Raw genomic sequence first — 55,626 nt, 5'->3', positions numbered from 1 at the left:
TACCGGCCCTCCGTCAGCTCCACACAAGAAAAACAAGCGGAGATTCCATGAACAAACTCAAACGTGACATCAGCCCTTGGTCGCTGATGCTGACCGGCCTTGGCTCCATCATCGGTTCAGGCTGGCTGTTCGGCGCCTGGCATGCATCGGCCATCGCCGGGCCGGCGGCGATCCTGGCCTGGGTCATCGGTGCGGTGGTGGTGCTGGCGATTGCCCTGACCTATGCGGAAATGGGCGCGATGTTCCCTGAGTCCGGCGGCATGGTGCGTTATGCGCGCTATTCCCACGGCTCGCTGGTCGGCTCGGTGCTCATCGCGCTGGTGGTCTACGTGATGTTGCAGGTGGCCTTCATCGGGGCCTTGAGCCCGGCGAGCATCGCTGCGGGCTGGCACAACCTGAACTTCGATTCGCCCTTGGCGCAACTGGCACTGGCGCTGAACCTGAACTGGCTGGCCATGCTGCTGTACCTGGATGCCTTCGTCAGCCCTTCGGGTACCGGCTCCATCTACACCGCCACCACTGCGCGCATGATCTATGCGATGGAGAAGAACAACACCCTGCCGAAAATCTTCGGCAACCTGCACCCGCTGTATGGCGTGCCGCGCCAGGCGATGTGGCTGAACCTGGCGGTGAGTTTCATCTTCCTGTTCTTCTTCCGTGGCTGGGGCGTACTGGCGGCGGTGATCTCGGTGGCCGTGGTGATTTCGTTCCTGACCGGGCCGATCAGCCTGATGTCGCTGCGCGCTACCGCGCCGGAAATCCACCGCCCGCTGCGCCTGAAGGGCATGGGCATCATTGCGCCATTTGCCTTCATCTGTGCCTCACTGGTGCTGTATTGGGCCCGTTGGCCGCTGACTGGCCAGGTGATCCTCCTGGTGATCGGCGCCTTGCCTATCTATTTCTACTACCAGGCCAAAGCCGGCTGGGCGGGGTTCGCTCGCGAGCTGCGCGCCGCTGCCTGGCTGATCGGCTATCTCCCGGCGATTGCCCTGGTGTCGTGGCTGGGCAGCGAGGCGTTCGGCGGTATCGGCCTGCTGCCAGAGGGCCTGGACATGGTCGTGGTGAGCGCAGTTGCCTTCGCGTTCTACCGCCTGGGTGTGGGCAGCGGCTACCGCACGCCTTACCTGAGCGAAAGCGTCATCTGGCACGGCCAAGCGCCTGCGGATGAACCCCAACCTTCCGGTCAACGCCCGACGTTGGCTCAGTAACAGGAGCTTCAAGCATGAGCAACGACCTTGCATTCGAACTGCGCCTCAAGCACTGGCGGCACGCGTTTCACCGGCACCCGGAAACCGGCTTTGAAGAGTTCGACACCGCCGAACAGGTCGCCAGCATCCTCGCCAGCCTTGGCTTGGAGGTGCACCGTGGCATCGGTGGCACCGGCCTGGTTGCCAGCCTCACTGTCGGTGACGGCCCAGGCGTGATCGGCCTGCGTGCCGACATGGATGCCCTGAACATCACCGAACAGGCGCATCAACGGCCGCATGCGTCCTGCAACCACGGCAAGATGCACGCCTGTGGCCACGACGGGCACATGGCGATGGTGCTGGGTGCCGCAGACCTGCTGTGCCGCGAGCGTAACTTCAACGGTACCGTGCGTTTCGTGTTCCAGCCGGCCGAGGAGCATGGGCGGGGGGCCAAGGCGATGATGGCCGATGGGTTGTTCGAGCGCTTCCCGGTCGATGCCCTGTATGGCGCGCACAATATGCCGGGCATGCCGGCCGGCCATATCGCCACGAGGCCCGGTGGGATCATGGCCAGCGAGGACAACTTCGTCATTCACATCCAGGGCAAGGGCACCCATGCCGCCCGGCCGCACATGGGTATCGACCCGATGGTGATCGGCGCCGAGATCGTGCTGGCCTTGCAGACCATTGTCGCGCGCAATGTCGACCCGAGCCTGTCGGCAGTGGTTTCCTGCACCGAGTTCATCACTGATGGCATCCGCAATGCGATACCGACCCATGTCACGATCAAGGGTGACACCCGCAGCTACAGCCCAGAGGTGCAGCGCCTTCTGGAAAAGCGCATGCGCGAGATCAGCGAGGGCATCTGCCACCTGCACGGTGCAACCTGCCGGTTCGAGTACAGCCACGAGTTTGCGCCGACGGTGAACTGGGCGGCGAACACGGAAATTGCCGTGGCGGCGGCGCGCAATGTGGTGGGGGCGCAGGCGGTGAATGCCGAAGTGATGCCGATGATGATTTCCGAGGACTTCGGTGCGTTCCTGCAGCAGGTGCCGGGCAACTTCGTGTTCATCGGCAATGGTGCCGAGGGCGAGGCGGGGGCTACGCCGTTGCACAACGCTTCGTATGATTTCAACGATGCGATCCTGGCAACCGGGGCCCGTTATTTTGCCGAGGTGGCCAGGGTCAGCCTGCCGCGTTGATGCCTGCTGCGATGCGGTGCGATCCCCAGGATTGACGCGTTCTTCTGTAGGAGCGGCCTTGTGTCGCGAAAGGGCTGCAAAGCAGCCCAGGGTTTCAGCGTCACCGCATGGATTGCCGGGGCTGCTTTGCAGCCCTTTCGCGACACAAGGCCGCTCCTACAAGGAATCGTGCCAAACCAGAGAGAGGCGCCAGTATCAAGCGAAAAGCCGGGCCTTAGTGCCCACCCTTCATCCGCCGTGCCACCAGGTAGATCCCCAGCCCGACCAGCGCCGTAGCCGCGCCGATGTACCCGGTGCTGGTCCAGCCCATGCCTGCGGTAATCGCCATGCCACCCAGCCACGGCCCCAGCGCATTGGCCAGGTTGAACGCCGCATGGTTCGACGCCGCCGCCAGGCTTGGCGCTTCATGGGCAATGTCCATCAGGCGGATTTGCAACGGCGCCGCCAGGGCAATCATGGTGCCGACCAGGCCAATGCCCAGCAGCAGGCTCCACAGCGCCTGGGCGGCAAAGCTGAAGAACAGCAGCACGGCAATCGACCACATCAGCACCAGCCCGACCGCGCGGAACTGCAGGCGGTCGAACAGCTTGCCACCGGCGATGTTGCCGACAATGCCACCGACGCCGAACGCCGCCAGGCCAAACGGAATCCACTGTGGCGACACCTGGGTCACCTGCAACATGGTCGGCGCCAGGTAGCTGAACACACAGAACATGCCGGCAAAGCCGATCGAGGCGATGCCCAGCGCCATCCACACCTGCGGCAGGGTGAAGGCTTGCAGTTCCTTGCGCGGGTCGCTGCGCACTTCATCGTGGCGCTGGGGTACGAAGCGCCAGACCAGGACGATGGTGCACAGGGCGATCGCGCCAACCAGCACGAACGCCGAGCGCCAGCCGAAGTACTGGCCCAGCAAGGTGGCGATCGGGTTACCGAGCAACATGGCCAGGGTCAGCCCCATCATCACCCGGGCCACGGCCCCCGCCCGCTGGTCCTTGGCCACCATGCTCGACGCCACCACCGCCGCGATGCCAAAGTAGGCGCCATGGGGCAGGCCGCTGATGAAGCGGAAGGCGACCAGGCCACCGAACGAGGGGGCGAAGGCGGTAGCCAGGTTGCCAAGGGCATACAGCGCCATCAACAACAGCAGCATGTGCTTGCGCAACAGCCGGGCGCCGATGATCGCCAGTGTCGGGGCGCCGACCATCACCCCCAGCGCATAGGCGCTGATGGCATGGCCCACCTGGGGCTCGCTCAATTGCAGGTTGCTGGCGATATCGGGCATCAGGCCCATGATGGCGAACTCGCCGGTGCCAATGGCAAAGCTGCCCAGCGCCATGGCGGCTTCCATCTTCGCGACGGTAGTTTTGCTTGGGAGAGGGGGTAATTCCTGAACTGACATCTGGATCCTTGTTGAAACATGCTGAAACGTTCAAGGCGGGATCATAGTCAATCCGTGACGGTGACGTCGAGGAAGCTGGCCGGCTTCCTGGACCTGCGGCATGAACAGCACCTGTGGGAGCGGGCATGCCCGCGAAGAATCCAGCGCGGAGGATGGCACCGGCTGCGCCGGTGTTCGCGGCGGTTCGACGCCTCGACATGCCCGCTCCCACAAGGCCCTGCACAAGCCTGGGAGGGGGGTTACAACGTCAGCTTCTTGCTGAACTTGGTCTCCATGACAATGTGCGACGCCGTATGGGTCACACCCTTGATCATGTTTATACGGGTCAGTTCGGCATTCAGTTCGCCCAAGGTATGGGTGGTCAGGTGGATGATGAAATCCATTTCGCCCGATACCGCGTACACCGCCTGCACCGACTCCATCTTGCGCAAGGTGGTCATCACGTCGGTGTAGCTCTTGTTGCTGCAGGAGGTCATGGTGAAGCAGTTGATCACCTGCTGCAGCTTGTCCTGATCGATGCGCACGCTGTAGCCGGTGATCACGCCGGCGTTTTCCAGGCGGTTGATGCGCTCCTGCACCGCCGAGCGCGACACACCCAGTTTGCGAGCCAGCGAGGCGGTGGGCTCGCGGGCATTGGCCTGCAGCAACGCCAGCAGTTGGCGGTCCTTTTCGGTAAGTTTGAACAGCGCGCCGGGGGGGAGGGCGTCCATGGCGATTCCTGGTTGTCGTTCTAGTTGTTGTACTGCGAGCGCGCTTCCTGGAAACGGTCCATCAGTTTCAGCCCGGCATACACCGCTTGTGCCGCAGCAGGCCCAAACGGTCCGCCGTTCCATTCCAGGCCATAGGCATCGAACAGGCGATAACGGTCGGTTTCGCCGCACACCGCCTCGGCGACTACCCTGGCGCCCACGGGTGCGGTGTTCATACCATGGCCCCCAAATGAAGTACAGGCCCACAACCCCGGGCCCAGAGGGCCGATGTGCGGCATTTTGTGGCGGGCGTAGCCCATCAGCCCGGACCAGGCCTTGGCGACTTTCAGGCCTTGCAACTGCGGGTACACGCTGAGGATGTCACGGGACAGCAATTGCCCCAGGCGTTGTTCGTCTTGCAGGTTGCGGGTGGTGATATGGCCCCCCCACAGCAGGCGGTCGCCCTCGACGATGCGGTAGTAGTCCGAGGCGCGACGGTTGTCGCCGATGGCGTCCGTGGTACGTATTACGTCACCCAGGCGCTCGCCCAGGTGTTCGGTGAGTACCACATAGGTAGCGATTGGCAGGAACGCCCGGCGCAGCGGGCCGAACTCGGCGCCGCCGTAGCCGCCGCAGCAGTACACCACATCGGCACAAGTGACCGCGCCGTGGGCAGTGGTCACGCGGTGATGCCCGGCCTTGCGTACTACCCGCAGCATGGGCGACTGCTCGTGGATGCGGCCGCCGGCGAGCTCGACCAGTTCGGCCAGGCCCAGGCAGTAATTCAGCGGGTGGAAGTGAAAACCATGGCTGTCGCGCAGCCCCTGGAAGTACCGGTCGGTGCGCAGGCGGCTGCGCAGTGTCGGGGTGTCCAGGTATTCCATCTCGAAACCGAAGTCACGGGCCATGCGGTCGCGGGTGCGCTGCAGGTTGTCGGCATCGTCATAGCGCACCACGCTGAGTTTGCCGGTGGTCGCGGCACAGCCTGGCAATTGGTGGCGGGCGATGGTGTCGCGTACGATATCGACGCCCTCCAGTGACAGCCGGAACAACTCCGCTGCTGTCTGCTTACCGCAGCGCCGCTCGATGGCCGACAGCCCTTCGGACCAGCCCTGCAGCACGAAGCCGCCATTGCGCCCGGAGGCGCCCCAGGCCACCCGCGCGGCTTCCAGCACTACTACCGAGCGCCCGCGCGCCAGCAGTTCCCGGGCCACGCTGAGGCCCGCCAGGCCGCCGCCGATGACGCACACGTCGGCTTGGGCTTCGCCGGCCAGGGCCGGGCGCTGCGGGGCTGGGCGCATGGTCCCGGTGTAGTAGTTGTTGCTGTAACTGGACATCGGCTGGGTCATCCTTTTGCTGGGCGTTGCGTGTCTTGCGGGCACGAGGGGGCCGCACGCCCTTCAGCGGAAGAGCGCTGGCCTGCGGGTCATGGGGTTACTGCACTTGCGTGAGGTCGGCGCCGTACCACTTCTCGGACAGCTGCTTCAGCGTACCGTCGGCCTTCATGCTGTCGATGGCCTTGGCCAGTTCGGCGTTGAAGGCGTCGTCGCCCTTGTCGGTGGCGATGGCCAGCGGTTCGTAATAGGCGGGCTTGCCCTGCACCGGGGTGATCGGGTAACCCGCCTTGATCGCACCCTTGATAGTCGGCAGCGGCGACAGGACGGCATCCAGACGGGTGCCGTTACCCATGCGCAGGTCATCCAGCGGGCCCATGCTGTCGCCGTAGGTCTGCACATCGCCCGGCTCCACGGTGTAGCTGAACGCAGGCACATTCACCGCGTCGATCTTCAGCCGGCGGTTGATGTAGTCCTCGGAGGTCGTGCCGGCCTCGACGCCGATGGTCTTGCCATTGAGGTCGGCAGCGCTGGTAACGGCGGCATCCTTGTGCACGGCGAACATGTAGGGGGTGTAGTAGTAGATGGCCGGGAAGTCGAGCACGCGGCCACGCTCGGTGGTCGGCGTCATCGAACCGACCGACAGGTCCCAGCGGCTGGCCCAGCGCCCGGCGGTGATGATGCCGTACTCGGGGGTGACGAACTCCACCTTGGTGTCCATGCGCTTGCCGATTTCGTTGGCGACATCGATGTCGAAGCCCTTGAGGGTATTGTCCTCGCCGAGGAACGACTGCGGCGGCCAGTTGGCGGCGGTGGCCACTTTCATGACCTTGCTCTGGTGAATGCGGTCCAGGGTGGCACCTGCCCAGGCAGCGCCGGTCATCAGGGCCAGGCTGCCGGCGACGGCAGTGAGTGCGAACAAGCGTGCGATTGGGTTCATTCGGTAAGTCTCCGGGTATGCGATTGTTGTTGTGTTGGCACAGCGGCAGACACAGGCCTCAGTGGCTGAGGATCTGCGAGAGGAACGCTTTGGCGCGCGCATGGCGCGGGTTGTCGAAGAACTCGTTGGGCGGGCCCTGTTCGATTACCTGGCCTTGGTCCATGAACAGGATGCGGTCGGCGACCCGGCGGGCGAAGCCCATCTCGTGGGTGACGCAGAGCATGGTGATGCCATCCTCGGCCAGCTCACCCATCACATCGAGTACTTCCTTGACCATTTCCGGGTCCAGCGCCGAGGTGGGTTCGTCGAACAGCATGATCCGCGGCTTCATGCACAGCGCGCGGGCAATGGCCACCCGCTGTTGCTGGCCGCCGGATAGCTGGCCGGGGAACTTGTCGGCCTGGCTGGCGATGCGCACCCGCTCGAGGTGCTCCAGGGCCAGGGCACGGGCCTGGGCCTCGCTGAGCTTGCTGACCAGGCGCGGCCCGAGCATCAGGTTTTCCAGCACGGTCAGGTGCGGGAACAGGTTGAACTGCTGGAACACCATGCCGACCTGGCGGCGAATGGCGGCTACGCTGGCGGCATCACGGTTCAGCGGGTTGCCGGCGATCAGCACCTGGCCTTTCTGGAAGTCCTCCAGCAGGTTCAGGCAGCGAATCAGTGTGGACTTGCCCGAGCCGGACGGGCCGCAGACCACCACGATCTCGCCGCTGGCGATTTCCAGGTCGATACCCTTGAGCACGTGGAACTCGCCATACCATTTCTGCAGGTCGCGGATAGACACGGCGGCCTGGGCGGCAGCGGGGGTGACTACTTGATTCATGGTGATGCTCCTCGATCAGCGGTGGGCGCGGTCGAAACGTTTTTCCAGGCGCGACTGCACGGCTTCGAGCAGGATCGACAGCACCCAGTACAGAACGGCGGCGGTAATCAGCATCTCCAGATGGCGGAACTCGGCACGGCCCTGGGTGCGGGCCAGGAACATCAGTTCCCACACGCCAATCACCGATACCAGCGAGCTGTCCTTGAGCATGGAGATGAACTGGTTGCCGGTGGGCGGGATGATCAGGCGCATCGACTGCGGCAGGATTACCCGGGTCATGGCCTGGAAGGGCGTCAGGCCAATCGCCCGCGAGGCTTCCCATTGCCCGCGCGGGATGCTGCTGATGCCGGCGCGGAAGATTTCCGTCATGTAGGCGCCGTAGCACAGCGACAAGGCCAGGATTCCTGCGGGCACTGCACCGACTACATAGCCGAGTTGGGGGATGCCGAGGTAGATCAGGTAGATCTGGATCAGCAGCGGTACACCGCGGAAAAACGAGGTGTAGAAGCTGGCGATGGCGATGGCAAAGCCGTTGGACGACAGCCGTGCGGTCGCCCCCAGCAGGGCCAGGATGAAGGCGATGGTAATGGCGATCGTGGAAACGTAGACGGTGGTGAACACCCCCTGGGTGATCATGAAGCCAACCTTGCTGGCGATGAAGCTGTAGGACAGGTCGAAGGTGTCGAAGAACAGCAGGAACAACAGCAACAGTTCGAACCAGACGGTGATGACCTGGGCCCGCAGCGCAAAGCGCCCGAGGATGAACAGGTTCAGCACCAGGGTAACCGCAAGGGTACCCGCCACGGCGATGTTGCGTAGCAGCGGTGTCTGCAGGTCGAGCACGATCGGGCCCATCAGCCGGGCCAGGCTACCGTCGCCGACGCCGTAGAACAGGGCGAGCGCAAAGATGACGGCGGTGGCCAGGGCCATGAACGCCGGGTTGTCGGTCGCACGCGGTTTGACGATGTGGTCTCTGTACATGGGGGTCGTGCCTCACGGAGCTGGGCTCGTTTGTTGTTGTGAGGCCATTGTAGGGAGGCGAAGCGCAGGCAAGAACCTGACGAATTGCAACGTTTTACAGGTTTTTGCTGGCATTTGAGGCGTGCGGTGCCTGACATCTGCTACCAGCCCCCGTCAAATCGTTTGCCACCGGCGGCGCCGGTATTCGCGGCTAAAGATGCTCCCACAGGTACAGCACATTCCTCAGCTGGCGGGGACCCTGTGGGAGCGGGCATGCCCGCGAAGCAGGCGACGCGGTGGATAGCACCGGCTGCGCCGGTGTTCGCGGGCGCGCCCGCTCCCACAGGTATGGCGCATTCCTTGAGCTGGCAGGGTCCCTGTGGGAGCGGCTTTAGCCGCGAAAGGGCCGGTACAGGCCGGCCTCAACGCTCCAGATAGTGGGTCTGCGCGGCAAAATCGATGAAGCGCTTGCTGGCCAAAGACAGGTATTCCCCCGAGCGCCAGCACAACCTGAAACTCATCTGCTGTGCCGGGCGGAACGGTACGCCGACAATGCCCGGGGTACGCTGCTGTACCGAGCGCAGCAGGGTTGCAACGCCCATGTTGTCCAGCGCAGCCTGCACCACCAGCGAGACGAAGTTGCTCTGCAGCGCCACTTGGTAGGTAATCCCGTGTTCGGCGAAGAAGGCGTCCAGAAGGTGGCGTTGAACGAAGGTGCGGTCGAACACCACCATGTCGGTGTTGCGCAAATCCTCGGCCGTGAGGGAGGCCTTGCCGGCATACGGATGGTCGGGGTGCATGCATGCAAGCATCTCGTCGCTGCCCAGCAGGATGGATTCCTTGTCGGGTGGCACGCGCCTGGACTCCAGCAGCGCCAGGTCGATTTCCCGTTGTTCCAGGCGGTGGCCAATGTCTTCGGCACTGCCTTCGAATACGGTCATGGCGATGCCCGGGTACAACTTGCGAAAGGCGTTCATCAACCCGGGCACGTAGTGCAGGCCAAACATCGGCGGAATGCCCAGACGCACTTCACCACGCTTCAGGTCGGCCATATCGCGCAGTTCCTGGCGGGCAATATCCATTTCGCGCAACGCCGAAGCAATCCGCGGCAAGAACTGCTGGCCTTCGGCGGTAAGGATCACTTTGCGCGTGGTGCGGTTGAACAGGGTCACACCCAGTTCTTCTTCCAGCCGGGTCACCGCCATGCTCAGGGCCGGCTGGGCAATGTGCAGGTGCTGCGCAGCCTTGGTAAAGCTGCCTTGGCGGACGATTTCGACGCAGCAGCGCAACGCCTTGAGGTTCATTGAGGGGGACTACCTTTAATGGCTAACGCATTCATAACGAACTGTGATGCTAAGCATCATAACAATATATTTATTATTATTAACCAGAGGGCCTACGATGCGCGCCACTGAGACATCCTGCAACATCTCAGTCACGCAGCTTAATAAATCTGCAATCCCACAAAGATTTTGAGGTAGTACCCCAAATGGCCAAGGCCGCCGATGTCGTTGTGCAATGCCTGGAAAACGAAGGTGTCGAGTATGTGTTCGGCATTCCCGGTGAGGAAAACCTCGACCTGCTCGAATCCCTGCGCAAGTCGAAGATCAAGCTGGTACTGACCCGTCACGAGCAGTCCGCAGGTTTCATGGCTGCCACCTATGGCCGTCTGACCGGCAAGACCGGCGTCAGCCTGTCGACCCTTGGCCCTGGCGCCACCAACCTGGTCACCGCCAGCGCCTACGCCTACCTGGGCGGCATGCCGATGATGATGATCACCGGCCAGAAGCCGATCAAGAAGTCCAAGCAGGGCCGTTTCCAGATCATCGACGTGTGCGGCATGATGGACCCCATCACCAAGTACACCCACCAGTTCGCCTCGGCCGACAACATCCCGGCGCGTATGCGCGAAGCCTTCCGCCTGGCCGAAGAAGAGAAGCCGGGTGCGGTGCACCTGGAGCTGCCGGAAGACATCGCCGCCGAGCAGACCGACGCCCTGCCGATCCCGCGCAGCCTGCACCGTCGCCCGCTGGCAGAGCATGTGGCCATCGAAGCGGCTGTAGAAAAGCTGCTGGCCGCACGTAACCCGATCCTGGTGATCGGCGCCGGCGCCAACCGCAAGATGACCGCCAAGGTCCTCAAGCAACTGATCGACAAGACCGGCATCCCGTTCATCACCACCCAGATGGGTAAAGGTGTGGTCGACGAGCGCCATCCGCGCTTCCTGGGCAACGCCGCACTGTCGTCCGGTGACTTTGTGCACCGCGCCGTCGAAGCTGCCGACCTGATCATCAACATCGGCCACGACGTGATCGAGAAGCCGCCGTTCTTCATGGTTCGTGGCGGTACCGAAGTCATCCACATCAACTTCCGCTCTGCCGAAGTCGATGCCGTGTACTTCCCGCAGGTGGAAGTGATCGGCGACATCGCCAACGCCGTATGGCAGATCAGCGAAGCCCTGAACGACACTTCGCACTGGGACTTCACCCGCCTGATGGCGATTCGTGAAGCCAACGAAGCGCAGATCGCCGAAGGCGCCGACGACAACCGCTTCCCGGTGTACCCGCAGCGCATGGTTGCCGACATCCGTCGCGTGCTGCCGTCCGAAGGCATCGTCGCCCTGGACAATGGCATCTACAAGATCTGGTTCGCCCGCAACTACAAGGCGCACAAGCCGAACACCGTACTGTTGGACAACGCCCTGGCGACCATGGGCGCCGGCCTGCCATCGGCCATGGCCGCGCACCTGGTGCACCCGGACCGCCCGGTGATTTCGGTGTGCGGCGACGGCGGCTTCATGATGAACAGCCAGGAGCTGGAGACTGCAGTACGCTTAGGCATGCACATCACCGTGGTGATCCTGCGCGACGACGGCTACGGCATGATCCGCTGGAAGCAGGCGAACATGGGCTTCACCGATTTCGGCCTGGATTACGGCAACCCGGACTTCGTCAAGTACGCCGAAGCCTACGGTGCCAACGGCCACCGCGTGGAAAGCGCCGAAGGCCTGCTGCCGCTGCTCGAACACTGCATCAAGACCCCGGGCGTGCACGTGATCGACTGCCCGGTCGATTACAGCGAAAACGACCGCATCCTCAACAGCGAGCTGCGTGAGCGCGCGCTGGCGGTGTAATGCCTGAAAGGATCGGCGCCACCTCAAGGCTGGTGCCGATCCCTACCGGATGGTCGGCGCGGAATGATCGATCGCTCGCGCAGGGAGTACAAATGTACCCCCTCGCCCGAATTCAGGCCTCCTCGAAGTACATCTCGGGGGGCTTGCGCTTGAAACCACTGGTAATCACGGTCAGGTAGAGCACGCCGAGGCAGAGCCAGCCTGCGCCCAGGTAGATCGCCAGGTGATCGAGACTTGCCATCAGCCACAAGGTCGAGGCAAAGCCCACCAGAGGGAACGCGAGGTACATCAGCAGCGCGTTGGCGCCACGCTGCTGCATGGCAACCCAGTAGTGGAAGATCACCGCCAGGTTGACCAGGCTGAAGGCGAGAAACGCACCGAAGTTGATGAACGAGGTAGAGGTCGTCACATCCATGCGCAAGGCGAGCAGGGCGACCACACCGCACAGGATGATGCTGGGTACAGGCGTGCTGAAGCGTTCGCTGAGCTTGCCGAAGAATGACCTGGGCAGCACTCCGTCACGCCCCATCGCATACAGCAGCCGAGAGGCGCTGGCTTGCGCCGACAGGCCCGAAGTGAACTGGCCGACGATCAGCCCCAGCAGGAATATGCTGACGAAGATGTCGCCACCGATGTTGCGGGCAATTTCATAAGCCGCCGCGTCGGCGTTGGCAAAGTCGGTGGACGGGTGAGCGAGCTGAACGAAGTAGCTGCAGGCGATGAACAGCCCGCCGCCAATCAGGGTGATCAGCAGGATGGCTTTCGGAATGGTCTTGCTTGGGTCCTTGGTTTCTTCGGTCAGGGTGCTGACCGCGTCGAAGCCCAGGAATGAATAGCAGGCGATCGCCGCACCGCCCATGATCAGCGGCAATTGTGTACCTTCCTTGTAGAACGGCTCGAGTGTCCACAGCGGCACGGTGGGGTCACCCCAGACATAGCGCACCGCGAGTGCAACGAACGCCGCCAGCACCAGCAGCTGGATGAACATCAACAGGCCATTGACGGTCTTGGCCAGGCGCAGGCCGATCACGTTGATCGTTGTGGTGAAGCCGATGAATGCCAGTACCCAGATGGCTTGCGGCACGCCTGGGAACGCAGAGTGCAGATAGGCCGCGCCAATGAGCCAGATCGCCATGGGCAGGAACAGATAGTCAAGCAACACTGCCCAGCCGGTGATGAAGCCCAGCTGCGGGCTGATCGATTTGCGCACGTAGGTATAGGCGGAACCGGCTACCGGGAAGGCGCGCGCCATGTGGCCGTAGCTCAAGGCGGTAAAGAGCATGGCGATGGCGGCAGCGAGGTAGGCTGCGGGCACCCTGCCTCCCGTCGTCTCGGCCAGGATACCGAATGTGCCCAGGACGATGATGGGGGTCATGTAGGCGATGCCGAAAAGCACCACCGGGCCCAGCGAAAGCGTTCGCTTGAGTGTGGCCATTACTGTTTGCTCCAGCTTGTGATTGTTATTCAGAGTCGAACATGCTGCCGTCCCTGGCGGCCTTGCATTCCAGCAACAGAGCCTGGAAGGGGTGGAATATTCAGGTGGGGATGATCAGTTCACGAAGGCCGTCAGCGTGCTCGACCTGTTCACCCGGCAGCCGGATGCGCCGCTGGGCGATGTAGGTGTAGTCGCGCCGCGACTGCTGCAGTTGCTCCATGGCCAGTTCGACGGTCATGCGACACTCGCCACGGCCGGCTTCGCACAGCAACTGGCCGTACGGGTCGACGACGGCACTGCCGCCAGCGAACACCAGGCCGCCATCACCGTCACCCACGCGGTTGACCATGACCGCGAAGGCCTGGTTTTCCATGGCGCGTGCGGTGATGGCGGTTTTGTGGGTGGGGCCGTACGGGTCCATGTTGCCGTTGGTGACGATGATCAGTTCTGCGCCCAGCTGCCCCAGGGCACGCGCGGCTTCTGGGAATTCGATGTCAAAGCAGATCAGCAGGCCGACACGGATGCCTTTGAACAGCGCTGTCGCAAACCGGTCGCCTGGGGTGAAAACCCCGCAGTCCGATGCCCAAAGGTGGGTCTTGCGGTAGGTGAGGGCGACGCCTTCTGGCGTGACCAGTACGGTGGTGTTGTAGAAACGACCGTCGTCTGCAACTTCGGCCATCCCGACGACCACGGCAACATTGCGCGCTTGTGCGGCCTGCTGGACTGCCGTGATGCTTGGGCCATCCAGTGGCTCGGCAATGCGGTTGATGTTTTCTTCGGTAGGGAAGCCCATCAGCTGGGTTTCCGGGAAGACCAGCAGATCGGTATCGGCACCGCAGTTGCCGATCGCCTCGATGGTGCGCTGCAGGTTGTACGCGGTATCGCCATCGCGACCGGCCAGTTGGACAAGCTCTACCTTCATTTCCAATCCTCGACTGACAGCTTCGACCGCCATGCCCTGGCGGCATGGGGTATAAAAAACGATCCCGGTACAGGTTCGCTCAGCGTAAGCTAGCCCGGATTATGGGGTGGTCATCATGGCGGGGGGTATTACGCCCACGTGGTAACCCAACAGGGGTAGAGGATGAATTTTACGCTGCACGACATCGCCTGGCACCGATCGGTAGGCCAATTGATCGAAACCCTCGACAAGGACCACTTCTGGAAAGCCCTGGTGCGGTTGCTGAACGAGTACGTTGCCTGCGACAGCTGGGTGGCGCTGCTGTTCTCCGCAGGGCGCCCGCAGGTGTTCGCCGAATGCCCCAGTGCAGACGGCAACCCTGACCCGCTGTTCCAGGATTACCTGAAGGGCCTGTACCTGCTGGACCCGTTTTACGTGGCCAGCCGAGAGGCTGCGGCGTCCGGCCTGGTGCGCCTGGCGGATGTGGCCCCTGAGTGTTTCGAGCAGACGGACTACTACCAGCGCTATTTCCGGCTTAACGTGGTTGCCGATGAAGTTCAGTTCAACGTGCAGCTGGATGCGCAGCGCACGCTGTGCCTGTCGTTGGGTAGCAAGCGCCGATTCAGCATCGAACAGGTCACCCTGCTGGAACTGGTGCGGCCGTGGGTCACTGGGCTGATGCGCCAGCGGATGACCTTCGAGCGGGAGTTGCTGGAAGAGGCCACCAAGCCTGCGCCGCACTGGCAAAGCCGCATGGAGGACAGGGTCGAGCAGATGGAGTCGCCGCTGACCGGGCGTGAGCTGGAGGTGGGCCGGCTGATGCTGAGCGGGTGTTCCAGCAAAGAGATTGCGCGCAAGCTTGAAATCTCCGTGGAAACAGTGAAAGTGCACCGCAAGCATATGTACAGCAAGTTGGGTATCAAATCGCAGTCGGAGCTGTTTTCGCTGTTTCTTCAGGCCCAGCTGGGTTGATTGCGGCCAGCTGCATGCCACCACTGGCTTGTGCTGAATACTGTGGGAGCGGGCGTGCCCGCGAACACCGGCATAGCCGGTGCCATCCACCGCGTCGCCTGCTTCGCGGGCATGCCCGCTCCCACAAGGACCGCGCTCGTACCTAGGCCTGCGCTGCATCTTCAGATCTGACTGGTAATGAAAAATGACCCGCCCGCTGTTTGTTTCCATCGATGGGCCCAAGGGCACTGGCAAGACCACGCTTCTGGAGGCCGTGACCAAGGCCCTGCGGGCTGACAACAAGAAAGTGATCCGGCTTTGCGAGAAAAAAAGCGACCCCTATCGGGGGGAAACCATGGCCCTTGTCAATCAACTGGTCAGAAACCCCTCCCGGGACCTGGAATTGAGGGTATGCGAGCGCTTCGCCGAAAGCCGTGCCTGGATTTCCCGGCACGTGCTGCCCAGGCAGCCAGTAGACAGCATCATCCTGATCGATCGCTGGTACCCGTCTGATGCCGCATTTCGCCGCACCGTGGCGTTCGACGAGATCCTGCGCCTGAACCTCGAGCGAAATGTGCAAGTGCCCGATTTGCATGTCGGCGTTGTCACGGCCCCTGATACCTCATGGGCAAGGGCCGCGGCACGAACGCGCGGATTGGGCAGTACGGTGATCCATAGCCTGGACGAGCAGGTTGCCTGTACCGAGGCGTTCGAGCGTGCGGTAGCGGAGCACGGCTGGGTACTATGCCGTAATGAAGGAGCCATCGAGGATGCAACGAGGCAGGTAGTGGCCGCGATCGATAGCGTGTTTCGACCACGCCAGAGCTGACCGCTGGATGTACGTACGCTGGTGGATGCTGCATCATGCCTGGCCATTTACCGCCCCAGGGATACAGCGATGATCAAGACCGGCGATACACTGCCCGACGTAACGCTTTACCAGTACAGCAACGGCGAGGGCGGCTGCGCGATCGGCCCGAACGCGTTTTCCCTGCACGAGCGCTGCAAGCAGAAAAAAGTGCTGATCTTCGGCTTGCCAGGTGCTTTCACGCCTACCTGCTCGGAGCGGCATGTACCGGGCTACGTGGCTGCGGCCCAGGACCTGTTCGCCGCCGGGGTTGCCGAAATTCTCTGTGTTTCGGTCAATGATGCATTCGTCATGAATGCCTGGGGCGCGAGCCTGCAGGTGGGCGGGGCGGTCAGGATGATTGGCGATGGCAACGGTGAATTCAGCGAGGCGCTGGGCCTGATCCAGGACCTATCGGCGCGCGGTTTGGGCCGGCGTTCGCAACGCTATGCCATGTTGGTCGACGACCTGGTGGTCAGGCACATCGCGGTCGAAGCACCCGGCAAGTTCGAGTGCAGCGACGCCGCGAGCATGTTGGCTGTTTGTAAGCTCTGAAGGCATACACCGTTACTGTGGGAGCGGGCGAGCCCGCTACCACAGGGGATGTGACCCGTTCTCGAATATTGTTCCCTGCGCGACAGCGCAGCTCGAAGGGCTGGGCAATCGGCCCGTCAACCTTTACTCGCCGCCTCACGCCGGGATGGTTTCAACTGAACCCCCTCCCAGCGGGCAATCACTAGTGGTGCGATTGCATTGCCGAGCACGTTCAGCGTGGTAGTCCCGCTTTCAATCACTCGGAAGATGCCTGCCACCAGCGCCACAGCGTCGAGGGGAAGCCCGGCAGATGCCAGCGTGGCTGAGAGGATGATGATTGCGAAGCCTGGAACACCGGCTGCGCCCTTGGAGGTGAGCACCATGGTCACGACCAGCAGTATTTGCTGGGACAGTGTGAGGTCTATACCGTAAAGCTGGGCGATGAAGATTGTCGCGACCCCCAGGAAGATCGACGCGCCATCCAGGTTGAACGCATACCCGACCGGTACTACGAAGCTGACGATACGCCTGGGAACACCATAGTGTTCAAGCTTCTCCATCAGCTGTGGCATTACCGCCGCGGATGCCGCACTCGAGCACGCCAGGATCAGCTCATCCTTGAAATAGCGGACGAGCTTCAACAGGTTCTCGCCGATCAACAGGCAGATGCCGCCAAGTACGATCAGTGCGAAGAGGATCAGTGCCAGGTAAACGACCCCGATCAACTTCATCAATGGCAGCAGGGAGGCGAAGCCGAAGGTTGCCACGGTGGAGCCGATCATGCCGAACACCCCAATGGGCGCGTATGCCATGACATAGTTCACCAGCTTGAACATTGCGTCGGCGGTGCCCTGCAGTGTTGCCACGACTGGGGCACTCTTTTCGCGCGGCAAGGCGTTCAGGGCCATGCCGAACAGTACCGCGAAGAACAGGATGGAAAGCAGCTTGCCTTCGGACAGCGACTGGAAGAGGTTGTCCGGCACAATGTTCTGCAGGATCAGCAAAGCGCCTGTGGCAGGTTCCGATTTAATGCTCGCATCGCCTTCGGTCATGCCGGCGATCACTGTACCTGAGCCAGGCTCCAGAAGATTGGCCAGCACGAGCCCGACAATGATGGCCAAGGTGGTGATTGCGAAAAAGTAGCCGAGGGACTTGACCCCCATACGGCCAAACGACTTGTTGTCGCCACCCCCTGCAATGCCGAGCACCATGCAGCAGAAGACGATGGGCACAACAATCATCTTCATCATCTTGATGAAGATGTCACCCAGGGGTTTGAGCACTTCACTGCTGACCCATTGTTGATGTTCCGGGTGTGTATTCAAGAACCAGCCAACGCCGATGCCGAGCAATAAGCCGATAACGATCTGCCAGACCAGTGGGACTTTTTTCATGACGCCAGCCTATTTTTATTGATTTATGGTGTGCTGCGCTGTTGGCAGTAATTGAAGGCGTGAGCGAAGCGCTCACGCCCGGGGCACGCGGGCAAACAACGCTATTTGGCGAAGATCTGCCCCATGTCCTTGAAGGCTTTGAACTCCAGCGCGTTACCACACGGGTCGAAGAGGAACATGGTGGCTTGCTCGCCCACCTGGCCTTTGAAGCGGACGTAGGGCTCGATGACGAATTCGGTACCCAGGTCGGTCAGGCGGTTGGCAAGCGCTTCCCACTCGTCCCACTGCAAGATCACGCCAAAGTGAGGGGCTGGCACATTGTGGCCGTCTACCGGGTTGCTCAGCGCATGTTCCTGGTAGGGCATCTTGGGATGTTCGTGGATGACCAGTTGATGGCCATAGAAATTGAAGTCGACCCATTGGGCTGCGGAACGTCCTTCTTCAAGGTTGAACACCTCGCCGTAGAACTTGCGAGCCGCGGGAATATCGTAAACCGGAATGGCGAGATGGAAGGGGGGCAGGCTCATCAGAAACTCCTTGAGGGCTATGGGTAACGACCTGTGAAGCAACAGGTCATCATTGTGGTGGGTGGCTTGTTTCTCGTTTTTGTCGATTCTAGGAGTGGCAAAATAATAAAAAAATCAATATATTTTTCTTAAAAACACAAAGGAAAATTGTGAATGATCCGCGAGCTCAAGACCCTGATTGCCGTGGCCCGGGAGGGCACGTTCGCTGCGGCCGGGCTCAAGGTGAACCTGACCCAGGCGGCCGTAAGCGCACAGATGCAGAGGCTGGAAGCCGAACTGGGGTATGAGATCTTTGAACGCAAAGGCCGCAACGCCCAGCTGAACAGGCGCGGGCAGCAGATTCTGGAGCAGGCCCAGGAACTCGTCAGGCTCTACAACAGCCTGGGTTCCAGTGCTCAGGGTGTGGCGCCTACCGTGCAGGTAGAGGTCGGCGCTATCGCGTCGGTACAGAGGTCACTGCTGCCACAAGCACTGGCGCAGTTTCATGGCGCCCGGCCTGAATGTCGTACGCGTATCATTCCTGGCCTGTCGCTGGAGCTGCTGAGTGCGGTAGATGCCCGGGAAATCGACATCGCCGTGATCATCAGGCCGCCGTTCGAATTGCAAAGCGATCTTCACTGGACAACGTTGGCAAGCGAGCCTTACAGGCTGATCGTTCCAGCCGGGCTCGCGGATGCCGAGTGGAGCGAAATGCTTTCGACCCAACCCTTCATTCGCTACGATCGCTCGTCATTTGGTGGGCGCCAGGTCGACCGCTTCCTTCGACAATTTCATTTCAATACCAGAGACGTGTGCGAACTGGACGAACTGGATGCCATCACCGAACTTGTCGGGAAGGGTGTGGGGGTAGCGTTGGTGCCACAAACAGTCAGCCGAGACGCCTGGCCTGCCTCCGTGCGCGCCTATGATCTTGGCGGCCACACGTTTCACCGCGACATTGGCCTGGTTCACCCTGCAAACGTTGCCTTGAGCGTGCAGGTTACGCTCTTGGTCCAGCTGATTGTCGAGGCGGCTGTTCAATGCGACTGACAACCTGAACCGGCGCACCCGGTTCAGGTTTGGCAGGCCAGCGACGGGGCTGGTTGCTGCCAGTGCCGTGCACGCCTCATTTCTTGCCCGGCAATACCGAACCGAGAACTTGCCTGGCCGTCTGCACGATGACCCCAGCCTGGTCCGGGTCGCCCTTGAGCAGGCTGCTGGCGAACTTCTTCGCCTGCTCCAGCTTGATGTGCGGTGGCAAGGGCGGTACGTCTGGATCGGTCTTGAATTCGATCAACACCGGCCGGTCAGCCGCCAGGGCTCGCTCCCAGGCGCCGGCAATGTCTTCTTCGCGCTCCACGTAGATGCCTTGCAAGCCGATGGAGATTGCGAACAGATGATAGGGCACATCAGGGATCGCCTGTGAAGCCTCGAACTTGGGGGCGCCCTCCATTACCCGTTGTTCCCAGGTCACCTGGTTGAGGTCTTCGTTGTTGAACACCGCGCAGATCCACTGAGGGTTTTCCCACAGGCGCCAGTACTTGGCGACGGTGATCAGCTCGGCAAGGTTGTTCATCTGCATCGCCCCGTCACCCACCAAGGCCACCACGCTGCGCTGCGGATGGGCGAACTTGGCGGCGATGGCATAGGGTACCGCCGCGCCCATGCTGGCCAAGCCGCCGGACAATGAGCACTGCATGCCCCGGCGTATCTGCAGGTCGCGGGCAAACCAGTTGGCGCAGGATCCGGAGTCACTGGTGACGATGGCGTGGTCGGGCAGGCGAGGGGAGAGTTCGTGCACCACGCGCTGGGGGTTGATCGGGTCGGCCTTGACCAGGGCGCGTTTCTCCAGGGTCTTGTCCCAGTCTGCGCGCCAGCCTTCGACCTTGTCGCGCCAACGGCGCTCGGTCTTGTGTTCGAGCAATGGCAGCAGTGCCCGCAGCGTTTCGCTGGCGTCGCCGACCAGGTTGACCTCCATGGGGTAGCGCAAGCTGAGCATGTCTGGCTGCAAATCGATCTGCACGCCACGGGCCTGGCCTTCCCCAGGCAGGAACTCGGCGTAGGGGAAGCCGGAGCCGATCATCAGCAAGGTGTCGCATTCGCTCATCAACCGATAACTCGGTTCGGTACCTAGAAGCCCGATGGCGCCGGTGACCCAGGGCAGGTCGTCTGGCACTACGGCCTTGCCCAGCAGCGCCTTGGCCACGCCAGCACCAAGCGTTTCAGCTACCGCGATCACCTGTTCGGTGGCTTGCAGTGCGCCGGCACCGACCAGTATCGCCACTTTTCGTCCAGCGTTGAGTACATCCGCGGCACGTTGCAGGTCCTGCTCGAAAGGCACCACGCGGGGCCTGCTGTAGCCGATGCCGGAATGCACCGTGCCGTGGGCTTTCGGTGGTTCGTGGTAGGGCAGGTCCTGCAGGTCGTTGGGCAGGATGATGGCGGTGACCCGGCGTTCGCCGACGGCGGTACGTACTGCGCGATCGAGCAAGTGGCGCACCTGTTCCGGGGTCGAGGCCTGCTGGACGAAGGCACCTGCAACGTCCTTGAACATCGACAGCAGGTCCAGCTCCTGCTGGTAATGCCCGCCGAGCGCTGCTCGCGCCTGCTGGCCGACGATGGCCAGCACCGGCTGGTGATCCATGCGCGCGTCATACAGGCCGGTAAGCAGATGCGAAGCGCCGGGGCCGGAGGTGGCAATGCACACACCCAATTCGCCGGTGAACTTGGCATGGGCGCTGGCCATGAAGGCCGCCATTTCCTCGTGGCGTGCCTGGATGAACTGGATCTTGCCCTCGGCCCGGCTCAACGCCCCGAATACCCCGTTGATGCCGTCGCCGGGGTAGCCGAAGATGCGCCGCACACCCCATTGATACAAACGCTCCACCAGAAAGTCGCCTACCGTGCTGGTCATTGCCTTCTCCCGTCCTGTGACCGATAGGGGTCTGGACTTGGCGCGGTTCGGGAAAGTTTCAAGTGTGTGCGCACTGGTCTACCGACTGGAAGCGTGCAGGCGAGGGGCATGCACCGCGTTGGATTCTTCGCGGGTAAACCCGCTCCCACAGGTATGTGCTGCAGCGCCGGTCGTCGTCGGTGCTGAACGGCTGCACTCAAGCCAGGATCAATCAAGCTGAGTCGCCCGATTTCACTCAGCCAGCAGGAGTTACAGCGATGTCCAAGTACCTGTACCTGATCAGCTATATCCTCGACAACCAACCCGGCACCTGCGAGCTGCGCAGCGACCAGGAGGACCTGAGCCGCGATGCGGCGCGTGATTACCTGCAAGGCCTGCACCGCAACGAAGCGTCATCGTTTACTGACGTGCAGGTGCAGCGTCTGCAGCACGATCATGAGCCAAACACATCGCCAGGGCATTATCAGCAGCCATGAAAAGGAGAGGGCTGGCAGATGAAAAGAAGAGGTGAAACCTATAGACAATGGTGCGACCCGATCCTGCACCATCAAACCCATGAGGAAACGCTCGGCTCCGGTACCTGCCTGGAAGTGCAGACGCGCTTGTCACGCACTGGCGGCACCCAGTTGTTCATCGGTGTCTATCGCACCGACGGTACGGTGCTGTGCGAACAGATCTACCACCAGTGTGCGGGGGAAACCATGAGGCGGGCGCTGCTGTGGGGCGTGGGATATGCCAGGCGCGTCGCGGGTGAGGGCGAAGCGTTCCGTGGCGAAGCGGCCGGTAGCTGAATGATCTATCTGGGTTGCGCTGGCTGGAGCCTGTCCAGCCGTCATGCCGAGGCATTTGCGCAGCCCGGCAGCCACCTGCAACGCTACGCCACCCGCTTCAACACGGTGGAAATCAACAGTTCGTTCTACCGCCCCCATCGCCCCGAAACCTATGCCCGTTGGGCTGCGTCCGTACCTGAGGATTTCCGTTTTGCGGTGAAGCTGCCCAAGGCCATCAGCCATGAGCAGCGTCTCGCCGGCTGCGAATACGCACTGGATATGTTCCTTGCACAATGCGGGCAGTTGGGCGATCGCCTGGGTTGCCTGTTGATACAGTTGCCGCCATCGCTTGGCCATGACACCGAGCATGCGCGACGTTTCTTCGAAAGCCTGCGCCGACGGTATGCCGGGCCGGTGGCGCTGGAGCCCAGGCACGCCAGCTGGCAAGCGGCGCAGCAGATGCTGGTCGATTTGCGCATCGCCCAGGTTGCGGCGAGCCCTTCGCGCTTCGTTATCGATGCGCAACCGGGAGGTTGGCCAGGGCAGGTCTACTGGCGCCTGCATGGCGAGCCGAGGATCTACCACAGCGAGTACTCCAACGAGTATTTGCAGCGTCTGGCTGAACGCTTGCAGGCCAGCCGTGCCGCTGGAGTACCCACCTGGTGCATTTTCGATAACACCGCCTCCGGAGCGGCGATGGCCAACGCACTGGCTCTGCAGCAGCTTTTGCGCTGAGAAAGTCGTGGATACAAGGCGATGGAAAAGGGCGATGACCAACCGGTCAAAATAAATGAATCTTTTTACAGGTCGCTGGCTCCATTGGTCTGAATCGCTGAAGGAGAGTCCAATGGCTGGGCAGCAGTTGTATGTGATCGAATATGAGCTTCATGGGGAATTTCGCACCTTCATCATCCGGCTCGAGCGTATGGACAACGCCGAAGCCTGGCACTGGGCAAGTTGCGATGCGGGGGTGGGCATCATTCCACGGTTCGGCCAGCACAAGATCAAGAAGGTCAGCCGGCCGATGGCTGAGCGCTACGGCATCAACAATGTGCGTTGGCGGGCATCAGGCGAAGGGCCCGAGTTCGTCGCTCCGCCCATTGATGTAAAGAAGTTCTCGAATAGCGGTACGGGCAATACCTGAAGCATTTGCGCAGAAGGCCTGCCTGCAATTTGTAGGCAGGCCTTTGCTCATGGGTTCGCCTCTCACGTTTCGAGACACGATCATCCTTGCTTTCAGGAGCCAGCACGTGCCGCGAATCATCACTCCAGCCACCCCTGAACACGAGATCAGCGAGCGCAACGCCCGCATGTTCGGCTCGCCAAAAGAGCGCCTTGATTTCTACCGCCGTGAAATCCAGTACGAGACCAGCATCCTTGCCAACCGCACTGACGCCTATCTCGCTGCCCAGTCGTTTCTGGTGATCGCCTTCGTATCGTCGATGGGCAACCTCAACCAGAGCTGGGGCGAGATGTTTACGCTGGTAGTTCCGCCGTTTCTTGCCTTGCTGGGTGTTTTGAGTTCACTCAATGCCTGGCCGGGCATTCGCGCGGCCTACAAGATCATCGAGCACTGGCAATTGAAACAGAGCCACCTTTTGCGCAGCGAGCCACTGATGGGGCTGGCATATGACGAATCGCCACTGTTCAGCGAGGCGGAAACTTCACTGGCCGGGCACCGCAAGTCGCTGTTGTTCTCGCTGCGTACGCCGTGGATATTCCTGGCCTTCTGGATGATTCTCGGCATCTACGCGGTCTTCATCCAGCTGGCGTGAACCGCGCAATCGCACCCCAATCGTTGCCGACCCTGATTACCACCACCCTCAAAGCCTTTGCTCGGGTACCAATACCCCGGGTTGATCGCGCTGTTTCCTTTGGGCCTCCAGGCAAATGTCATAGATCACAAACGCTGAACTCCTGCCGCCTCACCTGCGTCCCTCGAATGAATGCCCAATAAAGACGGCATTCATCCAACAATCAGCTTCGAGGGCGAAACGATGGACAAGACCGATCAAAGCTCGACCTCTCCACCCGGTAGCACCCAGGAAAAAGCCTTTATCGATGACGCCGGTGCGCTGCTTGGCGAGGCCAGGCACAAAGGCAGTGAGCAGTTCGAGCACTATCGCGATAACGCAGCCGATCAACTTGATTCGCTCGAGGAGGGTGCGCGCTCGGCGGCTGCTGCGCTGCAAGGCAACGATAGTCTCGGGCTGTCGCAGTACCTGACCCAGGCAGCAGAGTGTGTGGCCGAGTTTGCCGAGCAGGTACGCCATCAAAGCGCCGAGAGCCTGCTGCAGCGCAGTGCACAGTTGGCCAAGAACAACCCGGCGCTATTTCTGGCCGGCAGCGTCGCCATCGGGTTTGCAGTGTCGCGGTTCATGCGAGCCAGCACCAGCCATGAATCCGCCACCCCTGCGTCTGCGTCTTCTGGTGATTGGAGCCAGCCCCACCCGGCGCAGCCAGTACCTGACCGTGGTAGCGACGTATCCCCCCGCGAACCTTACACCCCCGTCGACCCGATCGGGCCTGGTGCAGGCACACCGGTCAGTGGCAGCCCGTTCGAGCGCGACCCACTCAAAGGAGGTGAATGATGAACAAAGACACCTTGCATACCACCCCGAGCCTGCATGCAACGGAAGACGACGCCGTCGGTGTTGGCGGTTTGTTGCGCCAGCTGATGCGTGAAGTACCGGACCTGTTCACCAAAGAGCTGGCGCTGGCCAAGGCAGAGCTGCAGCAGAACCTCGCCACCCTCAAGGCCGGCACGGCTGCGGTTGCGGCGGGAGCGATCGTGATGCTGGCAGGCTTCGTCATTCTGCTGCTGGCGGCCGTCTACGCCCTGGCGATGGTGGTCGAGCCGTGGCTGGCAGCCTTGATCGTGGGCGCGGTCACCTTGGTGATCGGGTTCATCATGTTGCAGTCGGGCAAGAAACAGTTCGAACCCACGCATCTTGCCCCTGACCGCACCTTGCATGCCATGCAGCAGGACAAGGACACGCTGAAGAGGAAACTGCCATGACCACTTCCTTCGAACATGAAGCGCATAAAGACCCTGACTTGCTCGAGCAGGAAATCAACGCCAAGCGCGAGCACATCAGTGATCTGGTGGACGCCCTCGAACAGCGCCTGAGCCCGGGCCAGATGGTCGACCGGGTCCTGGCCTACGCCAAGGGCAATGGCGGCGAGTTCTTCCAGAACCTGGGCACCACCCTCAGGAACAACCCTGTACCCGCTACCCTGACGGTACTGGGCCTGGCATGGCTGGGCCTGAACCAGAACCGCCCCTTCAACCCAGGGCCTGCGCACCATGGGCCGGGGTTGGGCGAAAAGCTCGGCGACGCGGTGGACACGGTGAAAGGCGCTTTCACGCAGGCGGGGGAGGCAGTGCATGACGCCAGCCAGAAGGTGCGCATGAAAGCCCATGACATGCGCGATCGGGCCAGCGAACTTGGCAGCGGCGCGCGCGACTCCATGGGGGCTTCCGCGGACACCCTGCGCCATTCGGCACACAAGGCTACCGATCAGGCCGCGGCATTGAAGGGCCAGTTCGATCACCTGCTTCAGGAGCAACCTCTGGTATTGGCTGCTTTGGGAATAGCACTGGGTGCGGCATTGGGGGCGGCGCTACCCGGTACCCGCAAGGAAGACCAGCTGATGGGCGCCAGCAGTGATCGTTTGACCGACACGCTCAAGGCCAAGGGCCGCGAGGTGAAGGCGTCGGTCGAAGAGTCGTTCGATCAGGCGGGTGGCAAGGCGTCGACCCAGGCAGAGCGCAGGCCTGGAGACTCCGATCTTTCCTCAGGGTTGGGCTTCAATTCCTGATCCTGCGGGATGTGCGTTGCCAGCCTGTTCTGCCTGGGCAGCGGGCTGGCGGCTATCCGCGAGCTCCTCCAGCCCACTTGATAATGAACGCGTGGCAAGTGGGCCGGTCAACCGCTTGCAACTTTAAACAGGGAGGTTCTGCCTTGAAGATCGACGCGTTGTTGACCGAACTCCTCAATGCCCGCGGGCCAGGTGGGCAAGAGGATGAGGTGCGCACCATTTGCCTGCGAGAGCTCGCCAACTTCTGTGATGACACGCACATCGATTCTGCCGGCAACGTGGTAGGGGTCATTCGCGCCGGGCTTGCATGCAATCCGCAGGCAGCCATACGTGTAATGGCCCACCTCGATGAGATCGCGATGATCGTCAAGAATGTCCACGACAACGGCACACTGGAGGTGCTTGCCCTCGGGGGAGCGCAACCGATCAGCTTTGGTGTCTGCCCTGTCGACATCCTGGGCGATGAGCAGATCCTGCCTGGCGTGCTGTCGTATGGCTCGATGCACAGTAGCAGTCGGACTGCCAACGGAAGAGACGTGCTGACCGGAAACGTCCAGTGGAAGGATGTGCATGTAGTCACACGCAAGACCAAGCAGGAACTGCAGGCATTGGGGGTTCGACCAGGTACGCGGGTCGTGCTCAGCCAGCACTGGCGTCGGCCATTCAAAGTGCAGGACTGTGTTGCCGCTCATTTTCTCGATGACCGTGCTCCCATCAGCGCTGTCATCCTCTGTGCGAAGCTGCTGGGTGAGAGGCGAGCGGCGCTGAAGCAGGATGTGTGGTTCGTGCTCACCACACTGGAGGAAGAATCCAATGCCGGTGCCATGTACGCCGCGTCCCGGTTGCCCGGCGACACCACTATTGCCGTCGAGGTCGGCCCGGTGCTCGAAGAGTATGGTACGCAGCTGTCGGCCGACCCGATCATCAATACCGGTGACCAGAAGGGCTACTACAGCCGCACCGTGGTACAAGGCCTGATCGCCGCTGGCCGCAGGGCAGGGTACAAGCCGCAGGCGGCTTTGCTCGTCGACTTTGCGTCGGATGCGAGTGCGGTATTGAGCGCCGGGATCGATGCCCGGGCAGGTTGCATTGCGATCCCGACAGAGAACACTCATGGCTTTGAGATGGTACTCCTGGATGGCATTTCAGCCTGTGCGGAAACCTTGGCCGAATTCCTGGTGAGCTCCCAGGATGAACACGACCTTATAGGCCGCTAGCGCTGCAAATTGTCCCGAGCGGCATCGTCTGCCTGTCGCTCGCGAGGGGGCTGTGGAGGCGTTTCGCAGTGTCTGCCCATCGCCTGATACTCTTTGCGAAGTTGATGGATCTCCCGGTTGTCGAGTGATTCGAGGCCTAGTACCGATTGCTCCGCTGATTTTGTAGCGCGGATCAGTTCGTCGAGCTTCACATGGATGATGTCGTTGTCCCGGTTCTGGGTGTTCTGAATCAGAAAAACCATCAGGAAAGTGATGATGGTCGTCGACGTGTTGACGATCAGTTGCCAGGTATCGTTGTAGTGAAACCAGGGCCCGGAGGCAGCCCACATGCTGATAAGCACCACGGCGATCAGGAAGGTACTTGGTTTACCGGCGTGCTTGGCGAGCCATTGACAGAAAAGCGCGAATTTCATGGTGTTATCTCCACTGTGTCTAGGATTCTGACCACAGGGGAGTGCTGAAATCTTTTTACATTTTCGTTTGGTCGACGGGGCACACGCTGATAATCGGATAGCTGTCGCCCTGGTTGAAAGGCCGACAGCTTCACCCGGCGCTGGCGTCAGCAATCGTGATCAATTGGCATTGTAACGCGGGGCCAGCTGATTACTGGACAGCTGGCCGAACAGGGCTTGGCGGCTGGCCTCGTAGCGTTCGAAGGACTGCAGGTCATGCATCGAAGGGATGGAGATCAGCACCTCGTCGTCAAAGTCCTGCAGGGCACCGTCCACCAGATCCTGGGCCGACATCACGATCCCTGGATCGAGGTTTTCGACCGGCAAGCCGCCAATCTGCCAGAAGTCGGTGGCGGTCGCCCCTGGCAGCACGGCCTGGATCCTGATGCCTTTTTCCGCAAGCTCCTTGTGCAGGGACTGGGTAAAGGCGGTGACATAGGCCTTGCTGCCACCGTACACACCGTTGAGCAACTCCGGCGCCAGGCTGACGATGGACGAGATGTTGATCAGGGCACCTTGCTTGCGCGCGACAAATCCCGGGATGGCCGCGTAGGTAAGGCGGGTGAGGGCGGTTATGTTGAGAGTGATCATTTCAGCCATGCGCTCGACATCACTTTCCAGCAGGCTGGTGTGAGTGCCTATGCCCGCGTTGTTCACCAGCAGGCTGATGCTGGCGTCTTCGCGCAATTTGCGCTCTACCTTGAGCAGATCATCAGTGTTTGCCAGGTCTGCTGGAAACACCTCCACGTTCTGCCGGGTTTCGGTGGTCAGCCGGCTGGCCAGGGTGTTGAGGCGGTCCCGGTTGCGGGCGACCAGCACCAGGTCGTAACCCCGACGTGCCAAGCGTTCTGCGTAGATCGAACCGATGCCGGTGGAGGCGCCAGTGATGAGGGCAGTGCCTTTGAATTGCTGCTTCATGGTCAAGCTCCGTGGTTTGGTTGTGGAGCCCATGATGCAGAAGGTCGTGCTTGTCTTAAACGACACATATGGTACGTTTTCAGGACATCCAATGGTGGAGCTTCAACCATGCACCGGGTCGGCTATCTCATAACCGAAGGTTTCCAGATCATGTCGCTGGCAACGCAGGCCGTGTTCGAGTTCGCGAACATTGTCGCTGGCGAAACGGTTTACAAGATCCAGAATTTTTCCGTCGGGGGCGGCACGGTGCGTTCCTCCCTGGGCATGTACATGGACACCCTGCCGTTGGGTGCTCCTGGTCTGGCTGACACTTGGATGATCACCGGCACCTTGACCCCGCTGACTCCGCCTGGCGATGAAGTGCTGGCCAGCGTTCGAGGCTTTGTCGACGGCGCCCGCCGCATCGCAGGCCTGTGTACCGGCTGTTTCGTGCTAGCCCAGGCCGGCGTGCTGGATAACCGGCGGGCTACGACGCACTGGGCCTACGCGAAAAAGCTGCGTGAGCTGCACCCGAAGATCGAAGTGGAAGAAGACCGAATCTTCATTGTCGATGGGCAGATCTGGACGTCCGCCGGCATGACCGCTGCCCTGGACATGGCGCTGGGTATGGTTGAAAGAGACCTGGGCACCGAGATGGCCAGGTCAGTGGCACGAAAGCTGGTGATGCATCAGCGCCGCTCCGGCGGGCAATCGCAGCATTCCGAGCTGCTGGCGCTTTCGCCGAAGTCTGATCGTATTCAGAGCGCCCTGGATTATGCACGCAAGCATTTGAGCCGTCCCTTGAGTGTCGAGGAACTTGCAGAGTCCGTGCATCTGAGCCCACGACAATTTACCCGCGTATTCACTTCAGAGACAGGTCAGTCGCCCGCCAAGGCTGTGGAGAGCCTGCGTCTCGAGGCGGCCCGCTTGATGATCGAGCAGAGCCGTCACAGCCTGGATGTGGTGGCGAAGGAAGCCGGGTTCAGGGACCGTCGGCATATGCGGGAGGTGTTCATTCGTGGTTTTGGCGTTCCGCCTCAAGCGGTGCGAAGAGATGCCCGGCGGGTGGTATCGGCTGAATGACAATGGCCGACTCATGTGTGCTGTTTGTCGGCAATTCACTACACGGGGAGCAGGTGCTCTCGTTCAAGCAGCTCGATGTTGGACGGCTTTACATGCACTTCGTGTAGTTCAGGAGCCGTAAACCAGCGGCATTCCACGATCTCATGGTCTGCAGCAGGTTCTGTCCCGGTTTCGACAGGCAGCTGATAGAGGTAGTGCTCCTCACCTGCGAGCACGTAGTGATTGAGGAATCGAGCACCTTCGAAGGGCAGGCAAGTTTCCTCCATCAGCTCGCGCTGCGCTGCATCCAGGTGATGCTCGCCTGGGTCGATTTTTCCGCCTGGCAGCGACCATTCAGCGCTTTGCTTGCGCACGAAAAGGATGCGTCCTGCCTGTAGGCAAATGACAGTCGCATGCCGTTCTCTGGAGTTGTTCATGATAAGCCTGCTGTACGATAGAGGTGGCATCAGGGTAGAACTCACCCTGATGCCCGCTGCCGATGATCAGCGATCTTTATCCCACTGCTTGTCATCTGCCTGGTTTTGCTGGCCGCCCATGCGGTCTTTGTCTGTCAGGTTCTGGTTCTGCTTTTCAGTCGTACGTTGGCCGCCCTGGCTGCCTTGGCTGCCTGTGTCACGGGAACGTTCCCAGTCCTTGTTCATCTTGTCCTCAGGTTTCTGGCCGGACTGGCTGCCACCTTGCTGCTGACCGGGCACCCGACCGCCCGAACCTTGGCCGCCTTGCTGGCCAGCTCCGGCAGTGTTGTTACCCATGCCGCTATCAGCATTACCTTGGTTGCCACCCTTGTCTTGATTGTTAGCCATGATCGCTTACCTCAGGTCAGACACAGAAAGGTCTGTGTGTAGTGTTATGACCAAGGCCTGTTCACGCGATATGCACGAAATATCTGGAAAGCTGACTAAACGCATTAATTTCGAGGGTACGAAATATTGGTGTCCAGGCAGGATGTGCCTGACGGGAAGCGCACAGTGCTGAATGGTACTGCTCCCATTACCGACAACCTTCAATCTCGAACCGCTCGTGATACTCGATTGTCGGGGTTATCCTGAATAGTGAGGCCAGGAGCCTTTCGGGAACTACCCATGCGCCAGATGACACTGTTGTTCGCGATCGCTGCATTTGCCGGTTGTCAGGCGCCAATGCCTACTGCAAACCCACAAATGGCTTGGGTCGATCTCTCGATGCCATTCCCGAATGACCGTGTGCTGTTGGCCGAGCGCCTGGATAAACAACGCCTGCGCGACGGTCGCTTCTTCGAGGTCAGCCCCGGCAGCCATGAATTGGTCGTCAGGTTCGACTACGAAGTAAATGGAGGTGGTGGCATCAGCCTGATGGGGGGCACTACGGTAAGGCAATGCTACCTGACCATTGACTATGAGGATTTCAAGGCTGGGCAGCGCTACTTACTCGAGGCCCGCTCCATGGCCATGACGCCAGAGGCGCGGCTCTATGATGCGAAGGGAGAGATTGTGGCGCAGGTTGCGGAGTTCTATTGCCTGATGTGATGGCGCTGCCGTCGCCCGTGTCATTGCAAATGGGAGCAGCGCTATATGTGGCAGATATCGAGGCTACCGGCAATGGCGGAGTAGGGTGCCTCGCTCAGAGTGGTTGAGTTCAACCGTATTTTGTTCTGTGGCGAGCGGCGAAGGCTGTGATAATGGAGGGGAATCACAAGGGCCATGCCATGCTGACCATCTCTGATAACGTCCATCTGCCAGACGCCGACATCGAACTGACATACATCCGCGCGCAAGGCGCAGGTGGGCAGAATGTCAACAAGGTGTCCAGCGCCGTGCACCTGCGCTTCGACATTCCCGCCTCGTCGCTGCCCGAGTTTTACAAAGAGCGGCTGCTGGCGCTGCGTGACAGTCGCATCACCGGCGACGGCGTGTTGATCATCAAGGCACAACAATACCGCACCCAGGAGCAGAACCGCGCTGACGCACTGGCGCGTCTTGCCGAGTTGATCATCAATGCCGGCAAGACCGAGAAGAAACGCCGCCCCACCAAGCCGACCCTCGGCTCGAAGACCCGCCGCCTCGAAGGAAAAGCCAGGCGCAGCACTGTCAAGGCGGGTCGGGGCAAGGTGGAGTTCTAGGCTCTCCGCTTCATTGATCAGGCTTGTACCGCGCCGAACCCGCCAGTGGGCAGAGGGTGGCCGCCATCCCCGCAAAGATGAAGCCCTGGCTTTTCTGGATCAGTCCACGATAAAGAGTTTGGCACCGACGAGGGTAGAAGACCTGTGTGCCTCCGCGTTGTCGGCTACTTGATAGCTCATGCCAGGCCGCAGCGTGAAGGTGCGGCCGTCATCCAGCTCTGTATCCAATTCGCCTTCCATGCAGAGCAGAATATGGCCCTTGTGGCACCAGTGATCGGCCAGGTAGCCAGGCGTGTACTCAACCATGCGAACCCGTATACCCCCGAAATGACAAGTCCGCCAGTACGCGGTGCCGGCCTCTCCGGGATGAGCAATAGTTTCAACGGTCGACCAGTCGGTTGTACCAAAAAAATTGGCTACATCCCTGGCGTAGTCGGCATGTTGTTGCGAGATAGAGCAAACAACGACCTGGACTGGTGATAGCCACGCAGGAAGTTTTCCATAGTGATGCTCTAGCAATATGCCTGTAAAGCGCTCAAGCGATCCGAATAGCGCGCGGTGCAGCATCACTGGACGTTTACGTTGACCGCCTTCATCAACATACTCAATGCCAAAGCGTTCTGGGAGATTCATATCAACCTGCAGCGTGCCACACTACCAATCTCGACGTGCAGAATTCCGACACCATCCGCCTGATTCCCGGCGCGCAAAAGCTGGTGAAGAGCCATGACGCGGCTGGTAAGCCGCTTGAACGACATCAGTGACTCCAGGATGACCTTGTCCGGATCTAGCCACGCGTTGTCGATGCCTGCCTTGATCATCGAGTATTCACCGCGGGCTTGTTGACCGAATGAAGCTCCATCCGACGACCGAAGAGGCGAGGGTAGTGCTTGCTGCAACTCGGTTGCAGCTTGCTGAGCAGTTGGCCGAGATCAAGGATTCGCCGTTCTTGGCTGCCTACAAACCCGATCAGGTTAGACGGCTGCTTAAGGGGGACTGGAGGATCGGCTGGTCATGGGCGGAGGAAGCGGCCAGGGCAGGCTTCAATGAGAAATACTTCCGGAATGTCTACTCGCATTTTTGCGATTACGCACACTGCTCCTACATCAGCTCGTTGCAAATGGAGCAGGCGAACACTCTCGCGGCGCATCGGATGCTTGGTGTAGCTCCTCTGCAAACCTGCGTCCATGTAATCGCTCGGGCAATAGCGTTCTATCAAGAGCTCTTCCCGGGCAGCCAGGCGACAGTGGGCGCTGCAGCTGAAAAGGCTAGGAAGGTAGCTTACTACTGGAGCTTTACGGGTTCTGACATCGATCACCTTTTTGAGGACTCCTCGCAGAGCGAGGAGTGATAAACCTTGATCAGTCCAACACGGAATTGGGGTGATGGCATTTAGCCTTGTAGCGAGATAAGCTCGGGCTTTAGATTATTCAAGGAAGACTATGAACAGGTTCATTGCTGTCATTGGGATGTGCTTCTTGCTCGGTGCATGCGCCACGTCCCACTACACCGCTGGGCGCGACTTCCCATCAGCAAGTGTGGCGAGCATCACCAAAGGAAAGACCACGACGACTGAGCTAAAGGCGCTTTTTGGAGAGCCTTACGCGAAAAGTGCCGTGAGCGAGACCGATGAGAAATGGGTGTACACGTATACGAATGCCTCTGCCCATGCTCAGAGCTATGTGGTGACCATGAAGGTGACCACCACTGGCACGCAGAAGACCCTAGATGTCCTGATCCGTGATGATGTGGTCATCAATTACACCTTCAGTGAAGGCCCCGCACCAGGTAGCAGCACAGCCACCTATTGATGAGGAGGCACCTGATTGGACAAAACATATGCCTATGTTGATGAGTCGGGAAATTCTGACTTAGACACATCCAAGGTTGGGAGCTCTGGCTTCTTCGTGGTTTGCTCCATCCTTGTGGCTGAGAAAGACCTGCAGGACGCTTACCAGCGTGCCGAGGAGCTTCGTCGGCAGCACTTCCAGACAGGTGAAATCAAGTCTAGTAAGGTGCGTGCGAAGGATGCTGAGCGCCGTATTCGCATTTTAACCGACCTGGCAGAGCTTCCGATGAAGCTCTATTTCGTCGTCGTGGACAAGGAGCGTATCTACAAGGATGGGGGGCTGCAATTCAAGACCTCGTTCGTAAAGCATATCAACGGATTGCTCTATGGCCGGCTCTTCAGGAACTGCCGCAATCTGCAGATGACCGTGGATGAGCATGGCGGAGTTGAGTTCCAGGAGAGCCTGAAGGCCTACGTCGAGGATCGCTACGTCGGTGATCTCTTCGGGGACGATCACGCGTTCCAGACGAAATCCAGCAAGGATGATGTCCTGATTCAGGTCGCTGATTTCTTTGCGGGATCCGTGGCCCAGATCTATGAGCAGAAGGCTGTCGGCGATATTGCCGAGGTCTACAAAAAGATCCTCCGCGAGCAGACCCTCGGCCTACTCGAATGGCCACCCAAGTTCAATTCGCTGCTTGCTCCATCGATGGATGACTCCAGCTACGCGGACTATCAGGTGCATCAGGAAGCTCTGCGGCAGGCAGACCTATTCATCGAGAAAGCCGGCCAGTACCCGGACGAGGACGAGCGTCTGCAGCTCAGCATTCTGGATTATCTCAGATTCCAGAGTGAGTTCGTGACCAAGGACTACATCCCAATCGCCGACATCCTCGCTCATTTGGGGGAGAGGGGCTTTGGCGATCTCTCTAAGCAGCGGGTGAGGTCGAGTGGCGTTGCAAAGCTACGAGACGCTGATGTCATCATCACGAGCACGTCCAAAGGATACAAAATTCCCCAAACGAGAGCTGACATCAATGACTTCTTGGAGATGGCATCTGGTGTAGTTGTGCCATTGCTTGAGCGTGTCAAAAAGGCCCGGGAGGTTTACAAGCTCAGTAGTCGTGGTGAGTACGACATCATCAAGGTGTCCAGGCTCATGGATCTGGAGAAGCTCCTATCCTCCCTTGAAACTCTCGCCCCAGACAGATGATTGAAAAGGCCAGGCATAATTGCCTGGTCTCGAGAAGTTTTAAACCTAGTTAAATCGAACGACGATCCAGCACCAACGTCCTATTAAAGGACATCGCTCGCGGGATGCTTTAGGATGTTCCGCCTGTTTCCCTTCAGTTTGAGGATCGAATATGTCTCGTCTGGCAGAATTTCGTCAGCTTGAACAGCAACTCGCCGCACAACTTGCAGAGCTGGAATCGCTGAAAGGTAGCTCCGAACTGCAGAAAGAAATCGAATTTGAAACCAAGCTTCGTGACCTGCTAAGCAAGTATGGCTATAGCTTGCGCGACATTATCAACATCCTGGATCCCCAAGCTAGCCGTCGCGCCGCCTCTCCTGCTGTTGCAGAGAAAGCCCCACGTCGTGCCCGCCAAGTAAAGCAGTACAAGAATCCGCACAACGGCGAAATCATCGAGACCAAGGGCGGCAATCACAAGCTGCTCAAGGAATGGAAAGCCGAGTACGGCTCTGATGTGGTGGAAGACTGGCTCGCCCAGTAACACGCTTCACCGATGGTTTGCTAAAGCCCCCTCACGGGGGCTTTTTCTTTGGTGATGCTGTCAGGTAGTTCATCTGGGCGAGCTATCGCCACCCACAGCGAAAACGTACCTCGTACCAGCGACTGATCTGTGATCATCGGAGACGCATTTCGTCCGCAGTACCTATGCAGCCAGGCATTTTCCGAATACTGTATGCCCATACAGTAATAGAGAATACCGCCATGACAGGCACCAATCTGCCCGTAATGTCGATCCAAGAGTGGCGGCAGCTGCTCAACGACACCGAGGCTCTGCTCCTCGCACCTAAGAAACATCACAGGGAGCTTCTGCATCACGCATATGCGCTACGTGATACGCACGCCGTAGACTCAGCAACCTTGGCCGATATGTTGGAGCTCGCGGACGAAGCATTGATGTACGCCCACTCAGTCCAAGCGGATCAGCAGTGGTAGGCTAAACACACGCCTTGGTAGCATGGCGTCATGTCAGGATAGCCATGGCGAAAAGGTGAGTTCGTGAAACGAGATCTGAGCAAGGTGCTCATGCCTGACTACCCCCTGTATACGGAGGCCGTGGAAGCCCTGACGCTGTACCATCAGGCCCAGGCTCAAGGGGTGGTTGGAGCCGAGCTGGAGCGCCTCAGGCTGTTGGCTGAGCATCGCTTTCAGGCCGTCACCGACTAGCAGCTCCGAGCCCTCGGCCCCACAGAGAAAGGCCATTAGCAACCGGCCTTCCGAGATCGGTCACCAACATGCAAGGTGCAAAAGTTGCGCTCTGCTACCTAAAAACTCATCACTGACACCAGCTGTTTAACCATCAGGCGAACAAGATGACTCGTGGTACTCGGGCAGCCCCAGAAAAAGTGCCGGCTCGGGCCTTTGATCACAAGATGGTTCGCCAACGCCCTGCATTTCTGAATCAGGAAACGCTTGATAGCGTTGCTCGCGAGCATCAGCTTCATCTGCAGAAGCTGAGTGAAGAGATTCAGCTGAAGGCGCGCTCGAAGGCCAGTAAATTCGATGAGCCTAGCGATGCGATCCGTGGCAAAGAAGGAGCCATAAAGCGCTTGGTCGAATCCTATGGCTTCGTATCTCCCCAGCTATTCGGCTCGACCGTGAGGGGTGATGATCATGAAGGTAGCGACCTCGACATACTCGCCACCATTCCCTCCGGTAGAGCGGGCCCAATCTCGCTGTTCGACATAGCCAGCCTTGAAGATGAACTCCAGGCACTGATCGGCGTACCGGTGGATTTCAACATCGCCAATAACATGCCTGCGCATTTTCGGCATGGGATCGAAGGCGAGCTGGTCGAGCTCTAGCCAGGCGTTGCTCTGGAGAACATGCCGGCGATTATTCTGGCGTCCAGCAGGGCGTGGTGAGGCAGTTCTTCCCCATCGCTCATGGCGGCCAGGGTCGTGGCATCAGTGTGAAAGTTTCTTACGTTCTTGGGCCATTTCCCATTGTCATAGGCGAGCTCGCAAAACAGCGGTAGGGCACTTTTGATTACCCAGAGCGTGCCACAGTTGATCATCTGTCCACGGCTAATCATCCCTCGGCAGTGCTTGCCACGTGTTTTTCTAGAGCATTTGCGGCTCGATCACCGGCCTGAGTGTCCACACTGTCACTCAAGGTTTGACAGAGATGACGTAGCTGCGGAATCGTAACTCCTGTATTTATGCTGATTCGCATGTGTGCCTGAAGCTGTGGCTCGACTCCTGCAAGCGCGGAAAGCATTCCCACTGTGGCCAGCTCACGCGTCTTCCAATCCAAGATATCTCGTTCGAATATGTCACCAAACAGGTGAGTGCGGAGGTATTGGTTAGCTATCGGGGCAAAATCGAACAGTGGCCCCTCAACCGGCGAACCCGACAACTTCGTCTGGTTAGCGGTACCTGCGGCCAACAGGGCGTCACCTTGAAGTATTGGACGGCTAGGTTCGCGACCTGGATCGTCAAAGATGCCGCGCTGTTTGCGTGATTCCAGCACCTGCATCAGCTCCGTCAGCGCGTTCAGAGATCGGGGGAAGCCGGCATAGGCGTAAAGTTGTACAAGCACCTCACGCAGTTCGCTGACCGTTAGTTTCAAATCCAAGGCCTGATCCAGAGCAGTGTTCAAGCGGGGCAAGTCACCAATGGCAGCAAGCGCGGCTACGACGACAACCGCTTGTTGTTGCTCGCTCAGCGACTTGGAATTTGATTGGGATGAAATGGGGTGGCTCATGACATTGCGCGTTCCGATTGGATCAGATGAGGCCATCTCCGTAGCGCCTAGTCCGATCATGAATGTGGTTGCTATCCCGGCATTGATCCACTTACTCAGCACGCGGCCCGCTGTATTGTTCATCGGTCACTTTCTCCAACCAGTGGACATTTTTGCCTTCAGCTGTCGCTGTAACAGCAAGGTGCGTCATGCTCGTTGTGGGGGCAGCTCCATGCCAATGCTTAATGCCTGGAGGGCACCACACGACATCCCCAGGACGAACCTCCTGGATAAGGCCGCCCCATTGTTGAGTCAGCCCTAACCCCGAAGTGACCACCAGCCGCTGGCCAGCAGGATGGGTATGCCATGCAGAACGTGCCCCCGGCTCAAATGTCACGAAGCTTCCCGAGGCGCTAATACCCGAGTCCGCAGGCCACACCGGATCAATCCGGACGTCACCGGTGAAGAATTGAGAGGGGCCAACCATAGAGGCCTGTTTACCCGCTCTGGTTATTTCCTGTTGGCGGGGTGAGGCATTTTCAGCTGCTTCGCTCGATGCGAGTAGCAAAGTAGAGAGGCATATCGCAGCTGTAATGGGGTGAGCATTCATGTTGGAAACCCTCATTGTCAGAGATCTTGGGTAGCACGTGACCTCAGCTCAGCCTTTTTCCAGCGGGCCACTCAGGTAGACAACGTCAGTCACTGGCTCCAGCCAATCGACGGCCTTGCCATCCATGTATTCATTGATCGCGACATGCTGCATAGCCGTAGTATCGGTCGCGCCATGCCAGTGCCGGCGTCCGCAGTTGCACCAGATCAGATCACCTGCGCGGATCTCGGTCTTCGGGCCATCTTCACATTGCGTCCAGCCCACCCCATCGGTCACTAGCAAGGCTTGGCCCAGAGGATGAGTGTGCCAGTGGGTACGAGCACCTGACTCGAAGTTGACCACCGCAACGCCAACTCTAGCGGGGGCAGGCGCTGTGAAGACGCGGTCGATGCGTACTCGCCCCGTGAACCATTCAGCAGGCCCTTGGATCGCATTGGCCGACCCTGCACGGTGGACTTGCATGGCCACGCTGGAAAGGTTGTTGTCCGCCATATTGTTTTAGCCTCCCAAAAATGTAATTGAGACAACTGTAGCGACCGCGCTTTAATTCGTGTATTAGCAAAATCAAGAAATCGGTTTGAAGCTGAGCTTAACAATGAAATCAGACAATCTGAGCGATCTGGTGGTCTTTGTGGCCGTAGCCAGGGAAAGTAATTTCACCCGGGCAGCGGCACGATTGGGTGTGTCACCTTCAGCCGTTAGCCAGACAGTAAGGGGTCTTGAGGAACGTCTCGGTGTTCGCCTCCTCACCCGCACCACTAGGAGTGTCACGCGAACGGAGGCTGGGGAGAAACTACTTCAAGATATCGCGCCGCTATTGGATCAGATCGATGGTCACCTGAATGGCCTGACCGAGTTCGGACAACACGCCTCAGGGACGGTGCGGATCACAGCCGATGAGTTCGCCGCCCGCCATGTTTTATGGCCGAAACTACAGCCGGTGATCGAGTCCTACCCGGATGTCACGATTGAACTTATGACCGATTACGGCCTGACTGACATCGTTGCCGAACGATTCGATGCGGGTGTACGTTTGGGCGGCATCATCGATGCAGATATGGTGGCTGTGCCCATTGGGCCGCCCATGCGGATGGTTACCGTAGCCTCACCCGCCTACTTGAAGCGGTATGGAGTACCCCGCCGCCCCGAGGAGTTGATGGCCCACAGGTGCATCAACCTGCGGTTGCCTACGCACGGCGGCCTTTATCCTTGGGAATTCACCAATGATGGCAGCGAGTTTCGTGTCCGGGTGCAAGGGCCCCTGATCATGAACAGTTCGTTGCAGATACTGGATGCCTGTCTGGCAGGGGTGGGTTTGGCCCAGGTGACCGATGTACACGCGCAGGAGCATATCGGCAGCGGTGCCCTTGAAGAGGTCTTGGCTGATTGGTCAGAATTCTTCCCTGGTTATCATCTTTACTACCCCACGCGCCGGCAGCAAACCGCTGCTTTCAGGGTTGTTCTTGAAGCACTCCGAAGCGAGTAGGAGCTTGCGTGATGTCAGATGTCCAGCTGGCTTTCAGTGTTGGGAAAATTCGACTCGGATATCGTCACTGCCAAGCATCTGCATCAGGCCGTCGGGGTTTTCAATGTTTCCGATAAGGGTGTAAGAGTAAGGCGTTTTGAATGTCTTGTAGAAGACCACCAGGGTCTTCGATCCATACAGCATGACGTCCCCTGCTTTGATCGTTCCTGGAACGCTCGCATCCTTGGGGAGTGATACCGCGAGATCGACATACTTTTCGTTACTGTTGAGATCGGCCATTTCGAGCGTCAGCGGTAACAACGAGGAGAAGGCACGAGCTGCCTCAGTGTCAGCCAACCTGATTTTGTAATGCCGCTCGCCTATTGACATCTGCATGCAGGGTCTCTCCTGTTGAGCTTTCGCTTCGCCGGCCTTCGCCGTTTGGAAATCAGATGCGCTGGCCGGAACTGTCTGAGCTAAACCAAGTGCCAGTAGTCCACCCACCCAAGCAAGGTGCTGCAGACCAGACCATCGATAGAGAGCGGCCTTTTCGGTTATTAGAGGTAAAGGCTTGTGGGGTGTGCTCCTTCTCATTGCATCTCCTAGCATCCTGGGTTGGGCGACGTCTTATAGGCTGGATCAGGGTGCGTTGGGCGTGGAGGCAGCTGACCTTTCCGCACCTAAACGCAGCTCCGCGATATCGCGTTTTGGAGGCGTGCCGAACTGGCGCCCGTACTCACGGCTGAACTGCGATGGACTTTCGTAGCCGACCTTGAATGCGGCGGTCGCTGCATCGAGGTGTTCGTTGAGCATCAAGCGTTTTGCCTCGTTCAACCTCAACCATTTCTGGTATTGCAGTGGACTCATTGCGGTGAGCTGTCGGAAGTGCTGATGGAATGTCGAGAGGCCCATCTGTACCTGAGAGGCCAGCTCGTCCACCCGCAGAGGCTCGGCGTAGTTAAGCTTCATCCAGTCGATGGCCTTTGCGATTCGATGACCCTTGCTGCCAACGGAGGCGATATAGCGCAGGAGAGGGGCTTGGTCACTTAGCAGCAACCGATAATGGATCTCTCGCTGAATCAAGGGCCAGAGTACCGGGATCGCATCGGGCTCCTCCAACAGCTCAATCAGGCGGGTGAAGCTCTCCAACAGCTTCTGGCCCAGTCCACCAACTCCAGCGCTGGTGTGAAAGGACTGACCGCTCACAGGAGGGCGACCATCTTGCGCGATCAATTCGGCCAGTGTGCGCAAATCGAGCTTGAACACCAAGCCAAGACAGGGCGCTTCCTCGCTGGCCATTGTCACCGCCGAGTTGGCGGGAATGTTTAGCGAGGTGACCAGAAAACGAGTCGTGTCGTATGGGAATACGTCACCGCCGATAACCATTTCCTTTGCCCCTTGCGCAACCAAAACAATGCTTGGTTCGACAATGCACGTAATCGGTGGGGCTGGTGCGTTGCGTCGATAGACGCTTAGGCCTGCAATGCTCGTCGCGAAATCTCCAGCGGTGGGCGCGTGGGCACCGATGACCCTGCACAGTGTGGCCATTGGGGTCGTGCGTGAAGGCGGGAGTGCGGTTGCGGGCATGGTGAGCGTTCCGATCAGCGTGTAGCGAAACACTACTCGCGCGTCGCTTTCAGTGTCCATGCCCAGCCAACCAGGTCTGGACAATTGGGCAAGAAAACTACCGGTTTGCTCTACTGATGTGCTGGTTCACGCGAGGAACATAGGTGGCAGATGAGATGACTCTAGCGTCCGTGAGCGATGTCCTCTCACATTCCTTCCATTTCGAGCAGACAGGAAGATGTGCATGAAGTCTTTGTTCGTTGCGTTTGCCTTGATGGTCAGTTCACTCACTGCGGGAGCCGCCGATATGTCTCATGGGGCCAACAATTTCTACCAGAGTGAGCAGGTTTCACTCGAGCGTGTCACCTTCAAGAACCAGTTCCAGATGACCACTGTCGGTAATCTGTATCTGCCCACAAAACAGAGCGTCAACGCCAAGCATCCCGCAATCATCGTCGGGCACCCGATGGGGGCGGTCAAGGAGCAAAGCTCGAATCTTTATGCCCAGAAGCTGGCAGAGCAGGGCTTCGTCACCTTGGCCATCGATCTGTCGTTCTGGGGCGAAAGTGACGGGCGTCCGCGCAATCTAGTGTCGCCGGACATCTATGCCGAAGACTTCAGTGCGGCGGTTGACTATCTCGGTGCTCAAGGTTTCGTTGATCGGAACCGTATTGGCGTGCTGGGTATCTGTGGCAGCGGCAGCTTTGCCATCAGTGCGGCGAAAATTGATCCACGCATGAAAGCGATTGCAACGGTCAGCATGTACGACATGGGTGCCGCCAACCGCAATGGACTCAAGCATGGCGTCTCGGTCGAACAGCGCAAAAAGGCTATCGCCGAAGCAGTAGCCCAGCGTGATGTCGAGTTTGCCGGAGGCGAAACTAAGTACACCAGTGGCACGGTGGATCAGCTAACTGAGAGCTCTAATGCCATCGAGCGGGAGTTTTACGACTTTTACCGCACACCTCGTGGTGAGTTCACTCCCAAAGGGCTGTCGCCGCTTCTGACGACGCACCCGACGCTAACCAGTAACGTCAGGTTCATGAACTTCTATCCGTTCAATGACATCGAGACGATCTCGCCTCGTCCCATGTTGTTCATCGCAGGAGAGGAGGCTCATTCCCGGGAGTTCAGCGAAGAGGCGTATCGCCTTGCCGGCGAACCCAAGGAACTCGTGATTGTCCCGGGCACTGGCCATGTGGATCTGTACGACCGCGTAGAGATGATCCCCTTCACCAAGCTGACAACTTTCTTCCGCGAAAACCTCAAGTAAAAGGGTGTTGTTTCCAGGCCCAGCACCACGCAGGGCGTGGGCATCCGTGTCTTTTGAAATTGCTACAACGAGAATTGCCATGAGCAGCCCAGCAATACCCCTTCAACACTCAAACCGTCAGGTCTGGAGCGCTGTCCTGGCGATGTCGCTCTGTGCTTTTGCCTTGGTGGCTTCTGAGTTTCTGCCTGTGAGTTTGCTCACACCAATTGCATCCGATTTGTCACTGACTGAAGGCCAGGCCGGGCAGGCCATCTCTATATCGGGTTTCTTTGCTGTAATCACCAGCCTGTTACTAGCCACCGTAACCCAAGGGATCGACCGCAAGCCTGTGCTGCTGGCCACGACGGCGCTTATGCTAATTTCCGGGGGCATGGTGGCCTTTGCCCCTGACTACCTGACGTTGATGGTTGGGCGTGCCGTGCTTGGGATTGCCATTGGTGGTTATTGGTCGATGTCCACCGCAGTGATGATGCGCATCGCGCCCGAGGCACTCGTTCCGAAGGCTATTGCTGTGATGCAGGGCGGTACAGCCTTGGCTACGGCAATTGCGGCGCCAGTTGGGAGCTATCTGGGTGGCATGGTCGGCTGGAGAGGGGCATTCTTTTGCGTGGTGCCTTTGGCTGCACTGGCGTTGATCTGGCAAGCCTTCACGCTGCCGGCAATGCCGAGTGAGCGGATTCAAATATCGGCCACTGGCTCGCTGCGCCTGCTTGGGGATAGCAAGGTTGCCCTTGGCATGGCCGCAGTTGCGTTTCTCTTCATGGGGCAGTTCACCCTCTTTACGTATCTGCGGCCCTTCTTGGAGACGGTCACGCATGTAGATGTGCCCACTCTCTCGCTCTTGCTCTTGATCATCGGTGCCGCAGGCTTGGTAGGCACCATGCTAGCCGGCTCTCTTGTTAGTCAAAGTCTGAACAAGGTTTTGGTTGGAATACCGTTGATCATGACTGCCATCGCATTCGCCATAGTCGTCGTTGGTAGCTGGCTTGTTCCAGTCGCCGCAGTGCTGGGGCTGTGGGGGCTGGCCGCGACCTGTGCACCGGTGGGATGGTTTACCTGGTTGGCCAAGGCATTGCCACACGATGCAGAAGCTGGTGGTGGGTTGATGGTCGCAGTAATTCAGTTGGCTATCACTGCTGGTGCAACTGCAGGAGGGATGCTGTACGACGGGATGGGTTATCAGGCTACCTTCATCGCCAGCGGCATATTCTTGCTCATTGCAACCGCACTCAGTGTTGTCACAAGCCGTTGGCGTGGCGCGGCATGCACGTAGAACGGTGGACCAGCCTACTTAAGCGTGCAGCAAAGACGACAGTAACAATCAGGTACCATGAGTCGGCGGATAAAAGAAAGCCCGCTGCTAGGCGGGCAAGGGAGCTTCTATCACACGTAGGGATAGCTAACGTTCCCACACCGCCTGTGAAAAGTACGTGAATAAACCCGTCGGTGAAGGCGATGCCTGTCCAATCTCCGCGATCTTGAGTGGATGTGCTCTAGCGGTTGCGTATGGTATTCAGTGCAGGTGACCAGACGTTATGTCCGCAGCGTTCACACACGACTGAGTCTTGAGGTTCATAGAAGGTTGGGAAGCCGCAGCTGACGCAACAATGTAAGCCCGCGTTCGGCGGTGCCAGGTACTCTGGACGATGTTCGACTGGGAGCACCGACAGCCCTGGCCAGGTATCATCTGGCCCATAGAAATACAGGCTGATATCGCCATCGGTTTCCAATAGGCCGAGTCGAACTTGGCCGAGATGCTCCACGCCTTGTTGGCGCAGTTCCATGAAGAGCTCGTTGGATGAGATGTTCAAATTTCGCAGCGAATGGATCTCGTACATTCCGTCCTTTACTACCGTGATGGGCAACCCATCGATCCAGGCCTCGCATGTTCTGCTGCGTCTCATCATGTAGACGGTTCCGCGATAGAGCAGCAAATGGGAGGAGGGGTACATCTTCATAAAAGGTAACATCGCCTGCGGCTGAGCCCAAGGTGAGGATCACCACGAGCTCGAATCGGGAAAGCTGCCTAATTCCACGTCGACCACTGAATTTCAGAAAGAAGAACACGGCTAGAAACGCCGCTGAAACGCGGACGGCGACCTCCAAGAGAAAGGTCAGCGGGAACTCGCCAATGAGCATTTGGGAAATTTTCAAGGCACGCATCGACCGACGCACTTGGCTGAACGTTAACTGCTCGATTTTCAGGGCGGTTTCTGAGGCACTCGGAAGCACTTTATCGCCCCTAGCTGCCTCAGCAATTGCGCCACGTAGCCGTCGAATCATTGCCTGGGCAGTTCCTGTCGGCATTCCTTTCGATGATCGATTTTCCGGCAGTGTGTAAGCATCAGGAAGTGCCTCCCTGATCGAAATCCCTCGTGATTGAACGTAGTCTTTCAGGATCAAAACGAATTGAAGGCATAACGGCCTATGGGTTTCCAGAGGTGCTCCAGGGTTGTCGATGAACACCCAGGGGCTGCAGCGAGGCGGATCACCAGGCTCAGGTGATCGCGGATAAGTCATAAATTGGCTCAACAAACCGACATGCTGGGCGTCTGGGGACAAATCGGCCAAAGGAATCGTCGTGAATCTCGCCACAGCCAGTACGAACCTGCAGAGCTGGAGCTCAACATCAAACTGGCACTTGCTCTGAAGATATGCGAATAGCCAATCAATTTCGTGGGACAAAAAGTTAGCGGTTTCCAAGCCCTTGCTATCGGGGACTTCCGGTGATTTAGCCATAGCGGGCGCTGGCTGCTCCCGGACGCCAATTCGATTCAAGTAACTGAGGAAGCCATAGGTGATGCCGCGCACTTGTCGCATCACCGTGCTCACGATCGGAGCGTCAGGATCGCGTCGATAACACGGGCGCCAGGCTGGATTAATTGGCTGGGCAGTGAGCACAGGCTGTCCAGCGGAATTGAATCGACTGCCTGCCGGACTGCGACTGATCCAGTTGCAATCCGGTTGACTAATGAAGCCTAGGAATTCCGTGAAGGCAGCGTTATCCCATTGGGTGATTGGGCGCCGGTCTACGAGAAAGCTCCAGTTTAGGGCCATCTGGAGGACGGCTGAGTAATCCGAGTATCGGCCAGGCCAAGGTGTACGCTTGATACGCATCGACTCCAGAATGAAGTCCGCTGCGTGACGGCACATCTCAACAGGGAGACAGGACTCATCAACCTTCGATAAGCGCTCCAAGACGTGAATGTTTGCAGGGAAATCCAGGCCGTCGTTTATACAGCGCACGAACGTCGGCATGGTAGGAAAGATCGGAAACGGGCTCAGCGTCCGGGTCATGGGCAGTCATGGTTCTGATATGTCGGAGTCAGTGTAGACAATGAATGCTAACGGCCGGCCAGCTCAGAATCCCGGCGATCATTCGAAGAAGGATGGCACGCTTCGGACGTCGTTTGTCGGCAGGCAAGACGCTCCCGATGGGGGGCGCTTGATGGATCGTGAAGAGGAGTATGCTAGGGAATCAGTTGGCTCTGACATTTGGGATTTTCACGCCTAGATCGTCCAGCTTCAAAAAATGGGTCAGAGAAGCGCTGGGTTAGGCGATGGAGGGCAAAGCCTTGATTTTCCGATGCTCACGGTTTCCAGGTTTAGAAAATTTCCGTCCAGGGATTACGAAACGCTGACAGCGTGTACGTTGCTCGCCCAATACGTCATTTAACAAGTGGGCGATGTAATATGTTCATGAGAAGCTCACGTGCCCCGAAATTGCTTACTCAGCTCTCTGGAAATTAGGTCGATTGTTCATCGATTGATGTTCATAGAACTAGTCTCCCCACCCGCTTTCGGCCAGCGGCCTGCGCGCTTCGCTTGCATCGGCACAAACCGTGTACCACTCCACAGTGGCTGATGGCGTGATCGGAAGCTTGGCTTTTCTGACTGGTTCATCGTAAAACGTGCGTTCCTTTCGATTCGTGAGAGAACGTCGTGCCGGAGCATAGCCCTCGTTACCCTGAAGATACCCCCTTGAAGGTCGGTGCGTTTTGCATAACCGATTTCGAGCAGGCCACTTCTAACATTGAGCCGACTTATTCGGCCCTGTCCGGGGCGATAACAGGACTGGCAAAGGCCGCCTCGGAGGCCCAGGAGTTTGAGGCAGCGAGGGTCTGGTGGCTGTTGGCGGAGCTCTGCATGATGATGCTGGAAACTACCAACAGAAATGAACCGTTCAGACCCTATCTACTCATTGGCGACCGGCATTCGATGTCTCCGGCCACCATGCTCGACGAAGAGTACTTGTTCTTAAAGGATTTGGTCGACGGCCTTCCTGACGGTCTCTTGAAGGCGAGGGTCTCCGATCTCCTCTGGATTACTCCTCGCCTCAAGCACATTCGGCATGCGCGAGCCGCCATAGATGGCTATGCGACGCTGCCATTGAATGATGAGGTTTGGTACCAAGAAGGTAGAGAGTGCTTCCAGAGGGCGTTGTCCCTGGCCAAGATGATTGGCCAAGGTGCTGAGGGGCGGCTCGCGAACCTTACGCAGATAATCATGGATGCAATCGAACAGGCGGTTCAGAAGGAGCTGGCATTTGCTGTCGGGCTGGTCGAGACGGTCATTGAGTACCGGCTTGAACATCCCGATGTGCCTGAATTACCCGAAAAGATGGCTGAGCTTGGCCACCGCTTTATGAGCAAGAAGGATGTATTTAGGGCTCGTCGTTGTTTCGAGATGGCGGGTCGAGGTTTCGCCTTCTTTGATCGCGGCTTGCTTGCTGCAAAAATGACGGTGGCCGTTGCTGAGACTTGGGTGTCAGAGGCCGAGCTAAGAGGGGAGCAGACGCACCCGATTGTGGCGCAAAACGCTTTAGAGAATGCTCTTCAAATCTACCGATCTGTTCCAGGGACATTTCGCGCCGAGCTAGCTATCGATAAGGTTCTGCCTGTTCTCCGCAAGAGAATTGCAGAGACCGGTGCCCAAGTGGTTGAGCAGATGAATCTGATCTCAACTCGGACAGACATCACAAAACTGGTAAAGCGTACTAAGCGTCTAATTGAAGGCCAGTCGTTCGGTACTGCCCTCTATAATTTCGCAAATATGTACCCCTTTTGCTCACCCGCTGAATCCCGGCAGGGAGCGCTGAAGTCACTACGTACTGGGATAGTCAGCTCCCTGACTGAAGCAGTCTTCTTCGATGAAACTGGCAGAGTGATTGCCAGGCGTCCTCCGCTGTCTTTCGGAACCGAACTGACTGAGGAGGACGAGTACACAGTCCAGGCCAAGATGGTCAGCGAACATTTGCACACCATCAAGCTTACGGTGAGGGGGGGCGTTTTGCCGGCACTCGCGATCATCTCAGAAGCACACTGCATCAAAGAGAGCGACATGGTTCAACTGGCTAAGGCGTCGTCACTCGTGCCTCCTAATCGAGCGCAGATGATCGGGAAGGGATTGTACTGGGGGTTCGTAGGGGATTTTGGCATGGCAGCCCATTTCCTCATTCCTCAGATGGAGGCGATCATTCGACACAGAATGAAGGAGGCAGGTCTCAACACTTCGACGACCAGTGCTGATGGAATCGTTACCGAAAATGGATTGAGCACTCTCATGGACGTCGAAGGGGTAGCAGAGCTGCTTGGCGATGACGTAGCTTTCGAAGTCCGAGCGGTGTTCTGCAGTCCATATGGCCCAAATCTCAGAAATACCTTTGCGCATGGGCTGCTTGACGACGACCAGATCTATGCAGAATCAATCGTCTACGCTTGGTGGTTCATGCTCAAATATATCTCAGGGCCATTCTGGGCGTCGGTGCCGAGGGTTTAGCTCTGGCTGTCACCTCATGGCGAGATCTGACGGAGTGTTGAGGCGGAGGTCACGGAGCAGGAGTAGTGGGGAACTCCTGCTCGTACAGTCTCGGATTGACGTAAACGTCTCTGAGAAGGTGCTCAAGAATGTTCATGGCCAAGGCTAGCTGCGAAGCCTTCTGTGCCGTCAACTCGTGTGCAGCCTCGTTTCCGAGCCCTCTTACCTTGTGCAGGATCTTCGCGTTCTGAGGGTTCAGGATTCCTCGGGACGCCAAGTCTTCAATTTGAAGGTGGAGGTTTTTCCCCTTGGCTTGCTTCTCCTTGCATACGCCTTCCAGGAGTGCGCGCATCCCAATCGCGGCCAGCACGGGCAGCCCCCCAGAAAGTGCTTTCAGAGATTCGTCATAGATAGCTTTGAGAGAAGGGGGAAGCCACCAGACGTCAAGTCCTAGCTTGCCGACCCCCTCCATCCGCGGTGGGTAGAGGCTTTCAATGACAGACGGCTGCAGGTGTCCATCGTCATCATAATCGCGGTCTTCTGAATCGCCAGAGGCCATGCGAAACGAAAACGTTTTGCAGCCTTGGCATTGGACGATCTGATTGTCGACCCACCACTCATGGAAATTGTGCTGGTCTTCACGAGAGGACTCGACACAAGCTGAGCAAACCACGCGGTGAAACGTCTTTGAACAACATTTGCCGCAAGGCAGTTCGAGTTCATGGCCTTCACTGGCGTGCAGGATGTATTTGGTCGATGTCTTCATCGTGCCCATTACCTAGGGGATTGTTCAGAACATACCTTGCCTTCTCCATGAGGGCTAGGTTTGCAGGCATAACGACACCAGCTGATTGAGCTTTGCGTTTGGGTATTCCACGCTGTCCGCAGTCGTTTACCGTAATGCTGGCGAAATGGTATTGTCCAGGCATTGTCGCCTTTCGCGACTTGCCGGCACAGGAGACGCCAGCTTGGGAGCTCTGCATACAATGTCGCCCTTTCTATCTAGATTTGCGACGCCTAGAACAGGAGAGGACAGTATCCCGGGCTTGTATTCCCCGGAGCTCCAGATGTGGGCGGTTCAGGCCCAGGATGGTGAAGTCCCGATCATCGCCGACGGTGCTCTGAACGAGCTGATGACTAAGACTAAGGTCAACGCCGAGCAAGATGATGAGGCGTGCTGGCAGATTGAGTTGCTGACTAAAACCTATCAGAAGGTCGAAAGCGATGACGACGATCCTAGTCCCTATCGTGGACATTCGGCAGATCTGGGCGGTTTGCGTAGTTCCGATTCCGCTAACCACCTGCTGCAGCTCGTGACCAAAACTGATGCGGTCACTGAGAGAGACGATCGGTGCAATGCCAACCACATCCTTGAGCTGATCACGAAAACCAATGTCGAGCTGGAGCGTGATGACAATGGTGATCCTACGTTCGGCTTGGACACACGTTACTACTCAGACTGATCTGGAAGCGCATCATGCTGCTGTTGGTGACAAATCGCCGTGATATCACGATGGACTACGTGGTTGCTGAGCTTCGCCGGCGCGGTCAGCCTTTTTCCCGACTCAATACCGAGCTGCTGCCCGAAGCGCTGTGCTCAATGGCAGACTCTCCGAGAGATGCTTGGTCTATTTCACTGGACGGGGTGGTTGTTCGTGGTTCGCAGATAACTGGCGCCTATTTTCGTAGACCAGGAGCTCCTATTGTACCGGACACGGTCGCAGATCCTGGCGAGCGGGCCTACGCTGAAGCAGAGTGGAGTAGCTTTCTCAAAAGCCTCTACTCCCGATTAGAGGGACGGTGGCTGAACTCCCCCACCAAGATCTTTATGGCTGAGGACAAACCGATGCAGCTCCTGCTCGCGCAGGAGATTGGCTTCAATGTCCCCCAAACTTTTGTGACGAATGACATTTCCTGCGCTCAAGCTATCAATGCACTCGGCAAGGCTATAGGTAAGCCCCTTCGGCAGGCGGTGTTGGCGGGTGAAACGGAGCGAGTAATCTTCACCTCCCGACTTGCTGAGATTGAGGATGATCAGGCGGAAGCAATCAGGCTGACCCCATTCATTGTCCAGTCAGAAATTTTGAAGCAATACGATGTCCGAGTGACTGTCGTGGGTGAGCGCGTCTTCGCGACGGCGATCTGGTCACAAGATAACGAAGAAACGGAAACAGACTGGCGGAAGGGTAGTCGGCCTGATCTTCGCCACGAAAAGATAGTTCTTGAGCGCCGTATTCAGCTTCAATGCGTGACCCTCGTTAGGCGCCTTGGCCTCCGATACGGCGCCATCGACTTGGTTTGCGATCGAGAGGGCAAATTGTGGTTCTTGGAGATCAACCCGAACGGGCAGTGGGCCTGGATCGAGAATTTAACGGGCTATCCAATTGCTTCAGCGATCGTAGACGAGCTGACGGGGAACACAATTGTCCAATCTTAAAGATCGGCTCCGTTGGCTATGGCCGACTATCATCTCATTGTCACCTGCTGAACAAGCCGCAGATTCAGCGTGGAAGCAACAAATTGGTGAGTCAGTTCAGGAGGGGGATTGGACGACCGAGAGCGACGTCGTGCTCGACGAATCTCGCCGGCTATTCGATGCAGAGGTTGACCGTCGCAAGGGGGCTGACGCTAAAGCAGGTATTTACCTCGCCGCCATTACGGCGCTGATACCTGTCCTAGTGTCCCTACTGCCAACTCTGTGGAGCGGCAAATTTAGCAAATGGCTGAGCGTTGTGGGGCTGCTGCTTTTTGGGTTGGCGGTCGCCTTCCTGCTGAGCGCAGGGGCATGGGCGTTCAAAACGCTGAAAGTTGCAGGTTTCGCTCAGCTAGGCCCAGGGGAGTTAGCCAGCACCTGGAAAGAAGGATCGCCTAAAGCGAGCTTAGCAAAACAGCTCGCCCGCGCTGTTTTACATAACTATTCGCTGGTCAATGAAAAAGTGACCGGCATCAAAATGACCCATGAGTTCCTGCTTCGGGCCTTCTTGACCTTCACAATTCTCTTGGTGCTCCAGGTGGTGTGGCCGATTGGCGCCTGGGTAGTTGAGGAAAGCACCAAGATAATGGGGGCTCCAGCCGCAGCTCCCCTGATCATGTGCTATTCGTGACCACAGGCCCTGATGGATGGTCGCTAAAGGCCCCAGTGTCCCTAAGATTTTTCATCCTGCATTGTTTTGTGAATGAGGAGGCCGGTGTATGGGTGGAGTCAAGAGGATGATGGAAGAGGACATGGAACGCGGTTTCTCGCGAGTCGAGGACACGTTCGTATGCGTACGCTGCATCGAAGATGACGGCCTCAAAGCCTTTGTCAAGAAACAATCGGTGCGAGGAATTTGTAGCTATTGCGACCAAAACCGACGCGTCGTTGACATGAATGATGTGATCGAGCACGTTGTCGCAAGCCTCTCATTAGAGTGGGGCGACGCTGCTAACGAGGGACTTGCTTACGAAACCCGGGAAGGAGGATGGCAGGGGCGGGTTTACGGCACTTGGGAGCTTTTGTATAACTACGGCCCCGAGTGCTCGCAAGAGGTGTTTAATACTCTCGCTGGATCCATATACGATGTGGCATGGTGCGAGCGAGATCCCTATTCATTACCAATAGATAGAACTCTGGTTTACGGTTGGCAGAGTTTCAGTAAGTTCATAATTCACACCGCGCGATTTGTGTTTTACAAAGCTATTAATACTTCGTATGCGGCTGACCAGCACGATGAGATGAACCCGGTCGACATCCTTGAAACGCTGGGGAGCATAGTCAAAAAACTCGACTTGGTTGCAGTAGTGCCCGCAGGCCAGCCGATTTTTCGCGTTCGCATCGTCGATCCTGAAACTCAACTCACCAGATCATGTGAGCTTGGGCCTCCACCAGCTTCTCATGCCAATATGCCGAATCGGATGAGCCCCGTTGGCATTCCCATGTTTTACGGTGCGTTTGATCAAGAAACGGCTATTCGTGAAACCTACGACCCAGCTGGAGATACCTTAAAGAAGGCTGCGACCGGAGAGTTTGCGCCTATTAGGGATCTTCGAATTGTTGATCTATCCCGATCTTTTTTTGTACCGAGTCTGTTCGATCCTGTACTTCAGACATTCAGGCCATACTTCAGCTTCATGCGAGACTTCATTGAGGACTTCACCAAGCCGATCGAGCGAAGCGATCGTGCCCATGCTGAATACGTTCCGACGCAAGTCGTCACCGAATATTTTCGACACGTCTACCGCACCGTGGATGATCATCAAATCGACGGGATCATCTACCCGAGCTCAAAGACAGGGAGCAATGCAATCGTCATTTTCGCAGATGCCTCGGGGTGCATCGACGCTGGGGATCCACCCAATGAACGCGCGCTGTTACGGCTCAACAGGGCATTTGACGTTGATCTGTCTGGCTTCGCCGCGGTCCGTGATGACGATGATATTTTCTGACTTGCTTCCCAGTTGCTGGCGGCGACGCAGTCTGCACGGCCAGACTTGATCAGTGAGGATTGAGACATGAAGGATAAGGGCCATCCTTTCCCGTTTGACGCTCAGGCGGAACTCGTCATGAAAACGTTCATGAAAGCTACAGGGGATAGACTCGACCAAGCGCGCAGGCAAGTGGGTGGCGGCGATGAAGTACAGCACTTCAGTCACGGAGGATCGTGGCAGTCACATCACAGCTATGCCCCGGGCCGGGTCGACCAGATGAAGACGATTAAGCACGAAACAAGGTTGCGCCTCGAGGACATTATGGAGGGTCGGCTCGACGTCATCGAACGCACAGTCGATGAGATAGCCAACAGCATGGCGGACAGCTATGCCAAAGCGTTTTACCAGATGATCTCCGATACGTGTGAGGAGAGCGGTAACATCATTGATGGCTCCACAGGGAGCCTGGGCGAGCAGATGCTCAAGGCTATCGAGCAAGTCGAATGCTCGGTGGGTCGGGATGGCCAAGTATCCCTCCCAGAATTCCGCATGCACCCCAGCCTCGTCAAACGCCTACATTCTGATCCTTCGCTCCAAGATCCAGCACTGCTGGCGAGGGCCGAGGAGATTAAGAAGCTCAAAATCGCCCAGGCGTTGGCAGAGGAAACCGCACGGAAGTCTAAATTTCGGAGCAGGGAGCAGTAATGGCGAAAGTTCTGTTGTGCATCGGTTGTGACAATTACGAGGCCCTTAATAAGCTGTCTGGAGCCGAGCGTGACGCGTTTACTATCCATACGGTGCTTTCCACAGGGCCATTGAGCAGTATCCGGCCAGCGGACGCCTATCTGCTCAGATCTCCGGCCCGGCATCAACTGGACGCAACGCTGCTTGATATTCAAGACAGGTACGATGAGATTGAGAGTTTCACGCTCTTCTTTGCAGGCCATGGCGGAGAAGCCAATGACAGTTATTTCCTGTGCCTGAGCGATACCCGAGGTGATCGCCTTTCAACCACAGGGTTTGCCCTAAGTCGTCTGTTCGAGTACTTCAACGAGCTCAAAGCTGCTCACTGTAACGTCATCATAGATGCCTGCAACGCAGGCGGTATGGTTTCCAACCTAGGCATCCTGCTGAAGCCCGAAGTGATCGGTAAAGCCAAGACATTCGGCGTTTCATTTTTTGTGTCGTCCGCGGCAGATCAGTACGCTGGCGAGACCAGTCGTGGTGGGTATGGAACCCTCGCGTTACTCAAAGTGCTGGGTGGAGAGATCGACACGGGTTCCCGGGCCAGGATGCTCGATCTGTTGGATATAGGCCGACCCGCTGCGCAGTATGTGGCAGAACAGACCCAGGGAGGGCAAATGCCATCCGTATGGGGCGTCAATCTCTACGGTCACATGCCGCTGTTTGGCAATCCGCATGCTACCGAGAATCCAACATCCTCTTTGCTGGCGATCACTGGGATCATACCCACATCCCCAGCTGGACAAGCCATCAGCAGCCATTCCGCCGAGCTCTACACGCTCGTGTTCGCCCCGGAACACGAGCTCACCCCGGATAAACTTTTTCCTGTCCTCACCAAATTCGTTGATCGCTTGGCCGACATACCCAACTCAGCAGGCGCCTTCATTGGCGGGATATGGCAATCATTGGAGAAGAGCGCAAGGCGTCACGCCAACAGCTTCTCGCGAGTAGAGCTGAGCGCGACATGTGTGGCTCTGCTCCTTCAGTCGTCCCATAAGGACAGCACCGCGCGCAACTGCATTGTGGGACTTGCCCACGAGATTGTAGGGGATGTTGAGCAGCTGCTTTGCGATATCGTCCATGCACTTCGAGAGAATCCCACCTCGTTGTGCCGTCATGGTATTCCCGACCTGTTCTACCTTCCGCAGCGCATATCGCGGGTTTTGGGCTGGGCGGGCGCTGCGGTGCATCTGGCTCGTGAACTCGGCATCTGTGATGCTCCACTCAAAGAAGCACTGGAGCACCTGAGCGCTCTTCTGCTGGAGCACTATGCCAGCACGTGTGCTGGTATGAGCGAAGACGAAGCTCCGTACTGGGTCGCGTTCCTTACAGCCATCAAAACCGATGACCTGAATGGTCTTGGCGAGCTAGTCGTTAGCACGCTGATCAACGCTCTCGTTGAGCATCAGGGCCGGCTTGCTAGGCCCTTGCTGCCGGCAGCGGATGTGTATGCGTATCTCAAGGCACGCGCAGACAAGGACTCAGCTGCTTTGGAGCCCTTGAGCAACTCGCCCTCTGAAACACTGGCGCTTGTCCTGCTCATCAGTGGGCGACACTCGCTGGAGGAGGAATTGGACTACAACCTGGCGAGTCTCGATCACGCGTACCTCAACATCTTCATCCCGCAAAGCTATCTGGAGTTCAGTCAGCCATTCGTTCCTAATGGCATAAACCATGTGTTCCAGATCGGCCACAAGGTTTGGACGGTGGCCGATGTTGCTCAGCGTTGGACGGATGTGTGCAAACCGCAGATGGATAATGACCTGTCGCTTCGAGACCCTGCGACGCGGATTGGCGCCATTTGCGCATCATTGCTTTTCCCGAATCGAGTGCCCTGGTTTCTACTCAACGATTGAGGCCCCGACCGAGTTACGTTGAGTAGGTACCGTTTTCGCCGAAGGAATGACGAGCCATGATCACCAGAATTCACATCCGTGGTTACCGCATCTACAAGGATTTCAACCTTCTCCCCAACCCGAAAATGAACATTTTGGTTGGGGGCAATGACGCCGGTAAGTCTACCCTTATGGAAGCGGTCTCCCTGGCCCTGAACGGCCGTATCGGGGGCCGGAGTATTCTTGAAGAATTGAACCCGCACTGGTTCAACACCGAGCTCGTGCAAGAATTTCTAGCGCAGCGAGCCGCTGGCAGGAAGCCCGCACTGCCAGAAATTCTGATAGAGCTTTACCTCCGCGATGATGATGAATTGCAGGTGCTATGTGGTGCCGTCAACACAGCCGTCCCGACCCATGCATGCCCTGGCGTGTTTTTGAGGATATACCCTAACGAAGAGTACCAAGACATGCTTGATGATTGGCTCAAAGCCCCTAACGCCTTGCTGCCAGTTGAGTACTACGCATGCGAATGGCGCTCATTTGCTGACCGAGAACTGACCAAGCGCCCGCGGGTGTTGTCGGTAGCAACCATCGATTCCAGGACGGTCAAATCATCAGCGGGGGTGGATTACCTGCGGATTCCACGCGCATTTGGACACCCATTCCACGAACACTTGGACAGCGATTCCACGCTGACTTGGACACTCATTCCACGAGCACTTGGACAGTGATTTCTCACTGATCCGACCCTCACTCAG

The 55,626-nt window shown here is 58.4% G+C and carries 58 protein-coding genes and 4 pseudogenes; 37 read left to right on the top strand and 25 right to left on the bottom strand.

Annotation, left to right across the window (positions count from 1 at the left end; all coding sequences use genetic code 11):
• The first annotated feature begins 47 nt into the window (after positions 1-47).
• Both J5M58_RS08520 and J5M58_RS08515 read left to right on the top strand, forming a co-directional pair.
• Positions 48-1,208 carry an APC family permease gene (locus J5M58_RS08520; protein ID WP_112253407.1) on the top strand — a complete coding sequence of 387 codons (1,161 nt, stop codon included), beginning with the start codon at positions 48-50 and terminating at the stop codon, positions 1,206-1,208.
• Between the two features lie 14 nt (positions 1,209-1,222).
• Entirely contained in the window at positions 1,223-2,389 is a 1,167-nt protein-coding gene (locus J5M58_RS08515) for a M20 aminoacylase family protein (protein ID WP_112253408.1), read from the top strand.
• Positions 2,390-2,603: 214 nt separating this feature from the next.
• On the opposite strand, the gene J5M58_RS08510 is transcribed toward J5M58_RS08515, so the two are convergent.
• From J5M58_RS08510 to J5M58_RS08480, 7 genes are all read right to left on the bottom strand, one after another.
• Positions 2,604-3,788 carry an MFS transporter gene (locus tag J5M58_RS08510; RefSeq protein WP_112253410.1) on the bottom strand — a complete coding sequence of 395 codons (1,185 nt, stop codon included), beginning with the start codon at positions 3,786-3,788 and terminating at the stop codon, positions 2,604-2,606.
• 239 nt (positions 3,789-4,027) lie between these two features.
• The gene (locus tag J5M58_RS08505) at positions 4,028-4,498 is read right to left on the bottom strand and encodes an Lrp/AsnC family transcriptional regulator (RefSeq protein WP_046614108.1); all 471 of its coding nucleotides are present in this window, start codon (positions 4,496-4,498) and stop codon (positions 4,028-4,030) included.
• Positions 4,499-4,518: 20 nt separating this feature from the next.
• Entirely contained in the window at positions 4,519-5,814 is a 1,296-nt protein-coding gene (locus J5M58_RS08500; RefSeq protein ID WP_112253411.1) for an FAD-binding oxidoreductase, read from the bottom strand.
• Positions 5,815-5,911: 97 nt separating this feature from the next.
• Complete coding sequence (locus tag J5M58_RS08495) at positions 5,912-6,751, bottom strand: ABC transporter substrate-binding protein (protein ID WP_112253412.1); 840 nt, start codon at positions 6,749-6,751, stop codon at positions 5,912-5,914.
• Between the two features lie 58 nt (positions 6,752-6,809).
• Complete coding sequence (locus J5M58_RS08490; protein ID WP_112253413.1) at positions 6,810-7,574, bottom strand: amino acid ABC transporter ATP-binding protein; 765 nt, start codon at positions 7,572-7,574, stop codon at positions 6,810-6,812.
• Between the two features lie 15 nt (positions 7,575-7,589).
• A complete protein-coding gene (locus J5M58_RS08485) occupies positions 7,590-8,555 on the bottom strand; it encodes an amino acid ABC transporter permease (RefSeq protein WP_112253414.1) in 966 nt (321 codons plus the stop codon).
• Positions 8,556-8,956: 401 nt separating this feature from the next.
• Complete coding sequence (locus J5M58_RS08480; protein ID WP_112253415.1) at positions 8,957-9,838, bottom strand: LysR family transcriptional regulator; 882 nt, start codon at positions 9,836-9,838, stop codon at positions 8,957-8,959.
• 185 nt (positions 9,839-10,023) lie between these two features.
• Here J5M58_RS08480 and J5M58_RS08475 point away from each other — a divergent pair, with 185 nt between their 5' ends.
• Positions 10,024-11,667, top strand: coding sequence for an acetolactate synthase large subunit (locus J5M58_RS08475; protein WP_133972439.1), 1,644 nt, complete (start codon positions 10,024-10,026; stop codon positions 11,665-11,667).
• A gap of 112 nt (positions 11,668-11,779) precedes the next feature.
• Here J5M58_RS08475 and J5M58_RS08470 read toward each other — a convergent pair whose 3' ends face one another.
• Together J5M58_RS08470 and J5M58_RS08465 are read right to left on the bottom strand one after the other, a co-directional pair.
• A complete protein-coding gene (locus J5M58_RS08470; RefSeq protein WP_207877845.1) occupies positions 11,780-13,102 on the bottom strand; it encodes an APC family permease in 1,323 nt (440 codons plus the stop codon).
• Between the two features lie 100 nt (positions 13,103-13,202).
• Positions 13,203-14,024: a carbon-nitrogen hydrolase family protein gene (locus J5M58_RS08465; protein ID WP_207877843.1), complete on the bottom strand. Its 822-nt coding sequence runs from the start codon at positions 14,022-14,024 to the stop codon at positions 13,203-13,205.
• 162 nt (positions 14,025-14,186) lie between these two features.
• Here J5M58_RS08465 and J5M58_RS08460 point away from each other — a divergent pair, with 162 nt between their 5' ends.
• The 3 genes from J5M58_RS08460 (at position 14,187) to J5M58_RS08450 (ending at position 16,356) form a co-directional block, all read left to right on the top strand.
• Positions 14,187-14,975 (top strand): LuxR C-terminal-related transcriptional regulator, encoded by a 789-nt coding sequence (locus tag J5M58_RS08460; protein WP_112251613.1) that lies wholly within the window; start codon positions 14,187-14,189, stop codon positions 14,973-14,975.
• Positions 14,976-15,159: 184 nt separating this feature from the next.
• Complete coding sequence (locus J5M58_RS08455) at positions 15,160-15,783, top strand: dTMP kinase (protein WP_112251615.1); 624 nt, start codon at positions 15,160-15,162, stop codon at positions 15,781-15,783.
• A gap of 69 nt (positions 15,784-15,852) precedes the next feature.
• The gene (locus J5M58_RS08450) at positions 15,853-16,356 is read left to right on the top strand and encodes a peroxiredoxin (protein ID WP_207877842.1); all 504 of its coding nucleotides are present in this window, start codon (positions 15,853-15,855) and stop codon (positions 16,354-16,356) included.
• A gap of 116 nt (positions 16,357-16,472) precedes the next feature.
• Here J5M58_RS08450 and J5M58_RS08445 read toward each other — a convergent pair whose 3' ends face one another.
• Complete coding sequence (locus J5M58_RS08445) at positions 16,473-17,729, bottom strand: cation:dicarboxylase symporter family transporter (RefSeq protein ID WP_112251620.1); 1,257 nt, start codon at positions 17,727-17,729, stop codon at positions 16,473-16,475.
• A 101-nt stretch (positions 17,730-17,830) separates the two neighbouring features.
• Positions 17,831-18,256, bottom strand: coding sequence for a VOC family protein (locus tag J5M58_RS08440; RefSeq protein WP_112251622.1), 426 nt, complete (start codon positions 18,254-18,256; stop codon positions 17,831-17,833).
• 153 nt (positions 18,257-18,409) lie between these two features.
• Here J5M58_RS08440 and J5M58_RS08435 point away from each other — a divergent pair, with 153 nt between their 5' ends.
• Positions 18,410-19,285 carry a LysR substrate-binding domain-containing protein gene (locus J5M58_RS08435; protein ID WP_112251624.1) on the top strand — a complete coding sequence of 292 codons (876 nt, stop codon included), beginning with the start codon at positions 18,410-18,412 and terminating at the stop codon, positions 19,283-19,285.
• A 76-nt stretch (positions 19,286-19,361) separates the two neighbouring features.
• Here the strand turns inward: J5M58_RS08435 and J5M58_RS08430 are convergent, their stop codons facing one another.
• A complete protein-coding gene (locus J5M58_RS08430) occupies positions 19,362-21,149 on the bottom strand; it encodes a thiamine pyrophosphate-requiring protein (protein WP_207877841.1) in 1,788 nt (595 codons plus the stop codon).
• A gap of 257 nt (positions 21,150-21,406) precedes the next feature.
• Here J5M58_RS08430 and J5M58_RS08425 point away from each other — a divergent pair, with 257 nt between their 5' ends.
• The 9 genes from J5M58_RS08425 to J5M58_RS08385 all read left to right on the top strand — a co-directional run bounded on the left by J5M58_RS08425 (position 21,407) and on the right by J5M58_RS08385 (position 26,958).
• The gene (locus J5M58_RS08425) at positions 21,407-21,625 is read left to right on the top strand and encodes a hypothetical protein (protein WP_112251627.1); all 219 of its coding nucleotides are present in this window, start codon (positions 21,407-21,409) and stop codon (positions 21,623-21,625) included.
• Positions 21,626-21,643: 18 nt separating this feature from the next.
• A complete protein-coding gene (locus tag J5M58_RS08420; protein WP_207877840.1) occupies positions 21,644-21,940 on the top strand; it encodes a hypothetical protein in 297 nt (98 codons plus the stop codon).
• Positions 21,941-22,654: a DUF72 domain-containing protein gene (locus tag J5M58_RS08415; RefSeq protein WP_112251629.1), complete on the top strand. Its 714-nt coding sequence runs from the start codon at positions 21,941-21,943 to the stop codon at positions 22,652-22,654.
• 112 nt (positions 22,655-22,766) lie between these two features.
• Entirely contained in the window at positions 22,767-23,063 is a 297-nt protein-coding gene (locus J5M58_RS08410; RefSeq protein ID WP_112251630.1) for a DUF6555 family protein, read from the top strand.
• 106 nt (positions 23,064-23,169) lie between these two features.
• Positions 23,170-23,694: a hypothetical protein gene (locus J5M58_RS08405; RefSeq protein WP_112251631.1), complete on the top strand. Its 525-nt coding sequence runs from the start codon at positions 23,170-23,172 to the stop codon at positions 23,692-23,694.
• Positions 23,695-23,916: 222 nt separating this feature from the next.
• On the top strand, positions 23,917-24,510 hold the full coding sequence (locus J5M58_RS08400) for a hypothetical protein (RefSeq protein WP_207877839.1): 594 nt from the start codon (positions 23,917-23,919) through the stop codon (positions 24,508-24,510).
• Entirely contained in the window at positions 24,510-24,938 is a 429-nt protein-coding gene (locus J5M58_RS08395) for a phage holin family protein (RefSeq protein WP_207877914.1), read from the top strand. The genes J5M58_RS08400 and J5M58_RS08395 overlap by 1 nt, the downstream gene beginning before the upstream one ends.
• The gene (locus J5M58_RS08390) at positions 24,935-25,741 is read left to right on the top strand and encodes a DUF3618 domain-containing protein (protein WP_112251634.1); all 807 of its coding nucleotides are present in this window, start codon (positions 24,935-24,937) and stop codon (positions 25,739-25,741) included. Before J5M58_RS08395 ends, J5M58_RS08390 begins: the two co-directional genes overlap by 4 nt.
• Before the next feature lie 143 nt (positions 25,742-25,884).
• Positions 25,885-26,958: a M42 family peptidase gene (locus J5M58_RS08385; RefSeq protein WP_207877837.1), complete on the top strand. Its 1,074-nt coding sequence runs from the start codon at positions 25,885-25,887 to the stop codon at positions 26,956-26,958.
• Here J5M58_RS08385 and J5M58_RS08380 read toward each other — a convergent pair.
• On the bottom strand, positions 26,955-27,371 hold the full coding sequence (locus tag J5M58_RS08380; protein WP_112251635.1) for a low affinity iron permease family protein: 417 nt from the start codon (positions 27,369-27,371) through the stop codon (positions 26,955-26,957). The two genes, J5M58_RS08385 and J5M58_RS08380, sit on opposite strands and share 4 nt — an antisense overlap.
• A 159-nt stretch (positions 27,372-27,530) precedes the next feature.
• Entirely contained in the window at positions 27,531-28,328 is a 798-nt protein-coding gene (locus J5M58_RS08375; RefSeq protein ID WP_112251636.1) for an SDR family oxidoreductase, read from the bottom strand.
• Between the two features lie 108 nt (positions 28,329-28,436).
• On the opposite strand from J5M58_RS08375, the gene J5M58_RS08370 reads away from it, so the two are divergent.
• Positions 28,437-29,390, top strand: coding sequence for a GlxA family transcriptional regulator (locus J5M58_RS08370; protein WP_207877836.1), 954 nt, complete (start codon positions 28,437-28,439; stop codon positions 29,388-29,390).
• A gap of 38 nt (positions 29,391-29,428) precedes the next feature.
• On the opposite strand, the gene J5M58_RS08365 is transcribed toward J5M58_RS08370, so the two are convergent.
• Positions 29,429-29,806, bottom strand: a complete 378-nt coding sequence (locus tag J5M58_RS08365; protein ID WP_112251638.1) for an NUDIX domain-containing protein — start codon at positions 29,804-29,806, stop codon at positions 29,429-29,431.
• A 66-nt stretch (positions 29,807-29,872) separates the two neighbouring features.
• Entirely contained in the window at positions 29,873-30,193 is a 321-nt protein-coding gene (locus J5M58_RS08360) for a hypothetical protein (protein ID WP_112251639.1), read from the bottom strand.
• Positions 30,194-30,472: 279 nt separating this feature from the next.
• Here J5M58_RS08360 and J5M58_RS08355 point away from each other — a divergent pair, with 279 nt between their 5' ends.
• Positions 30,473-30,895, top strand: coding sequence for a hypothetical protein (locus tag J5M58_RS08355; protein WP_207877835.1), 423 nt, complete (start codon positions 30,473-30,475; stop codon positions 30,893-30,895).
• 179 nt (positions 30,896-31,074) lie between these two features.
• Positions 31,075-31,488, top strand: a complete 414-nt coding sequence (gene arfB, locus J5M58_RS08350) for an alternative ribosome rescue aminoacyl-tRNA hydrolase ArfB (protein ID WP_207877834.1) — start codon at positions 31,075-31,077, stop codon at positions 31,486-31,488.
• 99 nt (positions 31,489-31,587) lie between these two features.
• Here arfB and J5M58_RS08345 read toward each other — a convergent pair whose 3' ends face one another.
• Positions 31,588-31,941 carry a DHCW motif cupin fold protein gene (locus tag J5M58_RS08345; RefSeq protein WP_353844714.1) on the bottom strand — a complete coding sequence of 118 codons (354 nt, stop codon included), beginning with the start codon at positions 31,939-31,941 and terminating at the stop codon, positions 31,588-31,590.
• Between the two features lie 111 nt (positions 31,942-32,052).
• Positions 32,053-32,121: pseudogene (locus J5M58_RS28440) on the bottom strand (hypothetical protein); the annotation flags it as partial.
• 35 nt (positions 32,122-32,156) lie between these two features.
• Between J5M58_RS28440 and J5M58_RS27880 the strand changes: the two are divergent.
• The 7 genes and pseudogenes from J5M58_RS27880 to J5M58_RS08310 form a co-directional block, all read left to right on the top strand.
• A pseudogene (locus J5M58_RS27880) lies at positions 32,157-32,237 on the top strand (protease); the annotation flags it as partial.
• A 101-nt stretch (positions 32,238-32,338) separates the two neighbouring features.
• Positions 32,339-32,839 carry a hypothetical protein gene (locus J5M58_RS08335; protein WP_207877832.1) on the top strand — a complete coding sequence of 167 codons (501 nt, stop codon included), beginning with the start codon at positions 32,339-32,341 and terminating at the stop codon, positions 32,837-32,839.
• A gap of 91 nt (positions 32,840-32,930) precedes the next feature.
• Positions 32,931-33,299 (top strand): hypothetical protein, encoded by a 369-nt coding sequence (locus J5M58_RS08330; RefSeq protein WP_207877831.1) that lies wholly within the window; start codon positions 32,931-32,933, stop codon positions 33,297-33,299.
• Between the two features lie 15 nt (positions 33,300-33,314).
• Positions 33,315-34,490 carry a DUF3800 domain-containing protein gene (locus J5M58_RS08325; protein ID WP_207877830.1) on the top strand — a complete coding sequence of 392 codons (1,176 nt, stop codon included), beginning with the start codon at positions 33,315-33,317 and terminating at the stop codon, positions 34,488-34,490.
• Between the two features lie 151 nt (positions 34,491-34,641).
• A complete protein-coding gene (locus J5M58_RS08320) occupies positions 34,642-35,010 on the top strand; it encodes a histone-like nucleoid-structuring protein, MvaT/MvaU family (protein ID WP_207877828.1) in 369 nt (122 codons plus the stop codon).
• A gap of 515 nt (positions 35,011-35,525) precedes the next feature.
• The gene (locus tag J5M58_RS08315; RefSeq protein WP_207877826.1) at positions 35,526-35,693 is read left to right on the top strand and encodes a hypothetical protein; all 168 of its coding nucleotides are present in this window, start codon (positions 35,526-35,528) and stop codon (positions 35,691-35,693) included.
• Positions 35,694-35,839: 146 nt separating this feature from the next.
• Positions 35,840-36,331, top strand: coding sequence for a nucleotidyltransferase family protein (locus tag J5M58_RS08310; protein ID WP_243432260.1), 492 nt, complete (start codon positions 35,840-35,842; stop codon positions 36,329-36,331).
• Positions 36,332-36,557: 226 nt separating this feature from the next.
• On the opposite strand, the gene J5M58_RS08305 is transcribed toward J5M58_RS08310, so the two are convergent.
• The 3 genes and pseudogenes from J5M58_RS08305 to J5M58_RS08295 form a co-directional block, all read right to left on the bottom strand.
• Positions 36,558-37,355 carry a carboxymuconolactone decarboxylase family protein gene (locus J5M58_RS08305; protein ID WP_207877824.1) on the bottom strand — a complete coding sequence of 266 codons (798 nt, stop codon included), beginning with the start codon at positions 37,353-37,355 and terminating at the stop codon, positions 36,558-36,560.
• Positions 37,342-37,821, bottom strand: a pseudogene (locus J5M58_RS08300) (cupin domain-containing protein); the annotation flags it as partial. The gene J5M58_RS08305 and the pseudogene J5M58_RS08300, both read right to left, overlap by 14 nt.
• 48 nt (positions 37,822-37,869) lie before the next feature.
• On the bottom strand, positions 37,870-38,313 hold the full coding sequence (locus tag J5M58_RS08295; RefSeq protein WP_207877820.1) for a cupin domain-containing protein: 444 nt from the start codon (positions 38,311-38,313) through the stop codon (positions 37,870-37,872).
• A gap of 103 nt (positions 38,314-38,416) precedes the next feature.
• Between J5M58_RS08295 and J5M58_RS08290 the strand changes: the two genes are divergently transcribed.
• A complete protein-coding gene (locus J5M58_RS08290) occupies positions 38,417-39,307 on the top strand; it encodes a LysR family transcriptional regulator (RefSeq protein ID WP_207877819.1) in 891 nt (296 codons plus the stop codon).
• Between the two features lie 33 nt (positions 39,308-39,340).
• Here J5M58_RS08290 and J5M58_RS27870 read toward each other — a convergent pair whose 3' ends face one another.
• Together J5M58_RS27870 and J5M58_RS08280 are read right to left on the bottom strand one after the other, a co-directional pair.
• On the bottom strand, positions 39,341-39,880 hold the full coding sequence (locus J5M58_RS27870; protein WP_243432259.1) for a cyclophilin-like fold protein: 540 nt from the start codon (positions 39,878-39,880) through the stop codon (positions 39,341-39,343).
• A gap of 45 nt (positions 39,881-39,925) precedes the next feature.
• The gene (locus J5M58_RS08280) at positions 39,926-40,834 is read right to left on the bottom strand and encodes an AraC family transcriptional regulator (protein WP_243432262.1); all 909 of its coding nucleotides are present in this window, start codon (positions 40,832-40,834) and stop codon (positions 39,926-39,928) included.
• A gap of 262 nt (positions 40,835-41,096) precedes the next feature.
• Between J5M58_RS08280 and J5M58_RS08275 the strand changes: the two genes are divergently transcribed.
• Positions 41,097-42,125, top strand: a complete 1,029-nt coding sequence (locus J5M58_RS08275) for an alpha/beta hydrolase (protein ID WP_112251792.1) — start codon at positions 41,097-41,099, stop codon at positions 42,123-42,125.
• 79 nt (positions 42,126-42,204) lie between these two features.
• The gene (locus J5M58_RS08270) at positions 42,205-43,398 is read left to right on the top strand and encodes an MFS transporter (protein WP_112251791.1); all 1,194 of its coding nucleotides are present in this window, start codon (positions 42,205-42,207) and stop codon (positions 43,396-43,398) included.
• Positions 43,399-43,618: 220 nt separating this feature from the next.
• On the opposite strand, the pseudogene J5M58_RS08265 reads toward J5M58_RS08270, so the two are convergent.
• A pseudogene (locus tag J5M58_RS08265) lies at positions 43,619-44,288 on the bottom strand (DUF421 domain-containing protein).
• 1,818 nt (positions 44,289-46,106) lie between these two features.
• Between J5M58_RS08265 and J5M58_RS08260 the strand changes: the two are divergent.
• On the top strand, positions 46,107-47,903 hold the full coding sequence (locus J5M58_RS08260) for a DUF4209 domain-containing protein (protein WP_207877818.1): 1,797 nt from the start codon (positions 46,107-46,109) through the stop codon (positions 47,901-47,903).
• 49 nt (positions 47,904-47,952) lie between these two features.
• On the opposite strand, the gene J5M58_RS08255 is transcribed toward J5M58_RS08260, so the two are convergent.
• Complete coding sequence (locus tag J5M58_RS08255; RefSeq protein ID WP_207877817.1) at positions 47,953-48,648, bottom strand: DUF4145 domain-containing protein; 696 nt, start codon at positions 48,646-48,648, stop codon at positions 47,953-47,955.
• A gap of 301 nt (positions 48,649-48,949) precedes the next feature.
• On the opposite strand from J5M58_RS08255, the gene J5M58_RS08250 reads away from it, so the two are divergent.
• From J5M58_RS08250 to J5M58_RS08220, 7 genes are all read left to right on the top strand, one after another.
• Positions 48,950-49,345, top strand: coding sequence for a hypothetical protein (locus J5M58_RS08250; RefSeq protein WP_243432258.1), 396 nt, complete (start codon positions 48,950-48,952; stop codon positions 49,343-49,345).
• 14 nt (positions 49,346-49,359) lie between these two features.
• Positions 49,360-50,319, top strand: a complete 960-nt coding sequence (locus tag J5M58_RS08245; protein ID WP_207877816.1) for a hypothetical protein — start codon at positions 49,360-49,362, stop codon at positions 50,317-50,319.
• Positions 50,306-50,986 (top strand): hypothetical protein, encoded by a 681-nt coding sequence (locus J5M58_RS08240; protein ID WP_207877814.1) that lies wholly within the window; start codon positions 50,306-50,308, stop codon positions 50,984-50,986. The genes J5M58_RS08245 and J5M58_RS08240 overlap by 14 nt, the downstream gene beginning before the upstream one ends.
• Positions 50,987-51,074: 88 nt before the next feature.
• Complete coding sequence (locus J5M58_RS08235) at positions 51,075-52,307, top strand: HEPN-associated N-terminal domain-containing protein (RefSeq protein ID WP_207877812.1); 1,233 nt, start codon at positions 51,075-51,077, stop codon at positions 52,305-52,307.
• A 66-nt stretch (positions 52,308-52,373) separates the two neighbouring features.
• Positions 52,374-52,994, top strand: coding sequence for a hypothetical protein (locus J5M58_RS08230; RefSeq protein WP_207877810.1), 621 nt, complete (start codon positions 52,374-52,376; stop codon positions 52,992-52,994).
• Positions 52,994-54,889 carry a caspase domain-containing protein gene (locus tag J5M58_RS08225; protein WP_207877809.1) on the top strand — a complete coding sequence of 632 codons (1,896 nt, stop codon included), beginning with the start codon at positions 52,994-52,996 and terminating at the stop codon, positions 54,887-54,889. The genes J5M58_RS08230 and J5M58_RS08225 overlap by 1 nt, the downstream gene beginning before the upstream one ends.
• Positions 54,890-54,945: 56 nt before the next feature.
• Positions 54,946-55,599, top strand: coding sequence for an AAA family ATPase (locus J5M58_RS08220; RefSeq protein ID WP_207877808.1), 654 nt, complete (start codon positions 54,946-54,948; stop codon positions 55,597-55,599).
• Positions 55,600-55,626 lie beyond the last annotated feature (27 nt).

This window comes from Pseudomonas sp. 32_A (genome assembly GCF_017490905.1).
Lineage (GTDB): Bacteria > Pseudomonadota > Gammaproteobacteria > Pseudomonadales > Pseudomonadaceae > Aquipseudomonas > Aquipseudomonas inefficax.
This window is presented reverse-complemented; position numbering and strand designations above follow the sequence as displayed.

Bases quoted from the DNA above. Each gene is read 5' to 3' on its own strand.
- J5M58_RS08520 (WP_112253407.1), top strand. From the start codon at position 48: ATGAACAAACTCAAACGTGACATCAGCCCTTGGTCGCTGATGCTGACC.
- J5M58_RS08515 (WP_112253408.1), top strand. From the start codon at position 1,223: ATGAGCAACGACCTTGCATTCGAACTGCGCCTCAAGCACTGGCGGCAC.
- J5M58_RS08510 (WP_112253410.1), bottom strand. From the start codon at position 3,788: ATGTCAGTTCAGGAATTACCCCCTCTCCCAAGCAAAACTACCGTCGCG.
- J5M58_RS08505 (WP_046614108.1), bottom strand. From the start codon at position 4,498: ATGGACGCCCTCCCCCCCGGCGCGCTGTTCAAACTTACCGAAAAGGAC.
- J5M58_RS08500 (WP_112253411.1), bottom strand. From the start codon at position 5,814: ATGTCCAGTTACAGCAACAACTACTACACCGGGACCATGCGCCCAGCC.
- J5M58_RS08495 (WP_112253412.1), bottom strand. From the start codon at position 6,751: ATGAACCCAATCGCACGCTTGTTCGCACTCACTGCCGTCGCCGGCAGC.
- J5M58_RS08490 (WP_112253413.1), bottom strand. From the start codon at position 7,574: ATGAATCAAGTAGTCACCCCCGCTGCCGCCCAGGCCGCCGTGTCTATC.
- J5M58_RS08485 (WP_112253414.1), bottom strand. From the start codon at position 8,555: ATGTACAGAGACCACATCGTCAAACCGCGTGCGACCGACAACCCGGCG.
- J5M58_RS08480 (WP_112253415.1), bottom strand. From the start codon at position 9,838: ATGAACCTCAAGGCGTTGCGCTGCTGCGTCGAAATCGTCCGCCAAGGC.
- J5M58_RS08475 (WP_133972439.1), top strand. From the start codon at position 10,024: ATGGCCAAGGCCGCCGATGTCGTTGTGCAATGCCTGGAAAACGAAGGT.
- J5M58_RS08470 (WP_207877845.1), bottom strand. From the start codon at position 13,102: ATGGCCACACTCAAGCGAACGCTTTCGCTGGGCCCGGTGGTGCTTTTC.
- J5M58_RS08465 (WP_207877843.1), bottom strand. From the start codon at position 14,024: ATGAAGGTAGAGCTTGTCCAACTGGCCGGTCGCGATGGCGATACCGCG.
- J5M58_RS08460 (WP_112251613.1), top strand. From the start codon at position 14,187: ATGAATTTTACGCTGCACGACATCGCCTGGCACCGATCGGTAGGCCAA.
- J5M58_RS08455 (WP_112251615.1), top strand. From the start codon at position 15,160: ATGACCCGCCCGCTGTTTGTTTCCATCGATGGGCCCAAGGGCACTGGC.
- J5M58_RS08450 (WP_207877842.1), top strand. From the start codon at position 15,853: ATGATCAAGACCGGCGATACACTGCCCGACGTAACGCTTTACCAGTAC.
- J5M58_RS08445 (WP_112251620.1), bottom strand. From the start codon at position 17,729: ATGAAAAAAGTCCCACTGGTCTGGCAGATCGTTATCGGCTTATTGCTC.
- J5M58_RS08440 (WP_112251622.1), bottom strand. From the start codon at position 18,256: ATGAGCCTGCCCCCCTTCCATCTCGCCATTCCGGTTTACGATATTCCC.
- J5M58_RS08435 (WP_112251624.1), top strand. From the start codon at position 18,410: ATGATCCGCGAGCTCAAGACCCTGATTGCCGTGGCCCGGGAGGGCACG.
- J5M58_RS08430 (WP_207877841.1), bottom strand. From the start codon at position 21,149: ATGACCAGCACGGTAGGCGACTTTCTGGTGGAGCGTTTGTATCAATGG.
- J5M58_RS08425 (WP_112251627.1), top strand. From the start codon at position 21,407: ATGTCCAAGTACCTGTACCTGATCAGCTATATCCTCGACAACCAACCC.
- J5M58_RS08420 (WP_207877840.1), top strand. From the start codon at position 21,644: ATGAAAAGAAGAGGTGAAACCTATAGACAATGGTGCGACCCGATCCTG.
- J5M58_RS08415 (WP_112251629.1), top strand. From the start codon at position 21,941: ATGATCTATCTGGGTTGCGCTGGCTGGAGCCTGTCCAGCCGTCATGCC.
- J5M58_RS08410 (WP_112251630.1), top strand. From the start codon at position 22,767: ATGGCTGGGCAGCAGTTGTATGTGATCGAATATGAGCTTCATGGGGAA.
- J5M58_RS08400 (WP_207877839.1), top strand. From the start codon at position 23,917: ATGGACAAGACCGATCAAAGCTCGACCTCTCCACCCGGTAGCACCCAG.
- J5M58_RS08395 (WP_207877914.1), top strand. From the start codon at position 24,510: ATGAACAAAGACACCTTGCATACCACCCCGAGCCTGCATGCAACGGAA.
- J5M58_RS08390 (WP_112251634.1), top strand. From the start codon at position 24,935: ATGACCACTTCCTTCGAACATGAAGCGCATAAAGACCCTGACTTGCTC.
- J5M58_RS08380 (WP_112251635.1), bottom strand. From the start codon at position 27,371: ATGAAATTCGCGCTTTTCTGTCAATGGCTCGCCAAGCACGCCGGTAAA.
- J5M58_RS08375 (WP_112251636.1), bottom strand. From the start codon at position 28,328: ATGAAGCAGCAATTCAAAGGCACTGCCCTCATCACTGGCGCCTCCACC.
- J5M58_RS08370 (WP_207877836.1), top strand. From the start codon at position 28,437: ATGCACCGGGTCGGCTATCTCATAACCGAAGGTTTCCAGATCATGTCG.
- J5M58_RS08365 (WP_112251638.1), bottom strand. From the start codon at position 29,806: ATGAACAACTCCAGAGAACGGCATGCGACTGTCATTTGCCTACAGGCA.
- J5M58_RS08360 (WP_112251639.1), bottom strand. From the start codon at position 30,193: ATGGCTAACAATCAAGACAAGGGTGGCAACCAAGGTAATGCTGATAGC.
- J5M58_RS08355 (WP_207877835.1), top strand. From the start codon at position 30,473: ATGCGCCAGATGACACTGTTGTTCGCGATCGCTGCATTTGCCGGTTGT.
- arfB (WP_207877834.1), top strand. From the start codon at position 31,075: ATGCTGACCATCTCTGATAACGTCCATCTGCCAGACGCCGACATCGAA.
- J5M58_RS08335 (WP_207877832.1), top strand. From the start codon at position 32,339: ATGAAGCTCCATCCGACGACCGAAGAGGCGAGGGTAGTGCTTGCTGCA.
- J5M58_RS08330 (WP_207877831.1), top strand. From the start codon at position 32,931: ATGAACAGGTTCATTGCTGTCATTGGGATGTGCTTCTTGCTCGGTGCA.
- J5M58_RS08320 (WP_207877828.1), top strand. From the start codon at position 34,642: ATGTCTCGTCTGGCAGAATTTCGTCAGCTTGAACAGCAACTCGCCGCA.
- J5M58_RS08310 (WP_243432260.1), top strand. From the start codon at position 35,840: ATGACTCGTGGTACTCGGGCAGCCCCAGAAAAAGTGCCGGCTCGGGCC.
- J5M58_RS08305 (WP_207877824.1), bottom strand. From the start codon at position 37,355: ATGAACAATACAGCGGGCCGCGTGCTGAGTAAGTGGATCAATGCCGGG.
- J5M58_RS08295 (WP_207877820.1), bottom strand. From the start codon at position 38,313: ATGGCGGACAACAACCTTTCCAGCGTGGCCATGCAAGTCCACCGTGCA.
- J5M58_RS08290 (WP_207877819.1), top strand. From the start codon at position 38,417: ATGAAATCAGACAATCTGAGCGATCTGGTGGTCTTTGTGGCCGTAGCC.
- J5M58_RS27870 (WP_243432259.1), bottom strand. From the start codon at position 39,880: ATGAGAAGGAGCACACCCCACAAGCCTTTACCTCTAATAACCGAAAAG.
- J5M58_RS08280 (WP_243432262.1), bottom strand. From the start codon at position 40,834: ATGGCCACACTGTGCAGGGTCATCGGTGCCCACGCGCCCACCGCTGGA.
- J5M58_RS08275 (WP_112251792.1), top strand. From the start codon at position 41,097: ATGAAGTCTTTGTTCGTTGCGTTTGCCTTGATGGTCAGTTCACTCACT.
- J5M58_RS08270 (WP_112251791.1), top strand. From the start codon at position 42,205: ATGAGCAGCCCAGCAATACCCCTTCAACACTCAAACCGTCAGGTCTGG.
- J5M58_RS08255 (WP_207877817.1), bottom strand. From the start codon at position 48,648: ATGAAGACATCGACCAAATACATCCTGCACGCCAGTGAAGGCCATGAA.
- J5M58_RS08250 (WP_243432258.1), top strand. From the start codon at position 48,950: ATGTGGGCGGTTCAGGCCCAGGATGGTGAAGTCCCGATCATCGCCGAC.
- J5M58_RS08245 (WP_207877816.1), top strand. From the start codon at position 49,360: ATGCTGCTGTTGGTGACAAATCGCCGTGATATCACGATGGACTACGTG.
- J5M58_RS08235 (WP_207877812.1), top strand. From the start codon at position 51,075: ATGGGTGGAGTCAAGAGGATGATGGAAGAGGACATGGAACGCGGTTTC.
- J5M58_RS08230 (WP_207877810.1), top strand. From the start codon at position 52,374: ATGAAGGATAAGGGCCATCCTTTCCCGTTTGACGCTCAGGCGGAACTC.
- J5M58_RS08225 (WP_207877809.1), top strand. From the start codon at position 52,994: ATGGCGAAAGTTCTGTTGTGCATCGGTTGTGACAATTACGAGGCCCTT.
- J5M58_RS08220 (WP_207877808.1), top strand. From the start codon at position 54,946: ATGATCACCAGAATTCACATCCGTGGTTACCGCATCTACAAGGATTTC.